The organism is Teichococcus aerophilus (assembly GCF_014490485.1).
In the GTDB taxonomy this organism is placed as follows: domain Bacteria; phylum Pseudomonadota; class Alphaproteobacteria; order Acetobacterales; family Acetobacteraceae; genus Pseudoroseomonas; species Pseudoroseomonas aerophila.
In genome coordinates this window covers 1-57671 of the sequence record NZ_JACTVA010000027.1, presented here as the reverse complement: position 1 = coordinate 57671, position 57671 = coordinate 1, and the positions used below count along the sequence as shown (strand labels likewise).

At 69.3% G+C, this 57671-nt stretch carries 45 protein-coding genes and 1 pseudogene (1 of these 46 running past the window's edge); 21 read left to right on the top strand and 25 right to left on the bottom strand.

Annotated elements, in window-relative coordinates; genetic code table 11:
• Together sufB and IBL26_RS15095 are read right to left on the bottom strand one after the other, a co-directional pair.
• On the bottom strand, window positions 1-1351 hold the 5' portion of the coding sequence (gene sufB / locus IBL26_RS15100; protein WP_187785326.1) for a Fe-S cluster assembly protein SufB. It extends 149 nt beyond the left edge of the window; only the first 1351 of its 1500 coding nucleotides appear in the window; its start codon is at window positions 1349-1351; its stop codon lies off the left edge, out of view.
• Window positions 1352-1360: 9 nt separating this feature from the next.
• The gene (locus IBL26_RS15095) at window positions 1361-1846 is read right to left on the bottom strand and encodes an SUF system Fe-S cluster assembly regulator (RefSeq protein ID WP_187785325.1); all 486 of its coding nucleotides are present in this window, start codon (window positions 1844-1846) and stop codon (window positions 1361-1363) included.
• A 504-nt stretch (window positions 1847-2350) separates the two neighbouring features.
• Between IBL26_RS15095 and IBL26_RS15090 the strand changes: the two genes are divergently transcribed.
• From IBL26_RS15090 to IBL26_RS15070, 5 genes are all read left to right on the top strand, one after another.
• Window positions 2351-2992 (top strand): NUDIX domain-containing protein, encoded by a 642-nt coding sequence (locus tag IBL26_RS15090; protein ID WP_187785324.1) that lies wholly within the window; start codon window positions 2351-2353, stop codon window positions 2990-2992.
• A 99-nt stretch (window positions 2993-3091) separates the two neighbouring features.
• The gene (locus IBL26_RS15085; protein ID WP_187785323.1) at window positions 3092-4252 is read left to right on the top strand and encodes a Re/Si-specific NAD(P)(+) transhydrogenase subunit alpha; all 1161 of its coding nucleotides are present in this window, start codon (window positions 3092-3094) and stop codon (window positions 4250-4252) included.
• Between the two features lie 13 nt (window positions 4253-4265).
• The gene (locus IBL26_RS15080; protein WP_187785322.1) at window positions 4266-4676 is read left to right on the top strand and encodes a proton-translocating transhydrogenase family protein; all 411 of its coding nucleotides are present in this window, start codon (window positions 4266-4268) and stop codon (window positions 4674-4676) included.
• A 4-nt stretch (window positions 4677-4680) separates the two neighbouring features.
• Complete coding sequence (locus IBL26_RS15075) at window positions 4681-6090, top strand: NAD(P)(+) transhydrogenase (Re/Si-specific) subunit beta (RefSeq protein WP_187785321.1); 1410 nt, start codon at window positions 4681-4683, stop codon at window positions 6088-6090.
• A gap of 682 nt (window positions 6091-6772) precedes the next feature.
• A complete protein-coding gene (locus IBL26_RS15070) occupies window positions 6773-7561 on the top strand; it encodes a hypothetical protein (protein ID WP_187785320.1) in 789 nt (262 codons plus the stop codon).
• A 214-nt stretch (window positions 7562-7775) separates the two neighbouring features.
• Here IBL26_RS15070 and IBL26_RS15065 read toward each other — a convergent pair whose 3' ends face one another.
• From IBL26_RS15065 to IBL26_RS15035, 7 genes are all read right to left on the bottom strand, one after another.
• Complete coding sequence (locus tag IBL26_RS15065; protein WP_187785319.1) at window positions 7776-9023, bottom strand: MFS transporter; 1248 nt, start codon at window positions 9021-9023, stop codon at window positions 7776-7778.
• A 408-nt stretch (window positions 9024-9431) separates the two neighbouring features.
• Window positions 9432-10616, bottom strand: a complete 1185-nt coding sequence (locus tag IBL26_RS15060; protein ID WP_187785318.1) for an MFS transporter — start codon at window positions 10614-10616, stop codon at window positions 9432-9434.
• On the bottom strand, window positions 10613-11824 hold the full coding sequence (rlmN, locus tag IBL26_RS15055) for a 23S rRNA (adenine(2503)-C(2))-methyltransferase RlmN (RefSeq protein WP_187785317.1): 1212 nt from the start codon (window positions 11822-11824) through the stop codon (window positions 10613-10615). The genes IBL26_RS15060 and rlmN overlap by 4 nt, the downstream gene beginning before the upstream one ends.
• A 36-nt stretch (window positions 11825-11860) precedes the next feature.
• Window positions 11861-12334 carry an invasion associated locus B family protein gene (locus IBL26_RS15050; protein WP_241749411.1) on the bottom strand — a complete coding sequence of 158 codons (474 nt, stop codon included), beginning with the start codon at window positions 12332-12334 and terminating at the stop codon, window positions 11861-11863.
• 645 nt (window positions 12335-12979) lie between these two features.
• Window positions 12980-14113: an NADH:flavin oxidoreductase/NADH oxidase gene (locus tag IBL26_RS15045; RefSeq protein ID WP_187785315.1), complete on the bottom strand. Its 1134-nt coding sequence runs from the start codon at window positions 14111-14113 to the stop codon at window positions 12980-12982.
• Window positions 14114-14590: 477 nt separating this feature from the next.
• Window positions 14591-15562, bottom strand: a complete 972-nt coding sequence (locus tag IBL26_RS15040) for a DUF2272 domain-containing protein (RefSeq protein ID WP_187785314.1) — start codon at window positions 15560-15562, stop codon at window positions 14591-14593.
• Between the two features lie 468 nt (window positions 15563-16030).
• Window positions 16031-18004 carry a hypothetical protein gene (locus IBL26_RS15035; protein ID WP_187785313.1) on the bottom strand — a complete coding sequence of 658 codons (1974 nt, stop codon included), beginning with the start codon at window positions 18002-18004 and terminating at the stop codon, window positions 16031-16033.
• 165 nt (window positions 18005-18169) lie between these two features.
• Here IBL26_RS15035 and IBL26_RS15030 point away from each other — a divergent pair, with 165 nt between their 5' ends.
• On the top strand, window positions 18170-19600 hold the full coding sequence (locus tag IBL26_RS15030; protein ID WP_187785312.1) for an FAD-dependent oxidoreductase: 1431 nt from the start codon (window positions 18170-18172) through the stop codon (window positions 19598-19600).
• 414 nt (window positions 19601-20014) lie between these two features.
• On the opposite strand, the gene IBL26_RS15025 is transcribed toward IBL26_RS15030, so the two are convergent.
• The 6 genes from IBL26_RS15025 to IBL26_RS15000 form a co-directional block, all read right to left on the bottom strand.
• The gene (locus IBL26_RS15025; RefSeq protein WP_187785311.1) at window positions 20015-20446 is read right to left on the bottom strand and encodes a YqaA family protein; all 432 of its coding nucleotides are present in this window, start codon (window positions 20444-20446) and stop codon (window positions 20015-20017) included.
• A 358-nt stretch (window positions 20447-20804) separates the two neighbouring features.
• Complete coding sequence (locus IBL26_RS15020) at window positions 20805-22355, bottom strand: TerC family protein (RefSeq protein ID WP_187785310.1); 1551 nt, start codon at window positions 22353-22355, stop codon at window positions 20805-20807.
• A gap of 334 nt (window positions 22356-22689) precedes the next feature.
• On the bottom strand, window positions 22690-23376 hold the full coding sequence (locus IBL26_RS15015) for a DedA family protein (protein ID WP_241749409.1): 687 nt from the start codon (window positions 23374-23376) through the stop codon (window positions 22690-22692).
• Window positions 23377-23493: 117 nt separating this feature from the next.
• Window positions 23494-24504 (bottom strand): Bug family tripartite tricarboxylate transporter substrate binding protein, encoded by a 1011-nt coding sequence (locus tag IBL26_RS15010; RefSeq protein ID WP_187785309.1) that lies wholly within the window; start codon window positions 24502-24504, stop codon window positions 23494-23496.
• Window positions 24505-24780: 276 nt separating this feature from the next.
• Window positions 24781-25233, bottom strand: a complete 453-nt coding sequence (locus tag IBL26_RS15005; RefSeq protein WP_194443609.1) for a lysozyme inhibitor LprI family protein — start codon at window positions 25231-25233, stop codon at window positions 24781-24783.
• 356 nt (window positions 25234-25589) lie between these two features.
• Window positions 25590-26408 carry a TrmH family RNA methyltransferase gene (locus IBL26_RS15000; protein WP_187785307.1) on the bottom strand — a complete coding sequence of 273 codons (819 nt, stop codon included), beginning with the start codon at window positions 26406-26408 and terminating at the stop codon, window positions 25590-25592.
• A gap of 89 nt (window positions 26409-26497) precedes the next feature.
• Between IBL26_RS15000 and fdhD the strand changes: the two genes are divergently transcribed.
• The 3 genes from fdhD to IBL26_RS25940 are packed head-to-tail and all read left to right on the top strand — an operon-like array spanning window position 26498 to window position 28205.
• Window positions 26498-27400 carry a formate dehydrogenase accessory sulfurtransferase FdhD gene (fdhD, locus tag IBL26_RS14995; protein WP_187785306.1) on the top strand — a complete coding sequence of 301 codons (903 nt, stop codon included), beginning with the start codon at window positions 26498-26500 and terminating at the stop codon, window positions 27398-27400.
• Entirely contained in the window at window positions 27393-28046 is a 654-nt protein-coding gene (mobA, locus tag IBL26_RS14990) for a molybdenum cofactor guanylyltransferase MobA (protein ID WP_187785305.1), read from the top strand. Before fdhD ends, mobA begins: the two co-directional genes overlap by 8 nt.
• 30 nt (window positions 28047-28076) lie before the next feature.
• Window positions 28077-28205 carry a hypothetical protein gene (locus IBL26_RS25940; RefSeq protein ID WP_277817321.1) on the top strand — a complete coding sequence of 43 codons (129 nt, stop codon included), beginning with the start codon at window positions 28077-28079 and terminating at the stop codon, window positions 28203-28205.
• Window positions 28206-28544: 339 nt separating this feature from the next.
• Here the strand turns inward: IBL26_RS25940 and IBL26_RS14985 are convergent, their stop codons facing one another.
• The gene (locus IBL26_RS14985; RefSeq protein ID WP_187785304.1) at window positions 28545-28859 is read right to left on the bottom strand and encodes a hypothetical protein; all 315 of its coding nucleotides are present in this window, start codon (window positions 28857-28859) and stop codon (window positions 28545-28547) included.
• 218 nt (window positions 28860-29077) lie between these two features.
• Here IBL26_RS14985 and IBL26_RS14980 point away from each other — a divergent pair, with 218 nt between their 5' ends.
• Window positions 29078-29554: a hypothetical protein gene (locus IBL26_RS14980; RefSeq protein WP_187785303.1), complete on the top strand. Its 477-nt coding sequence runs from the start codon at window positions 29078-29080 to the stop codon at window positions 29552-29554.
• 475 nt (window positions 29555-30029) lie between these two features.
• On the opposite strand, the gene IBL26_RS14975 is transcribed toward IBL26_RS14980, so the two are convergent.
• Window positions 30030-32180 carry a PBP1A family penicillin-binding protein gene (locus tag IBL26_RS14975; protein ID WP_187785302.1) on the bottom strand — a complete coding sequence of 717 codons (2151 nt, stop codon included), beginning with the start codon at window positions 32178-32180 and terminating at the stop codon, window positions 30030-30032.
• A gap of 478 nt (window positions 32181-32658) precedes the next feature.
• Window positions 32659-33594 carry a GGDEF domain-containing response regulator gene (locus tag IBL26_RS14970; protein ID WP_187785301.1) on the bottom strand — a complete coding sequence of 312 codons (936 nt, stop codon included), beginning with the start codon at window positions 33592-33594 and terminating at the stop codon, window positions 32659-32661.
• 527 nt (window positions 33595-34121) lie between these two features.
• Here IBL26_RS14970 and IBL26_RS14965 point away from each other — a divergent pair.
• Window positions 34122-34820: an MgtC/SapB family protein gene (locus IBL26_RS14965; protein WP_187785300.1), complete on the top strand. Its 699-nt coding sequence runs from the start codon at window positions 34122-34124 to the stop codon at window positions 34818-34820.
• Window positions 34821-35064: 244 nt separating this feature from the next.
• On the opposite strand, the gene glk is transcribed toward IBL26_RS14965, so the two are convergent.
• Together glk and IBL26_RS14955 are read right to left on the bottom strand one after the other, a co-directional pair.
• A complete protein-coding gene (glk, locus tag IBL26_RS14960) occupies window positions 35065-36012 on the bottom strand; it encodes a glucokinase (RefSeq protein ID WP_187785299.1) in 948 nt (315 codons plus the stop codon).
• Window positions 36013-36518: 506 nt separating this feature from the next.
• Window positions 36519-38108 carry an ABC transporter substrate-binding protein gene (locus tag IBL26_RS14955; protein WP_187785298.1) on the bottom strand — a complete coding sequence of 530 codons (1590 nt, stop codon included), beginning with the start codon at window positions 38106-38108 and terminating at the stop codon, window positions 36519-36521.
• A 492-nt stretch (window positions 38109-38600) separates the two neighbouring features.
• Between IBL26_RS14955 and IBL26_RS14950 the strand changes: the two genes are divergently transcribed.
• A complete protein-coding gene (locus IBL26_RS14950) occupies window positions 38601-39179 on the top strand; it encodes an AAA family ATPase (RefSeq protein ID WP_241749407.1) in 579 nt (192 codons plus the stop codon).
• Window positions 39180-39296: 117 nt separating this feature from the next.
• Here the strand turns inward: IBL26_RS14950 and IBL26_RS14945 are convergent, their stop codons facing one another.
• A complete protein-coding gene (locus tag IBL26_RS14945; protein WP_187785345.1) occupies window positions 39297-40136 on the bottom strand; it encodes an RNA methyltransferase in 840 nt (279 codons plus the stop codon).
• A 429-nt stretch (window positions 40137-40565) separates the two neighbouring features.
• Window positions 40566-40955 (bottom strand): CopM family metallochaperone, encoded by a 390-nt coding sequence (gene copM / locus IBL26_RS14940; protein ID WP_187785297.1) that lies wholly within the window; start codon window positions 40953-40955, stop codon window positions 40566-40568.
• Between the two features lie 149 nt (window positions 40956-41104).
• On the opposite strand from copM, the gene IBL26_RS14935 reads away from it, so the two are divergent.
• From IBL26_RS14935 to IBL26_RS14920, 4 genes are all read left to right on the top strand, one after another.
• Complete coding sequence (locus IBL26_RS14935) at window positions 41105-42016, top strand: protein-methionine-sulfoxide reductase heme-binding subunit MsrQ (protein WP_241749406.1); 912 nt, start codon at window positions 41105-41107, stop codon at window positions 42014-42016.
• 509 nt (window positions 42017-42525) lie between these two features.
• Window positions 42526-44037: a DASS family sodium-coupled anion symporter gene (locus tag IBL26_RS14930; RefSeq protein ID WP_241749403.1), complete on the top strand. Its 1512-nt coding sequence runs from the start codon at window positions 42526-42528 to the stop codon at window positions 44035-44037.
• Between the two features lies 1 nt (window position 44038).
• Window positions 44039-44995, top strand: coding sequence for a lactate/malate family dehydrogenase (locus IBL26_RS14925; RefSeq protein WP_187785296.1), 957 nt, complete (start codon window positions 44039-44041; stop codon window positions 44993-44995).
• A 253-nt stretch (window positions 44996-45248) separates the two neighbouring features.
• Window positions 45249-45716, top strand: a complete 468-nt coding sequence (locus tag IBL26_RS14920) for a hypothetical protein (protein WP_187785295.1) — start codon at window positions 45249-45251, stop codon at window positions 45714-45716.
• Window positions 45717-46086: 370 nt separating this feature from the next.
• On the opposite strand, the gene cysS is transcribed toward IBL26_RS14920, so the two are convergent.
• Together cysS and IBL26_RS14910 are read right to left on the bottom strand one after the other, a co-directional pair.
• Complete coding sequence (cysS, locus tag IBL26_RS14915) at window positions 46087-47520, bottom strand: cysteine--tRNA ligase (protein WP_187785294.1); 1434 nt, start codon at window positions 47518-47520, stop codon at window positions 46087-46089.
• A gap of 294 nt (window positions 47521-47814) precedes the next feature.
• Window positions 47815-48081: a hypothetical protein gene (locus tag IBL26_RS14910; protein WP_241749402.1), complete on the bottom strand. Its 267-nt coding sequence runs from the start codon at window positions 48079-48081 to the stop codon at window positions 47815-47817.
• Window positions 48082-48522: 441 nt separating this feature from the next.
• Here IBL26_RS14910 and IBL26_RS14905 point away from each other — a divergent pair, with 441 nt between their 5' ends.
• The 4 genes from IBL26_RS14905 to IBL26_RS14890 all read left to right on the top strand — a co-directional run bounded on the left by IBL26_RS14905 (window position 48523) and on the right by IBL26_RS14890 (window position 54778).
• Window positions 48523-49761 (top strand): class I SAM-dependent methyltransferase, encoded by a 1239-nt coding sequence (locus IBL26_RS14905; RefSeq protein WP_187785293.1) that lies wholly within the window; start codon window positions 48523-48525, stop codon window positions 49759-49761.
• The gene (locus tag IBL26_RS14900; protein ID WP_187785292.1) at window positions 49758-50282 is read left to right on the top strand and encodes a YdcF family protein; all 525 of its coding nucleotides are present in this window, start codon (window positions 49758-49760) and stop codon (window positions 50280-50282) included. Before IBL26_RS14905 ends, IBL26_RS14900 begins: the two co-directional genes overlap by 4 nt.
• Before the next feature lie 658 nt (window positions 50283-50940).
• The gene (locus tag IBL26_RS14895; protein ID WP_241749400.1) at window positions 50941-53274 is read left to right on the top strand and encodes a helicase-related protein; all 2334 of its coding nucleotides are present in this window, start codon (window positions 50941-50943) and stop codon (window positions 53272-53274) included.
• Between the two features lie 442 nt (window positions 53275-53716).
• On the top strand, window positions 53717-54778 hold the full coding sequence (locus IBL26_RS14890; protein WP_187785291.1) for a transporter substrate-binding domain-containing protein: 1062 nt from the start codon (window positions 53717-53719) through the stop codon (window positions 54776-54778).
• Window positions 54779-55250: 472 nt separating this feature from the next.
• Here IBL26_RS14890 and IBL26_RS14885 read toward each other — a convergent pair whose 3' ends face one another.
• The gene (locus tag IBL26_RS14885; RefSeq protein WP_187785290.1) at window positions 55251-57137 is read right to left on the bottom strand and encodes an ABC-F family ATP-binding cassette domain-containing protein; all 1887 of its coding nucleotides are present in this window, start codon (window positions 57135-57137) and stop codon (window positions 55251-55253) included.
• Window positions 57138-57420: 283 nt separating this feature from the next.
• Here IBL26_RS14885 and IBL26_RS14880 point away from each other — a divergent pair.
• Window positions 57421-57671 (top strand): annotated as a pseudogene (locus IBL26_RS14880) (energy transducer TonB); the annotation flags it as partial.

Genomic DNA, 57671 nt, shown 5'->3' with positions numbered 1-57671 from the left:
AGAACAGCTGGTCCTCGGCGATGCGGCTGGTCGTCGCCTCGTGCTCCACCTTGGCGCTCATGCAGCGGCTCTCGATGTAGGGCACCGTGTGGGCACCGCACTGGTCGCCGATCAGCAAGCTGTCGCACTGGGTGAAGTTGCGCGCGCCCGTAGCCTTCGGGCTGATCTTCACCTGGCCGCGATAGGTGTTCTGCCCATGCCCGGCGCTGATGCCCTTGGACACGATGGTCGAGCGCGTGCGCGGCCCGATATGGAACATTTTTGTTCCGGTATCGGCCTGTTGGTAATTGTTGGTGATGGCGACGCTATAGAATTCGCCGACGCTGTCCGCACCCTGCAGGATGCAGGACGGATACTTCCAGGTGATGGCGGAACCCGTCTCCACCTGCGTCCACGAAATCTTGGACCGGTCGCCACGGCAGGCGCCGCGCTTCGTCACGAAGTTATAGATGCCGCCCTTGCCGTTCTCGTCGCCCGGGTACCAGTTCTGCACCGTGCTGTACTTGATGGTGGCATCGTCCATCGCCACCAGCTCCACCACCGCGGCGTGCAGCTGGTTCTCGTCGCGCATCGGCGCCGTGCAGCCTTCCAGGTAGGAGACGTGGCTGCCCGCATCGGCGATGATCAGCGTACGCTCGAACTGCCCGGTGCTCTTGGCGTTGATGCGGAAATAGGTGGACAGCTCCATCGGGCAGCGCACGCCCTTCGGGATGTACACGAAGGACCCGTCGGTGAAGACGGCGCTGTTCAGCGCGGCGAAGAAATTGTCCGCCTGCGGCACCACGCTGCCGAGATACTGCTTCACCAGTTCTGGATGCTTCTGCACGGCCTCGGAGATGGCACAGAAGATGATGCCTTCCTTCTCCAGCCGGTGCTTGAAGGTGGTGGCGACGCTGACGCTGTCGAACACCGCATCCACGGCCACCGGCAGGCGGCCGCCTTCGGACGGGCTGTCACCCGCGCCCTCGACACCGGCCAGGATGGCCTGCTCCTTCAGCGGGATGCCCAGCTTGGCATAGGTCTTCAGCAGCTCGGGGTCGACCTCGTCGAGCGACTTCGGGCCCGGCTTGTTCTTCGGCGCCGCGTAGTAATAGGCGTCCTGGTAGTCGATGGCGGGGTACTTCACCGCGGGCCAACGCGGCTCCTCCATCTTCAGCCACATCGCATAGGCCTTCAGCCGCCACTCGAGCAGCCACTCCGGCTCATTCTTCTTGGCGCTGATGAAGCGGACGATATCTTCGCTCAACCCCTTCGGGGCGAACTCCATCTCGATATCCGTCTCGAACCCATACTTGTAAGGGCCCTCGGTGACGGAGGCGACAGCGTCGATGGTTTCGGTGACGGCGGGCATATGGGGTCCCTACTCGGCAGGCAGCGGCGCCGGCATGGCCGGCAAGGATGTGATCTTGGCCCTCTGGTGGCCTTGCGAATGGCAGGTTCGCGAGGCCGGGCCGGCGAGGTCGGCAAGGCTGATGGCGGAGAGCGCACCGCGCACCGCCTCATTCACAGGGTCCCAGCGGCCGCGCACGGGGCAGGTGGCCTCCGTCTCGCAACCGCCGGACGCGCCATCGACACAAGCGGTCAGCGCGATCGGCCCGTCCACCGCCAGGATGACGTCGGACAGCGTCATGGCCGAGAGCGGACGCCCCAGCCGGTAGCCGCCCCGCGCACCGCGCAGGCCCTCTACCAGCCCGGCATGCGCCAGGACCTTCAGCACCTTCGCCACCGTCGGCTCGGCAATGCCGGTGCACTGCGCCAGGCAAGGCGCGGTCTGCACCCCGCCCTCGGCATCCAGCCGGGCCAGCACGACGACGGCGTAGTCTGTGAGCTTCGACAACCGCAGCAAAAGCGGCCTCTCCTCGAAAGCGGACCTCGTTTGTCCAGTTTCGGGCAGATGCGCTTGCAGACCCCCAATGTCAAGGATTCGGGGCTGATTTGGCCTTCGCTTTCCATCGGTTGGCCCGGTGAAACGGGCCGATTTCAGCGATTCACTCAATGGTGGGGTCTGCGGCGCTATCTGCCGTGGTTAAGGTGGAGAGGAAGGCCGGGGAAGGAATTCCCCGGGCCCCTTCTTTCTTTTTTTCGAGTTTCCGGGCGTGTCTGTGGGAAGGGCCGGTCTTGAGGACGGCTGGGTGCGGCCGAGGTCTGGGACCTCTGGCAACTGAGGGTTCAGAACTCGCTGCACATTTTAAATATCATCAGGCAGCGTCCGCCCTCAGTCCTGCAGCGCCATCCGCAAACTCGCAGAAAGGAAAGAAGGGGTCCGGGGAATTCTTTCCCCGGCCTTCAGCAACCCCCCCCACCAGCGCCACAATTTGCACCCCCGGCGGCCGGGTGGCAGTTTCCACCCATGCCCAAGCCCGCTGCGTTCCCCCGCCATGCTGCCAGCCTCATCCTGTGGCGCGCCCGGGTGGGCGGCGTGGTGGAGGTGTTGATGGGCGTTCGGGCCGCCGGGCACCGGTTCATGCCGGGGCGGCTGGTCTTCCCCGGTGGCCGCGTGGATTTCGCCGACCGGGCCAGCCCCGCAGCCAGCGAACTCGCCGAGGAAACGCGGCGGGCGCTGGAGCGGGCAGCGCCGCCGCGCCTGGCCCGTGCCCTGGCGGTGGCGGCGGCGCGGGAGCTGGAGGAGGAGACCGGGCTGACCCTGGCCCCAGCCGGCGGAGAGGCTCCGGCGCTGGGGGTTCTGGATTATGTCTGCCGCGCGGTGACGCCGGCCTACAGCCCCATCCGCTTCAATGCCCGCTTCCTGGCCGCCCCGGCCGAGGCGGCGCGGGGCGTGCTGGGCGGCTGCGGGGAGCTGGAGGGGCTGGGCTGGTTCAGCCTGGAGGAAGCGCAGAACGCGCCGCTGGCGCCGATCACCGGCTGCGTGCTGGCGCAGTTCTCCACGCTGATGGCATTGCCGGTGGCGGAGCGCGCGGATCGCCCCCTGGTATGCTACCGCGGGCAGGACCGGCCGTTGCCGGAGCGTCTGGCGGCTGTTTCGGGCAGATAATCACCTATTCCGGTGCTGCGCCGGCGAAGTGCTTCTTGCCGGATGGCAGAGCCCCCGCCATCCTCCGCGTCCCGAGTTTCAAGGGCCGAGGAGAAGCCGATGCGCCTGACGGTGCTCAAGGAACGGCGCGCGGGGGAAACCCGCGTTGCCGCCACGCCGGAGACGGTCAAGAAACTGATCGGGCTGGGCATTACCACCGTGGCGGTTGAAGCGGGCGCGGGCGTTGCCTCCGGCTTCACCGATGCCGCCTACCAGGAAGCCGGGGCGGAGATCGCCGCCGATGCCGGCGCCGCGCTGGCCGGGGCGAATATCGTGCTCAAGGTGCGTGCGCCGCTGGGCACGGGCGAGGGAGAGGTGGACGAGCTGTCCTTCATCCCGCGCGGCGCCCTGCTGATCGGCACGCTGGAGGGTCTGGCGGAGCCGTCGCGCGCCGCCACCTATGCCAGCCTGGGGATCGATGCCGCCAGCATGGAGCTGCTGCCGCGCATCACCCGGGCGCAGAGCATGGACGTGCTGTCCTCCCAGGCGAACCTGGCCGGCTACCGCGCCGTGATCGAGGGCGCGACTGCCTTCGACAAGGGCTTCCCGATGTTGATGACGGCGGCTGGGACCATCCCGGCCGCGAACGTCTTCGTCATGGGCGCCGGCGTGGCGGGGCTGCAGGCCATCGCCACCGGGCGGCGGCTTGGCGGCCGCGTGTCCGCGACCGACGTGCGGCCGGCGGCGAAGGAGGAGATCAAGTCCCTCGGCGCCAGCTTCGTCGGCTACGAGGATGAGGAGAGCAAGGCGGCCCAGACGGCCGGCGGCTACGCCAAGCAGCTCTCCGCCGATTTTTACGCCCGGCAGGCGGAGGTCGTCGCGGCCCACATCGCCAAGCAGGACGTGGTGGTGACCACGGCGCTGGTGCAGGGCCGCAAGGCACCGACGCTCGTCACCGCCGCCATGGTCGCCAGCATGAAGCCGGGCAGCGTGATCGTGGACATCGCGGCGGATGCGGGCGGCAATTGCGCGCTGACCCAGCCGGGCGAGAGCATCGTCACGGAGAACGGGGTCAAGATCCTCGGCTACCGTAACTGGCCGGGCCGGATCTGCGGCGCCGCCAGCGCATTGTACGCCCGCAACCTGCTGACCTTCCTGACTACCTTCTGGGACAAGGACGCCAAGGCGCCCAGGCTGCCGGAGGAGGACGAGATCGTCCACGGCGTGCAGCTGACGCGCGCGGGCGCCGTGGTCCACCCGCAACTGACGCCGGCCGCCTGAGGGGAGAGAGACGATGAACCCGACCGACCTCGCCAACCAGGCGCAGGCCACCGCCGAGCGGGCGCTGGCCATGGCCGCGCAGGCGCGCATGATGGCCGAGACCACCCTGGCCCCGGTGGCGCCCATCGCCGCCGCGGCCGAGCCGTTCCTGATGCTGCTGACGATTTTCCTGCTGGCCTGCTTCGTCGGCTACTACGTGGTGTGGAACGTGACGCCGGCGCTGCACTCGCCGCTGATGGGCGTCACCAACGCCATCTCCTCCGTCATCATCGTCGGTGCCATCCTGGCCACCGGCCTGGGGGATAGCTGGATCGCCAAGTTCTTCGGCTTCCTGGGCGCCACCCTGGCGGCGGTGAACATCTTCGGCGGGTTCCTGGTAACCCGGCGGATGCTGGCGATGTTCGCCGGCAAGAAGAAGGGCTGAGGCGATGGCCCAGAGCTTGACCACCTTCGCCTACCTCATTGCCTCCGTCCTGTTCATCCTGGCGCTGCGCGGCCTTTCCCACCCCACCACCAGCCGCCGGGGCAACCTGTACGGCATGGTCGGCATGGGCATCGCCATCGTGGCGACGCTGCTGCGGCCGGGGATGGAATTCTCCGGCATCGTCATCGTGCTGGCGGGCCTGGTCATCGGCGGCGGCATCGGCACCTACCTCGCCAGCCGCATCCAGATGACCTCGCTGCCGCAGCTGGTGGCCGCCTTCCACTCACTGGTCGGCCTGGCCGCCGTGTTCGTGGCCGCCGCCGCCTTCTACAACCCGGAGAGCTTCGGCATCGGCCACGCGGGCGCCATCCATGGCGGCTCGCTGGTCGAGATGTCTCTCGGCGTCGCGATCGGCGCCATCACCTTCTCCGGCTCCGTCATCGCCTTCGCCAAGCTGCAGGCGCTGATGTCCGGCGCGCCGATCACCTTCAAGGGCCAGCACTGGCTGAACCTCGGCATCGGCATCCTGCTGGTGGTGCTGGTCATCGCCTTCGTCGCCACCGGCAGCGGCGTGCTGTTCTGGCTGATCGCCATCGTGGCGCTGGCGCTGGGCTTCCTGCTGATCATCCCGATCGGCGGCGCGGACATGCCGGTCGTGGTGTCCATGCTGAACAGCTATTCCGGCTGGGCGGCGGCGGGCATCGGTTTTACGCTGCAGAACCTGCTGCTGGTGGTGACGGGTGCCCTCGTTGGCGCCTCGGGTGCCATCCTGTCCTACATCATGTGCAAGGGCATGAACCGCAGCATCTTCAACGTGCTGCTGGGTGGCTTCGGAGCCGAGGCCGGCGGTGCGGCCAAGGCCGATGGCAGCGGCCAGCCCGCGCGTCCAGTGAAGTCCGGCAGCCCGGAGGACGCCGCCTACATCATGCGCAACGCCGGCAAGATCATCATCGTGCCTGGCTACGGCATGGCGGTGGCCCAGGCGCAGCAGGTGCTGCGCGAGATGGGCGACCTGCTGAAGAAGGAAGGCGCCGAGGTCTCCTACGCCATCCACCCCGTCGCGGGCCGCATGCCCGGCCACATGAACGTGCTGCTGGCCGAGGCGAACGTCCCCTACGAGGAGGTCCACGAGCTGGAGGAGATCAACCCCGAGTTCGCGGAAGCCGATGTCGCCTTCGTCATCGGCGCCAATGACGTGACCAACCCGGCGGCGAAGACCGACAAATCCTCCGCCATCTACGGAATGCCGATCCTGGATGTGGAGAAGGCCAAGACCGTCTTCTTCATCAAGCGCGGCATGGCCTCCGGCTATGCCGGCGTGGAGAACGAACTGTTCTTCCGCGACAACACCATGATGCTGTTCGGCGACGCCAAGAAGGTGACGCAGCAGATCGTCCAGGCCCTGCAGAAGTAAAGGGCGCTGGGTTCCCCTCCTGGGCTGGTGTGCCTGGGGGGAGTAGGAAGGCCGGGGAGGGAATTCCCCGGACCCCCTTCTTTTTCTTTCGAGTTTTCCGGGCGTGGCTGTTGAGAGGGCGGTCTTGGGAGACCGTTTCCAAAGCCTGTTGGGTCGGGCGGGGCAGCCTTTTCCGCGCCGGCTTTCCCGGCGGCATGGCCCACTATTCCCGCATTGGGCCAAGCCGCCTCCGCGCCGGTACGAAAACTTCCGGCCGTGCCTGAGCCGGCAGGCTTCTGAAACAGTCGCCGAAGGACAGCTTGGTGCGGTGGAGGTCGATAGCCTCCAGCGACCGGGGGTTCGCCCGCGTGGCCTTGTTGAAATTACCAGGCAGCGTCCGCGCTCAGTCCTGAGGCGTGACGCCCACTCGCGAGAAGAAAAAAGAGGCCCGGGGAATTCTTTCCCCAGCCTTGCTTCGCGCGGCCCAAGCACCCCGCGTTACGCTGCGCTACAGCACAAGCCCTTTACTCCCGCCATCTTGTGCATGTGCGCTCTTGCTTTGGAAACGGAGTTCCCTGACGTGTCGTTCTGTTGGTTGCCCCTGATTTTCACCCTGGGGTTGGGTTCCATGGTCACGCCGGGTGGCTGGGGCCGTATCCGGGGCGTGGGCATGACGAGACACAGAGACAAGGGAACACGCCGCATGTCGCGCCCCGCCATTCTTGCTTTCGCCTCGCCCGGCCTGCGCCGCGTGCTGGGTTCCGCTGGCTTCCTGACCGTTGCCTTGCTGGCCGGCACCGGGGCCGCCCAGGCGCAGGAGGACGGCTCCTTCAACCTGGTCAATCAGAGCAACCGGGTGATCGAGCGCCTGTATGCCTCGCCGGTCGATACCAACCAGTGGGGTGAAAACCGCCTGGCCCGGGGCGCAACCATTGCCAATGGCGCCAACTTCGCCGTGCGCATGCCCGCCGATGGCGGCTGCCGCACCGACCTGCGCATCGGCTTCGCCGGCGGCGTGACGGAGGAGCGGCGGGACATCGACACCTGCGTCGACCGTGACGTGGTGATAGGCACGCCGGCCCGCACCGGCCGTGGCGGCGATGGCGACAGCGGTGGCAGCAGCGGCGGTGCCGGTGGCAGCGTGGGCGGTGGCTCGGGTGGTGGTGCTGGCGGCAGCTCCGGCGGTGCCGGCGGCAGCATCACCGGCGCCAATCCCCGCAGCGGCGGCGGTGCGGAGCAGGGCGACCCGAGCTTCGTGATCGTCAACCAGGCCGCCAGCCCGATCAACGAGCTCTATGCCAGCCCGACCAGCGACGACAACTGGGGCCAGGACCGCCTGGGCCAGAACATCGTCCGCGCCCGCGGCCGCCAGAACATCCGCCTGCCGCGTGGCGAGTGCCAGTACGACCTGCGCGTGGTCTGGCAGGATGGCCGGTCCGAGGAGCGGCGAGACGTGAACCTGTGCGACACGCGGGAACTGACCGTCCGCTAAGCCCGGGCGGAACCCTGGGGGCAAGGTTGCCCCCAGGGTGTCTGACTGATGCCTGAGGGTCGCGCTTGCCTGCGGCGTGTCCGCCGCAGGCGGAGTGGGCGCATTGGGCGCCGCGTGGCGCAGCCGCGTGGGCGGCAGAACGGGCGGCGGCTCTCCCCCGCATGGCGTGGCCGTGTTGTCCGGCATAACGGTCGGGTGGGGGAGCTCCCCCGCCTCAACTTGTCCGCTGCCCCCGGGTGAAGCGGACGAACAGCGCTGTCGCCACCAGTACCGCCACCGCCAGGAAGGCCAGGGCCGCACCGATGCCGCCCAGCGTGGCCACTGGCCCGGTGGCAGCCTGCAGCACCGCCGCGCCCAGGAAGAACGACAGGTTCACCGCGGACAGCGCCTTGCCCACCTGTTCCGGCGGCACCACCGCCCGCGTCATGGCGAAGATCAGCGGGTGCGGCACCAATGCCAGGCCGAACAGCACGAACACCGCCGCATCGTAGCTGGCCGGCAGCATCGGCAGCCCCAGCCCGGTGGACAGCCACCCCCCCGGACCGCCCGCCACCACGGCCAGCAGGGAAAGCGCGGCAATCAGGTGGCCCAGCGCCAGCATCGGCCGCCGGCGCCCCGGCAGCAGCCGGTCCAGCAAGCCACCCAGGGCCGGGCCCAGAATCAGCAGCAGCGTGAACAGCAGCAGGATATTGCCCGCCTCGATGCGCGGCAGGCCCTTCACCTCCATCAGCCACGGCCCGCCCCACAGCCCACGCAGGCCAATGATGGCGGCGAAGGAGACAAAGGCGATGACCATCATCCCCCGCAGCGGGCGGGACAGACCCAGCCGCACCACCTGCTTCGCCTCGGCGGCGAGGGAGGGGCGCGGGCCCGGCGGCATGGCGCGCGGCGGCGGCCCCGGTACCACCGCCAGCACCAGCGCCGCCACGATCACCGCCAGCACGGCCGAGCTCCAGAAGCCGGCGCGCCAGCCGGAATGGTCCACCAGCCAGGCCATCGGGCTGGCGGAAAGCAGCATGCCGACATTGCCAGTGCCCTGGATCAACCCCGACCACAGGCCGAACCGGGCCGGGGTGAGCGTCTTCGCCGCCAAGGTAATGGGGCAGAGCAACATGCCGGAGCACCCCAGCCCCAGCACCACCTGCGCCAGCAGGAAGCCGCCGCTGCCGCCGACCATGGCGGCGATCAGCCCGCCCAGCGCCGTGGTCAGCAGCAGTGCCAGGGACACCGGGCGCACCCCGAATCGGTCCAGCGCCACGCCCAGCGGGATCTGCCCTGCGGCGAAGGCGAAGTGGTAGGCGCCGGTCAACGACGCCAGCCCCTCCGCCGTCACGCCGAGGTCGGGCGCCATCACATCGGCCGCGATGGCCGGCATGGTGCGGACCATGTTGGAAATCATGTGGCCAAGCGCCAGCACCATCAGGGGCGCCACGAAGGCCACCCCATTCTGCCGGTCCGTCATGCTGATCCGTTATCCGCCGTGTGTCGCTTCTTGTTGGTCACCGGGGTGCGGCCACCCGCCAGTAAGCTGGTAGGCCATACCCAGGCTTCGATCGTGCTTCACTTGTAAGTCGGAATGACGGGTGTGTCAGGGCGGTAAACGGCAGAGGAAGGCCGGGAACGAATTCCCCGGACCCCTTCTTTTTTCTGCGAGTTTGGCACTGCGCTTCAGGGCTGAGAGCTGGACGCTTCTGATGATTTTAATCATGGGCCGTGCGGGCTGAACCCGCAGTCGCCGGAGGTCCTAGACCTCCAGCGCACCGAGCCGTCTCGCAGGTTCAACCCATCGACAGCCACACCCGAAAAATTCGAAAAAGTAAAAGAAGGGGTCCGGGGAATTCTTTCCCCAGCCTTCCTTCACGACCGCCCGCTATCGCGGCGCCAGCACCGCTACCCGCGTCCATACCGCCAGGGCCGCCATGCCGACCCCTGCCAGCAGGAAGGCGCCCGGGTAGCCCAGTTGGGCCAGCGTGATGCCGAAGCCGACCGAGCCCAGGCCCTGGCCCAGGAACAGCGCCATGGCGAAGGCGGAGACGGCGGTGGCGCGGGCCTCCGGCATGACCTCCGTGCTGCGGGCCTGCAGGGTGCCGTGGTACATGAAGAAGGCCAGCCCCAGCAGCACCTGGCACAGCGCCACGCCCCACCAGGTGGTGACGATGGACAGGCCGGCGAGGCCCACCGCCAGCACCAGGCCGCCCAGCAGCAGCACGCGCCCTTCGCCCAGCCCGTTCACCAGCCGCCGCGCCAGCCGCGTATAGGCGAAGGAGCCGAGGCCAAACACGGCGACGACGAGGCCGGCCTGCCAGGGCTCCAGGTGGAAGATCTGGATGAGGTAGGAGCCGATGAAGGGGAAGGCGCCGCCGAACAGCAGCATGCCGTCCAGGAACGCGGCGATCAGCAGCAGCCGGCCGGCGGGGCGCTTCAGCAGGGTGATGTAGCGGCTGAAGCCGCTGCCACCGGCCGGGGACGGCACCGGGCGCCACAGCCCGCGGCCGAGCGTGGCCATGATGCCGAAGGCCATCAGCACCGCCAGCACGCCGACCAGCAGGAACACCGCTTCCCAGCCCAGCAACTGCCCGACGCTGCCGGCGATGGGCCCGGCCAGCAGCTGCGCCATGACCATGCCGGTCAGAAAGCGGCCCAGGGTCGCCTGCCGCTCGGAATAGGGGACGTTGTCGCCGATCCAGGCCATGGCCAGCGGGATGATGGCGCCGCCCAACCCGCCGGAGAGGGCGCGCAGCAATACCAGCCGGTCCAGCGCGCCGGCGGTGGCGCAGGCGGCCATGGCCAGGCCGTAGAGCAGCAGGCCCAGCACCAGCACACGCAGCTTGCCGAAGCGGTCCCCCAACGGGCCCAGCACAATCTGGGAGAGGCCGTAGGGCAGGGTGAAGGCCGAGATGACGACGGCCGTCTCGGCCACCGTGACGTGGAAATCCCGCGCTAGCAGCGGCAGCAGCGGGTCCAGCATGCGCGCGCCGCAGCCCGAGGCGAAGGCCGCGGCGGCGAGAAGGGGCAGGATGGCCAGCGGCGGCTTGGCCGCCGGCTGCGCGCTCACGCGGCGGCGGGGGACATGGGGGCGGCGGCGGCGGCCCGGGCAGGGCGCTTGCGCTCGCTCTCGGTCTTCAACTGGCCGCAGGCAGCCAGGATGTCCCGCCCACGCGGCGTGCGGATGGGGGAGGAGTAGCCGGCATCCGACACCACCTTGGCGAAGCGATGGATGGCGTTGTTGGACGACGTTTCGTACGGGCTGCCGGGCCAGGGATTGAACGGGATCAGGTTCACCTTGGCCGGGATACCGTCCAGCAGCCGCACCAGCTCCCGCGCATCGGCCTCCGAATCGTTGATGCCCTTGAGCATGACGTATTCGAAGGTGATGCGGCGCGCGTTGCTGGCCGCCGGGTAGCGGCGGCAGGCGGCCATCAGTTCCTCGATCGGGTATTTGCGGTTCAGCGGCACGATCTCGTCGCGGATGTCGTTGCGCACGGCGTGCAGCGACACGGCGAGGCCGACATTCAGCTCGGCGCCGCACTTGTCCATCATCGGCACGACGCCGCTGGTGGAGAGGGTGATGCGGCGGCGGGAGAGGGCGATGCCCTCATTGTCCATGATGATCCGCATCGCCTTGGCGACGTTCTCATAGTTATAGAGCGGCTCGCCCATGCCCATGATGACGATGTTGGACAGCATGCGCGGCGTGCCGTCCACCGGCGTCGGCCACTCGTTGTACGAGTCGCGCGCCGCCATGAACTGGCCGACGATCTCGGCCGCGCCGAGGTTGCGGACCAGCTTCTGCGTGCCGGTGTGGCAGAACTTGCAGGAGAGGGTGCAGCCGACCTGGGTGGAGACGCAGACGGCGCCGCGGTCCTCATCCGGAATATAGACGGTCTCGACCTGCTGGCCGTCGCGGAAGCCGAACAGCCACTTGCGGGTGCCGTCCTCGCTGGTCTGCTCCAGCGTCACGCCCGGGCGGCCGACGACGAACTTCTCCGCCAGCTTTGCCTGCATGGTCTTGGCGATGGAAGGCATCTTGGAGAAGTCGGTGACGCCCTGGTGATACATCCAGTGCCAGAGCTGCTTGGCGCGGAACGGCTTCTCGCCGATCGCGACCATCTCCGCCGCCAGCTCGTCGCGCGACAGGCCGACGAGGTCGCGCCGCCCATCCGCCAGCGTGGCGCTGGGCGGGGAGAACAGGGCGGCCTTGGCCATAATGCGGTCGCGCTCCGCCGCGCTCAGTTCGGCGGCGTTGGCGGCGGTGTCGGTCATGGTTGCGGGTATTCCCAGTATGACGGTCCGCCCGGCTCAGCGACGGCCGGCGGGCGGGCACTCACGGCTGATCGCATCATAGGCCGCGCTGAAGCCGGAGAGGGAGAAGGTATCGGTGGCGGTGCCACGGCCCTGCGGGCCCGGGCCCGTGGCCACGGCGGAGGCACCGTTGCGGAAGGCGGCGACGGCCTTGCCACCCTCGCGGGCGAAGGCATTGTCCTGCGCGGTGTAGAAGGGCAGGTCGTTGCTGCCGACCTTCACCTCGACCTCGGCATTGCGGGCGTAGGTGTAGCCGGCGCGCAGCGCCACCTGGTCCCGCCCCTGCTGCCGGTGCGTTACGGTGAGGATGACGTTCTGGCGGTTGCCGGCGCCCTCGCTGCGGCTGGCGCGGGTGAAGGCGTAGCAAACCTTCTTGCCGGCCTCCATATGCGTCGCCGCCGTCCAGTCCTGGAAGCTACCCAGGGCGCGCGGCGCAGCGGATGCCGCCCCCCGCTGCTGTGCCAGTGCCATGCCGGACGCGCCAACCAGCGAACCGCCGGCAGCACCCAGCAACAGAAGAAGGGGAAGGAGCCTTGTCATGGCCCTCAAATAAGGTGTGCCGGGGGCGTGCCGCAACCGCGCAATCGGCCCATCGGCTGCGCGCGGGCCGCGCAGGTGAGGATTTGTCATCGATGAAGCCACCGTGGGGGAAAGGGACGTCCGCGAATATGACCGGCCAAGCCCTAGGCTTCGGGGCGTCGTTTGCGTAACGGTATCGTCATGGCAGGTTGAAGGTGGGAAAGGCCGGGGGAAGGAATTCCCCCGAACCCCCAACTTTTTTCTGTGGAGTTTAGATGGGCGGTTCTGGCGCCAAAGGGCAGCGCTACAGCATTTGCCGTTCGCACAAGCTCACCAATCAAATGCTCTGGCTTGTCGTTTTGAAGCGTATCTTCCCTCCTTCAAGTGATTCACTGGATGGAGCTCTGCTCGATTTGCTGGATCTAGAAGAAATATTATGGCTGCGCGCAGCGTTGCAACGGCCGCCGGAGGTAACAACCTTCCAGCGATCTGCAGCCTCAATCGAAGGTCATCACCTTCACACTCACGCCCCGAAAACACTTAGAAAAAGATGGGGGGTCTGGGGGAATTCCTTCCCCCAGCCTTCCTAGCTATGCCTCAGGCCAGCGCCGGCAGCGGATCGGCCGATTCGAAATGCACAGGCATCTTGCCCAGGCTGCCCCAGGCGCGGTCGTACTGCGCCGGGGCGCTCAGCGCTTCCACGCGGCCCAGCGCGGCGGCGGCATGCAGCGGCCAGAACGGGTCGCGCAGTAGCTCGCGGGCCAGGAACACCATGTCGGCATGGCCCTCGGTCAGGATGTCCTGCGCCTGCTGCGGCTCCGTGATCAGGCCGACAGCCGCCACCGGCACCTGCGCGCCGTTGCGCACGGCCGAGGCGCCCGGGACCTGGTAGCCGGGGGAGAGCGGGATCTTCGCCGGCAGCAGCGCGCCGGAGGAGACGTCGACCAGGTCGACGCCCAGCGCCTTCACCAGGCGGGAGAGCTCGACCGTCTCCTCCGTCGTCCAGCCGCCTTCCAGCCAGTCGGTGTGGGAGAAGCGGATGCCCAGCGGCACGTCGTCCGGCATGGCGGCGCGCACGGCCTTGACGCCTTCCAGCACGAAGCGGGTACGGCCGGCGAAGTCGCCGCCCCAGGCATCGTTGCGCTGGTTGGAGAGCGGGGAGAGGAACTGGTGCATCAGATAGCCATGCGCCGCATGCAGCTCGATGAACCGGTAGCCGGCGGTGATGGCGCGGCGGGCGGTGGCGGCGAAGGCGGCGATGGTGGAGAGGATGTCCTCTTCCGTCATCGCGCGCGGGTCCCGCAGGCCGGGGAAGGCGACGGCGCTGGGGGCCACCGGCGTCCAGCCATGCGCGTCATCGCCGGCGACGCCGCCATGCCAGGGCGGGTTGGTGCTGGCCTTGCGGCCGGCATGGGCGATCTGCGTGCCCGGCACCGCGCCGGCGGCGGCGATCAGCCGCGCCAGCCGGGCGTGGCCGGCGATCTGCGAATCGTCCCACAGGCCGAGATCCTGCGGCGAGATGCGGCCTTCCGGCGTCACCGACGTCGCTTCGGTGATGACCAGCCCGGCGCCGCCGATGGCGCGGGCATGCAGGTGGGCCAGGTGCCAGTCGGTCGGCTTGCCGGCATCCGGGCCGCTGGGGGCGCAGCAATACTGGCACATCGGCGCCACGCCGATCCGGTTGCGGATGGTGACGCCGCGGAGCGACAGGGGGGAGAAGAGGTCGGTCAAGGCTCAGGACTCTCCTAGGGCATGACGGCACGGCTGACGCAGCCAGCGTCGTGCATCACGCATATCAACCAGAACATGGAGCGTGAAACGCGCCGGCCCGAGTAGCCGGCGGCGTGGATCACGCCGATCAACGCCAGCCTAGAGCGTGAAGGCTCCAGGGGAAATCACCCAAAAGGATGGGCCCGGAGGTGAACGCCCGGAGACGGGAAAGGCCGGGGAAGAATATGCAGGGGCGCGCTTTTTTCCCACGCGGGCCCGTGGCTTCCGGGCAGTGCCCGCGAAGCCCGAGGCCGCGCGGGGACATGCCGGAGAACCCCCGTCACCGCCGCGTCTGCCGCCGAGCCGAAGGCGCGCCGGAAAAGCCCCGCCGCGCCCCCGGCGGTGAAAGCGCGATGGCCCGAGGTGGAACCACCGAAAGCCTGAATCACACGACCAAACAATGGCATAGTGTGGAAGCGAGTGTGGACGCATCCTGCTCTAAGACCGCGCGCGCCCCGTGCGCAGCCCTGCCACCGGCACGCCCGGCGCCTGGCCGAAGGGCGGCAGGCGGCCCAGCCGGTTCTCGAACACCGCGAACCAGGCGGCGTGGCCCGCCGGCCGCGCCAGCAACCGGCCCGACGCATCCGCCGGGAAGCGGGAGAGCGTGACCGAATCGGCCACGTTGCCGCCCACCGCCTGCACCACCCCGGGCGAGGCGGCGACGACAATGTCGCAATGCATGGGCCGGAACTCGCCACGCTCGGCCAGCCGGTCCCGCCAGTTCGCCAGCGGCCGGCGGGAGCGGTCGGCGCAGACCAGGTCCCCCGGCACCGGGGCATAGGCGCCGACATCATGCGGGATGAAGGAGGCCTGGGCCGGGAAGGCCGCGGCATCCGCCAGCATGCCGTCGATGTAGAAGGCATGCGCGGCGGAAGAGGGGAATTCCCGCTGGTCCACGCCCGCATTGCGCAACACGTAGCTGATGAACGCCGCCGACCAGGCGGGCTCGCCCCACAGCTCGCCCGGGGCGCCGGGCTGGGCCAGGATGGTGGCGTAGCGGTTGCGGTTGCGGTCGATCGCGGCGCGGGCGCCGGTCTCCCCCTCCACCGCGCGCCAGTAGGCGAGGACGCGGGGGAAGTTGGTCAGGCTGGATTCCAGCCCGGGGCCGGTGGAACGCGGGCGGGGCCGGGCATCGTCCACCACCACGCTGCCCCACTCCCGCCATTCCTCCAGCGCGATGCGGATGGCCCGCTCCCGCGTCGAGGACGGATAGGGCAAGGGCGGCGCCAGCGTGGCCACCGGCGGCGCCTGCGTGGCGCAGCCCGCCAGCAACAGGCTGGCCCCCAGCCAGGCGGCAACCCGGCGCAACGCGCGGGCCCCGGCGCCGGGCGCCTTCGCGGGTGGCACGCAAGCTTCGCGCGGGGCGGCAGGGGCGGGGCGGGAACGCGGCAGGCGGGCGGCAATCAGCATGGTGTCGGCATCCCCCAGGGGCTGGACAGGGCGGGCCTTATCGCCCGCTGGCGCCTGACCGGCCAGGGCGCGCAACGCGAATGTGTTGCGTGCTTCCGGCTTGTTTCGATTCAAGCACAGGGATGGGGCACCACGCGGGCGTGAGCCGGAACGGCTGCCGGAGGCGCCGTTTCCTGAGGTGGCCGACGGGCAAAGGTCCAGTGTCGAAATGGAGGAAGGCCGGGGAGGGAATTCCCCGGACCCCATCTTCTTTTTGGCAGTTTGGCGTCGCGCGTCAGGGTCGAGGCGGCGCTTCGTGATGGTATTAAAAATGGGCCACGCGGGCTGAACCCTCAGTAGCCGGAGGTCTAAGACCCTCCGGCGCACCAGTCGGACGCCAGGATACGCCTCTCAACAGGCACGCTGGGAAGATTCGAAAACAGAAAAAATGGTCCGGGGAATTCCTTCCCCGGCCTTCGCCCTCCGCCTTCAGGCCGGTTGTGGCACAGCCAGCGGCAGGGCCAGCACCGCCTCGTCCGGTGCCAGCAGGGCCAGGGCCACCACGGACTGGGTGATGGCATCGCCGTCGGCGCGGTCGCTGTCCGCCAGGACTTCCAGTTGCTCGGGGGAGGAGCGCAGGCGGCCGCGCAGCAGGCGGAAGCAGCTGTCGTACAGGGTTTCCAGATGGCTGCGCTCGGCCGGTTCCAGCGGCACGGCGCCGGCGCGGGTGGCAAGGATCAGCACGCCGAGGCCCCGCATCGCCAGGCCGAGGCGGGAGGAGAGGCGGCCGTCATCCGTGGTGCCGCCCTCGGTGGTGGCGGCGTGCAGGATGGGGCTTGGCAGCTCGCGCGCCGCTTCGCCCTGGCCTGCCCACATGCTGCCCAGCTGCAGGGGCAGCAGCGCCCGGCGCAGCGCGGCTGCCAGCCGGGGGTCGGGGCTGCCCTGGGAATCGCCGTGCTGGGCGATGGCGTGCTGAGCGATGGCGAGGCGGGACAGCAGCAGAATCGCCGCAGCATGACCGCCGAGGTCCGGCGCCCCGCCGGGTTCGATGAAGGTGCCACCGGCATCCTGGCAGGCCAGCAGGGCGTTCAGGCCGCTGGCCAGCAGCGCGGCGTAATCCGGCCCGGCGGCTGCGGGAAGCCGCCGCATGGCGTCCAGCGACAGCAGCGCGAAGGCCAGCTCGCGCGGCCGGGGCGGGGGCGCGGCCAGGAAGGCTGGCGCGTGGCGGTCGTACCATTGCCGCATCTGCGCCAGCCGGGCCTCGCCGCCATGGCCGCTGGTGGTGGAGAACAGGATCTGCGTCGCCATGCCGTTCAGCGCGGCGCCGATATCGCGCGCCAGGCCTGGGTCCCGCCCACGCAGCGGCGCGGGGTCCCGCAACAGGCTGGCATAGGTGGCCTCGGCGCCTTGCAGGGTGCCGAAGGTCACCAGCCGCTCCTCCTCCACTGTCGCCGATTGGCCAGGGCCGAGCTGCGGGATGCGGTAGCGCGTCAGCAGCCAGTGCGGCCGGCGGGTGGACCCGGCATCGCCGGCCTTGGAGACCAGCTTGATGCTCATCAGCCGGTCGGCGGAAGGGAAGCCGAGATGCACCCCGGTCGCCAGGGGCGCCGCGGCTGTCTCGGTCAGGCTGAGCGCGTCGGCACGGCCGAGATGCAGCGTCGTCAGCTCGTCCTGCGGCTGGGAGAGCGGCAGGGTACGGCCGCCGGCGCTCAGCACCAGATGCCCGAAAGGCGTGGTGGCGGCGGACATCTCATCGAGCGCGGTGGTCAGGCGAATGTCGCGCAGCGCGACCTTGGGGGCGGTCTTCAGCATTACCCGCAGCTGCACGCGGGGATCGTCCGGCCGCACCGTGTATTCGTAGCGCAGCCGGGCGACGAAGCGCGTCCGCCGCATCAGGCCGGCGCGGGCGGAGAACAGGCTTTCGTGGAACAGCACCACGCTGCCATCCGGCTGGGGGGAAACGCCGGCATGGCTGGTGCTGTCCTCCACATCCAGGCAGTGGTTGGCGCCGCCGCTGGTGAATTCGACCAGATGGCCGGTATGCACCACCTCGGCCCCTTCCACCCCGGCCGCCGGCCGCTGGCGGAGCAGGCCGCGGGTGAGGTCGCCGGTGAACTCATAGGCGGCGGTCGAGACGCGGAAATCCTGTGGGTCCGTACTGTCGATGCGGCAGCCGGGCGTGGCGGCCTGGCGGTGCAGGATGGGGCCTTCGCCCATGGCCAGCAGGAAGTCGGTCAGCCTGTCCGCCAGCGCGGACCAGCGGTGGCGAAGCTTCGGCAGCGCCAGCAGCTCCACCGCGCGCGCCGCCGCCTCCGTCCAGGCCGCGCCGGCGGTGGGACGGTCCGCCAGCGTTTCGCGCAATGCCTGGTGGTCCTGGTCGCCCAGCCGCACGTCCTGCAGCAGGTTGCGCTCCAGGAAGGCGATCAGCGAATCCCGCTCGGGCGGACGCAGCATCTCGGGCATGGGCGAGTCCGGTCAGGTGGCGGCGCGCCAGCATAGCCCGCCACACGTTATTGTGCAGCCCTCGCCCGCACGCCGCCAGCCGCGAGGCGCGGCAAGGCAGAACCGCGTGACGGTGGCATCCGCCACCCCCTCCTCCGCCACCGCGTTCCGGCCTAACCTGCCTGCATGGGAACCCAGGATGGCGGCCGGCTTTTCTTCCAAAGCGAGGTGTTCGGCGCCCGGCGGCAGCGCCGGCCGCAGCGCTTCGCCCCGCCTGAGGGCGCGATGGTGGAGGAAGCGGCGCGCCGCACCCCGGTGCACGCGGTGTGCGACGTGCTGGTGGTCGGCGGTGGCCCCGCCGGCACCGCCGCCGCCGTGGCCGCCGCCCGCATGGGCGCCCGCACCATCCTGCTGGAACGCCACAACCACCTGGGCGGGCTTTCCACCGGCGGGCTGGTCATCTGGATCGATCGCATGACCGACTGGTCAGGCGAGTTGGTCATCCGCGGCTTCGCCGAGGAACTGCTTGCCCGCCTGCCACCGGGGGCGGTGGCCGGGCCACCGCGCGAGTCCTGGGGCTCACGCGACTCGGCCACGGCGGCGTGGTGGCAGGCGCGCACGGCGGCCTTCCACGGCGTCGTCACCCACTCCCCCACCTGCGACCCGGAATGGCTGAAGGCCACCAGCCTGGAGATGCTGCTGGAAGCAGGCGCCCACCCGATCTTCCACGCCTGGGGGGCGGAACCGGTGATGGAGGGCCAGGCGGTGCGCGGCGTGCTGTTCGAGAGCAAGCAGGGCCGCCGTGCCATCCTGGCCAACGTGACCATCGACGCCACCGGCGATGGCGACCTGTTCGCCCGTGCCGGCGCCGCGTTCGACAGCGATGCGGATGAGCGGGACATCCATCACGCCATGAACACCAGTTGGATGTTCGGCGGCGCCGACATGCCCGCCTACCTGCGCTGGCGGGCCGAGCAGCCGGCGGAATTCGCCGACTTCATGTCGCGCGGCAAGGCAGCGGTGGGGTTCTTCGACAAGGCCTTCGTGTCCTGGCGGGACGATGTCGCGCTGTTCATGGGTCCGCGCCTGGCCGGCTACTCCGCCGTGAATGTCGAGGATCTCTCCGAAGTCGAGATCACCTCCCACCGGCTGATGACGCGGCACCTGGAATTCTACCGCGCCCACGCGCCCGGCTTCGCCAACGCCTACCTGATGCTCTCCGCCCCGCAGATCGGCGTGCGCCATGCCCGCCGGGTGGCCGGCGTCTCGCCCGTGCTGCGGGAGCACTGGGACGGCCGGGTGGCGCCGGACGAGATCGGCGTCTCGCCCAGCCTGGCGCCCAAATTCGCCAATGTGTCGGTGCCCTATGGCGCGCTGGTGCCGGTGGCGGTGGATGGGCTGTTGACCCCTGGCCGCCACCTGGCCTGTGACGCCACCAGCCACTCCTTCCTGCGCGAGATCCCGCAATGCTGGCTGACCGGCCAGGCCGCTGGCGTCGCCGCCGCCCTGGCCGCCACGGCCGGGGTGGCGCCCCGCGCGGTGCCGGTTCCGGAATTGCAGGCGGCGTTGCGCGGCCAAGGGGTGTTCCTGCGGTCTGCGGCCATGGCGGGGGCGTGATGGTTGGGGGGTGGAAGTAAGGCCGAGGAAGGAATTCCCCGGACCCCTTCTTTTTTCTGCGAGTTTTCGGTTTTGGTATGGAGCGGTCGGTCTGGGCGAGGTTGGGACTTTCCACGACTGGCGGTTCAGCCCTCGTGACCTGTTTTAGATGTCATCATGGCGGCAGCCCCGAATGGAGCGGGTTCGTTTGGGTGTTTTGAGGTGGGCGGTCATCCGCGCGCCGGCTTGGCCAAGGCTTGCGCAACAGGCCGGACCATCGTTCCGCGCTGGCAGACAAAATCCCATTTCCACGCTCACTCAAAAGAGTTGGCCAGACCTCCTAAAGCGAGACGCCAACTCGCAGAAAAAGGAAGGGGTCTGGGGAATTCTTTCCCCAGCCTTCCCTCCCCCGAACCGCCCTGTCCCAGGCACCCGTCACCCCGCCACTGCCCAGGCCAGGACGGCATAGCGGCTGGTTTTGCCAAGGCTGACCAGCAGCAGGAACACCCACCATTTTTCCTTCATGACGCCGGCGACGAAGGTCAGCGGGTCGCCCACCACCGGCAGCCAGCTCAGCAGCAGCACCCAGCGGCCGCCGCGTGCGTACCAGTGCTGGGCGTGGGCCAGGGCGCGGCCGGGGACGGGGAACCAGCTTCGGTCGCGGAAGCGCTCGATACCGCGGCCGAGCGCGTAGTTGACCAGGGAGCCGGTGACGTTGCCGGCGCTGGCCACGGCCACCAGCAGCACCGGGGAGGTATCGGTTGACAGCAGCAGCCCGGCCAGCACGGCTTCGGATTGCGCCGGCAGCAGCGTGGCGGCGAGGAAGGCGGCGAGGAACAGGCCGGCGCAGGCTGCCAGCACGCTCATGTGGCTGGCGCCGGGGGCGTATCAGGCGCGGCGGGGGCGGAGCGTCCGCCACCATCGGCGGGATCGGGGCAGTCCGAAGCCAGAGGGCGGGCCATGGTCATGACCTGCAGCTTCTGTCCCGACGCCCATCCGCCCGACTTCGCGGATCCTGCGACGTGCGCGCGGGGGCCTCTTCCGCCAGCGCCAGCGATGCCCGTGCTGGCAGTGCCTGAATAGACGGTTTCCAGGCGACCGATGCCAAGAAAGGTGGCGCCCCGATGCACCGCCCCTATATCGACGGCACCAGAACAGGCAGCGCCCAGACGGACGCTGCCCAGACGGACGCTGCCTAAGCGGGCGTTCTTCGGGCGAATGTTGCTCAGACGGGAGGCTCGGCGGGCAGTTGCCGCAGGCGGATGCGCTGTGGGCGGAAGCCGTCCATGGCCGTCACCTCGAACATCAGCCCGTCGGTCTCCACCATGTCGCCCAGCACCGGCAGGCGGTCCAGCCGGCCCATCAGGTAGCCGGCGACGGTGGAGTACTGCCCGGCGCCTTCGGCCAGGCGGGTGCCCAACTGCTGGTCCAGGCTGTGCAGGTCCAGATGCGCGTCGACCAGCCAGGCGCCCTCGGCATCCTGCTCCATGCGCGGCTGGTTTTCCTCGCCTTCCTGGAACTCGCCGGCGATGGCCTCGAAGATATCGGTCGGCGTCGCGACGCCTTCCAGCGTGCCGTACTCGTCCAGCACCACGGCCATCTGCACGCGGGAGCCGCGCAGCCGTTCCATCAGCCGCAGCACGTCCATCCGGTCATGCACCAGCAGCGGCGGGCGGACGGAGCGGTCGGCATCGATGGCACCGGTCTCGATCAGGTCGCGCAACAGGTCCTTGGCCAGCGCAACGCCGACCATGTCCTCGATCGTGCCGCGCGATACCAGGAAGCGGGAATGGCCGCTTTCCAGGATGCTGCGGCGGTGTTCCTCCGGGCTGTCCTCGATATCCAGCCAGACCACCTCGTTGCGGGGCGTCATGATGGAGCGGACCGGGCGTTCGCCCAGCGCCATCACGCCCTGCACCATGGAGCGTTCCTGCGGGCCGAACACCGGCGGGGCCGCGGCGGCCTCGGCATCGCCGGGCTGCGGGTCGGATTCGACGCGGCCGCCGCCCAGCAGACGCAGCACGGCCAGCGCCGTGCGGTCCCGCAGGTCGCCCGTGGTCAGCGCGCGGGCATGGCCACGGCGGGCGACCTGGTTGAAGGCCTCGATCAGGATCGAGAAACCGATGGCGGCGTAGAGGTAGCCTTTCGGGAAGTGGAAGCCGAGCCCTTCGACGATCAGGCTGAAGCCGATCATCAGCAGGAAGCCGAGACAGAGGATCACCACCGTCGGATGCGCGGAGACGAAGCGCATCAGCGGGCGGGAGGCCGCGATCATCACGATCATCGCGACGATGACGGCGATGTACATGATGGCCAGGTGCTGGACCATGCCGACGGCGGTGATGACGCTGTCCAGCGAGAACACCGCGTCCAGCACCACGATCTGCGCGACCACCTGCCAGAAGCTGGCCCAGACCTTGGTGCCTTCCTTGGCGCCGTGGCCGCCTTCCAGCCGCTCATGCAGTTCCATCGTTGCCTTGAACAGCAGGAACAGGCCGCCGAGCACCAGGATGAGGCCGCGCCCGCTGATGGAGATGCCGGCGACGCTGAACAGCGGCGCCGTCAGGCCGACGATCCAGGAGATGGCGGCCAGCAGCCCCAGCCGCATGATCAGCGCAAGGGAGAGGCCGATGATACGGGCCTTGTTGCGCTGCTCCGGTGGCAGCTTGTCGGCCAGAATGGCGATGAAAATGAGGTTGTCGATGCCGAGCACGAGCTCGAGCACGATCAGTGTCCCCAGGCCCAGCCATGCGGTTGGGTCGGCGATCCATTCCATCGTCAGTACAGGCTCCAGATAAGGGATGAGGAAATGCGGCGGCCACCGGGGCGGCGGGGCTGCGCGTTCAGGCCAGTGGCCCGGCGGCCAGTGCCATGCGGGGCAGGGCGGCCTTCGCCGGGCAGCCCGCCTTCAAGCCCTGCGGACCGCCCGGCGTGGGACGGATGGTACCCGCGGGCACGCAGGGCCGGGAATGCCGACACTGCGGCACGCACCGGCGCGGCGCGCAGGCGCCAGGCCGGGGGCTTGGCGGCCCCACGGCAGCCAAGGCCGCCGCGCCCCGCCAGGGAACAGGCTAAATACGGTTCTAGAGAAGGTTCCGGGTCAGGCACGGTCAGGCGCGGTCACGGCGCAGGGCGCCGGCTTCCAACCGAGCCTTCACCGCCGCCTGCACCACCGGGCGAAGCCGCTGGTAGCTGACCCACAGCACCAGCACGCCGGCCATCACGGCGCCGATCGCGATCGGGTCCGGGTTCTCGCCCAGCTGCCGCGCCAGCCAGCCGCCAATCGTGCCGGGCATCAGCACCAGCGGCGCCCAGACGATGGCGGAGAGGATGTTGGCGGTCTGGAACGGCCAGTTCTTCATGCCGACCACGCCGGCCGCCAGCGGCGTCACCGCCCGCATGGGGCCGAGGAAGCGGCCGATGAACACCGCCCACCAGCCCCAGCGGCGGAACACCACCACGGACCAGGCATAGATGCGGCGGCAGGATTTCGGCAGGCGGCGGCGTACCGCATAAGGGCCGATATAGCGCGCCAGCCAGTAGCCCGCCGCATCGCCCAGGATGCCGCCGGCGATACAGGCCAGGATCACCGGGCCGGGGGACAGCATGTCGCCACCCACCAGCGCGCCCACGGCCAGCAACAGCGCCGTGGACGGCACCAGGATGCTGACGATCGGGAAGGATTCCAGAAAGGCGATGAGAAACGTCACCGGCGCGGCCCAGAAGGCGTTCGCACGCACCCAGGCCTCGAAGGCTGTCGTCCAGTCTTCCAACATGGAGGAGCGGTAACAGATCATCCCCCCCGCCGCCAGGGGCGGGATGAGCGGTTGGCCGGATTGTCATCGCACAGCAGCATGGCAGAAAGGTGGGGGAATTCCCCCACCTTTCCCCCCTGCCTGCGCGAAAGCCCCGTCTCAGTCCAGGCTGGCGCCGGATTCCTCGACCAGCTGGCGCCACACGGCCTGCTGGGCCTCGGTATAGGCGCCGTAGGCGGCCGGGGTGGCGTCGACGATGGTGGTGAAGCCGTTCGGCTCCATCTTGCCGCGGAACTCGTCGGTATCGACTACCTGCAAGATGGCCTTGTGCAGCACCGCGATGCGGTCCGCCGCCACGCCGGCCGGCACGTTCACGCCGTACCAGGACTGCATGTCGATGCCGCTGCCCGGCAGCAACTCCTTCATGCTCGGCACGTCCTTCAGGTCGGCCGAGTAGGTCACGCGCTCGGCGCTGGCGGCGGCCAGGACGCGCAGGCGGCCTTCGCGCACATGCGCCATCGACAGCGGAATGACGTCGAACATCATGTCGATGTTACCGGAGAGCAGGTCCTGCAGGGCCGGCGCGCCGCCGCGATACGGCACGTGGGTGATGTCCGTGCCCGTCACCTTGCAGACCTTGGAGATGGTCAGGTGGCTGATGGTGCCGGTGCCGGAGGAGCCCATGGTCAGCTTGCCCGGGTCCTTCTTCGCCGCCTCGATGACGTCCTGGAAGGTCTTGTAGGGGCTTTCCGACCGCACGGTCATGAACACCGTGCCGGTGGTGACGCGGGTGACGGGCGCCAGGTCCTTCACCGGGTCCAGCGGCATGGAACGGCGGTAGAGGAACTTGTTGGCGGCCATGATGGAGGCGGAGCTGAGCAGCAGGGTGTGCCCATCCTTCTCCGAGCGCGCCACTTCGGAGGCGCCGAGATTGCCGCCGGCGCCGCCGCGATTGTCGACGACCACGGTCTGGCCGAGCACGGATTGCAGCCGCTCCGCCATCAGGCGGCCGGTCAGGTCGACGGAGCCGCCGGGCGCGTAGGGCACGACGATCCGCACGGTGCGGGAGGGGAACGAACCCTGGGCACGGGCGATGCCCGGCGCGAACAGGGTGGGCGCGATGCCCGAGGTGGCTGCGGCGCCCAGCAGGGCACGACGGCTGATGGTCATGGTTTTGGGAGCTCCGGAAGGATCCGGTGCGGGGTGTGCCTCTGCCAAGGGGGCTACGACAAGGGCGTTTGTGTCATGGCCGTCATCTGGCGTGGCCCGGGCCGGATATGCGCGCGATGCCATGGCCGCCATGGCCCGGGGTGCGTCCTATTGGCCTTGCGCCCGCGCAGGACGTCCAGCCGCCGCTCCATCGCGCGGTTCACACCGCCGGTGCTTCCATGTGCCAGGCGGCCTCGCCTTGGCCAGCCGTGCCGCCATGGTTCGTCCCAAGGCCCATCAGTTCAGGAAATCCCGCAGCAGCCGGGACAGCTCCTGGTTCCGGGCGGCGCTGTGCCGGATCTCGCAATCGGCGCTCGCCAGGCCGGCCGCCGAGCCGGCGCCGAAGACATCCTCCAGCAGGCGGCAATCCGAGGCCGCGTAGCTCTCCCAGGATTTCTGAGCCTCCTCCAGCCAGCCGGCGGCGCTGTCATGGTTGGTGCCATCGGCCCCGGGGCTGGCCAGCTTGGCGCGGATCTCGCGCAGCAGGCCATCCCGCTCGGTCTGCAGCCGCTGCAGTTCCTCGCCATAGCAATGGGCGGAATCGAGGCTGGAACTGCCCTCCGCCAGGCAGGCGGCCAGCGCGCGGGACTGCGGCTCGGCCCGGCTGGCGCCCGCCGGGCTCTTGGCCTCGGCAGGCACGGCGGCCAGGAGCAAGGGCAGCAACAGGAGCATGGGGAAGCGGGTTGTCATGGCACACTCGGGATCTGGATGGCCGCGCATTGCAGGCGCCGCCCACGCTTCCGGGCAAGTACGGGGTCCGTCACCTTCCCGTGGCTGCGGGCCGGGGAAGAGGACGGCCGGGGGAATGAATTCCCCAGGACCCCCTTCTTTTTTCTGCGAGTTTGGCGTTGGCCCTTCGAAGGGAGGGGTGCCTCTCAAGGGGATTAAGAATGCGCCATGCGGGCTGAACCCGCGGGCTCCGAAGCCACAGGGCCGGACCGGGCCCTGATCAGCACCCGGCCAAACTCGAAAAGAAAAGAAGGGGCCCGGGGAATTCCTTCCCCGGCCTTCCCTATTCTCCCGAGACCTCCGCCAGCGGAAAGCGCCTACCCGCGCTTCCGCCCCAGCGCGTGCATGAGCACCGCCGCCGCCACCGAGACGTTCAGGCTCTCCACCAGGCCGGAGCCGGGCAGCGTCACCTGCCGGGCGCAGGCGGCGATGGTGGGTTCGGCCAGGCCCTGTTCCTCGTTACCCAGCACCAGGGCGATATCGCGCGTCTCCTCGCCCAGGCTTGCCAGGATGGCATCCGGCGTCTCCCCGCCCCGCGCCACGGCGGCGATGGTCAGGAAGCGCGGGGCGAGCGCGTCCAGGGCCATCGGCAGGTTGCTGGTGCGGAAGACGGACAGGGCTTCCAGGCCGCCCTCACTGGTGCGCCAGGCCGAGTCGGACAGGCTGGCCTGGCGCGGATCGCCTGAGAGCAGCAGGGCGCGGGAGCCGAAGAAGGCGGCCGAGCGGGCCACGGCGCCGAGGTTGTGCGGGTTTCCGACGCCATCCAGCACCGGCAGCAGCCCGGCCGGAAGCTGGTCCAGCGCCGTCACGGCCGGCACCAGGCGCGGCGCGGCGATGGCGACGATGCCGCCATGGTGGGCGGTGCCGGCGATGCGGGCCAGCTCCTCGGCCGGCACTTCGCGGTAGGGCTTCTTCTCGCGTGCCAGGATGGCGCAGAAGCGCCCGGCTTCCTGCCGCCGCGTCGGCAGGTAGAACAGCCGCAGCACCGCTTCCGGCCGGTGGGCGAACACGGCGGCGACGGCGATAGCGCCGCAGATCCGGTCCGGTTCCGGGGCGCGGGGACGGACGGGGCCGGGGATGAACTTGGCCGGGGGAGCGGTCTCGGCAGGGGCGTGGGGGCGGGGGGGCAGGCTCATGCGCCCGTCTGTGCCGCCCCGCGCCGGTTTCGCCAAGCGCTTTCGGCCCTTGAGCCGGGGCGTTGGGCAGCGCATCTGCTGGGGCAGCCATGCCCGATGACCTCCCCGCCCTCCGCGTCCGCCCCGATCCCTCCGACCCACGGCTGACGCGCCGCGTCTCCGGCATCGACCAGACCGGCGCGGCCATCGAGGCCAGCGTGACGGTGGAACGGCCGCTGACGCTGTACCTGAACGGGCAGGAGATCGTGACGATGATGACGATCGCCGACCGGCCGGAAGACCTGGCGCTGGGCTACCTGCTCAACCAGAACATGCTGCGGATGGATGATGAGGTGACGGCCATCGACCACGACGAGGACCTTGGCGTGGTTGTGGTGCGGACGGCGCGGCGGACGGATTTCGAGCAGAAGCTGAAGAAGAAGACGCTGACCAGCGGCTGCGCCCAGGGCACCGCCTTCGGCGACCTGATGGAGAATTTCTCTCAGGTCCGGCTGCCGGAGGCGGCCGAGCTGCGCACATCCTGGCTGTACCGCCTGCTGCACCGGATCAACACGCTGCCGACGCTGTACCTGGAAGCCGGCGCCATCCATGGCTGCGCGCTGTGCCAGGAGGACCAGCCGGTGGTCTATATGGAAGACGTCGGCCGCCATAACGCGGTGGACAAGATCGCCGGCTGGATGTTCCGGGAAGGCGTGACGGGCGGCGACAAGATCTTCTACACCACCGGCCGCCTGACGTCGGAGATGGTCATCAAGACGGTGCGGATGGGCATCCCCATCCTGGTCTCGCGCTCCGGCTTCACCGCCTGGGGGGTGGAACTGGCGCGGGAAGTGGGGCTGACGCTGATCGGCCGCTGCAAGGGCCGCCGCTTCACCGCGCTGGCGGGGGAGCACCGCATCGTCTTCGACGCCGACCTGAATTACGTCGAGGAGGAGAGCGCCCGGCACTGGCGCAAGAACTCGCGCGAGGCGACGGAGGCCCCCGATGCCTGAGGCTGACAGCGCCTTCCCCACCACCTGGGGCGTGGTGCTGGCCGGGGGGCTGGCACGGCGGATGGGCGGTGGCGACAAGCCGTTGCGCCTGCTGGCTGGCCGGCCGCTGCTGGCGCATGTGGTGGAGCGGCTGCGCCCACAGGTCTCGTCCCTGCTGCTGAATGCCAATGGCGACGCGGCCCGCTTCGCGGCCTTCGGCCTGCCCGTCATTGCCGACGGCCTGCCGGATTACCCCGGCCCGCTGGCCGGCATCCTGGCGGGGCTGGACCGGGCGGCGGAGGCGGCGCATTCGGCAGGGCCTGCGCCGGAATGGATCGTCTCCGTGCCCGGCGATTCGCCGTTCATTCCGGCCGACCTGGTGGCGCGGTTGCATGCGGCACGGCGGGCGGCGGGGGTGACGATGGCCTGCGCCCGCTCCGGCGGCTGGTCCCACCCGCCGGTGGCGCTGTGGCCGGTGGCATTGCGGCACGAGCTGCGCGACGCGCTGGAAAGCGGCGAACGCAAGATCGACCGCTGGACCGCCCGCTTCGGCTGTGCCAGCGCCGAATGGCCGGATTTGCCATTCGACCCCTTCTTCAACGCCAACACGCCTGGGGAACTGGCCGAGGCGGAAGCGCTCTTGCAGAGCCATGCCCCGGCCCCATAGCCTCCAACAACCTGCCTGAGGATCTTCGCGATGAAAGCATTTGTGAGCGGCGTGCTGGCCGCCATTGTCCTGGCCGTCGCTGCCGCCGCGGTGCTGGACACCACCGTCCAGCAAAGCGCGAGGGACGCCTACACCACCCAGGGCGCCCGGCCTTCGTAAGCGGCCGCGCCTTGGCTTGGACGGTCGGTTGAGGCGGAGGGGGTCCCCCAGCCTCATCGACATTCGGTCTCTATAGAAAAGGTCAGGGGAATGAATTCCCCTGAGACCGCATCTTCTTTCTACGAGTTTGACGTTAGGCTTTGGGACGGCGGGTAGCGCCTGGATGAAGGCCGAGGTGAGCGGAACCCGCAGCAGCCGGATGTCATGGACCTTCGGCGCGACACCGGCCGAGATTAAGAAGGCTAACGCTCCGACAACCCCATCTGAAAGTCTCCCGGAAAAAGATGGGGTCCGGGGAATTCCTTCCCCGGCCTTTACTTCCCCGACAGCCCCGGGCGCCTAGAGCCCCTTGCTGGCCTTCCGCAGCAGCCAGCCGCGCAGGCCGGGCGCCTGCTTGATGGACTGCCGCAGCGCCTTCAGCTCCGCCTCGGCTTTGGAACGCGCGAGCGAGGCCTCGACGGCGTGGCCGCGCGCCACCTGGCGGTCTTCCTCCAGCGAGGCCATGCGCTTGGCCAGCACCAGCTGGCCGGCATCGCTGCCGCCCAGTTCCACCTGTTTCAGCAGCGCCCGCGCTTCCTCCAGCTCCCGCCGCAGGCGGGAGATCTCGGCGCCCGGATCCATGGCCGGCGGAATGCCCGCGCGGCGACGCTCCATGGCGCGTTTCGGACGACCACGTCCCATCGCTGTTCTCCCTCTCTACCAAGCCAAGGGTACCAGCCCCAGCCGCGAACCGGGAGGGGCCGTTTGCCTTACGTTTGGCGATGCAGGCAACCCGGGCGGGGGGACGGCGTTGGCAACCTGTCGGCTTCCGCCCACGCCCCAGCTGGTGCGTGGCGCTGGAAGGCCGCAGCAACAGAGAAGGAGCCAGCGCAATGGCCCGTATTTCCTTGGCCCTGGCCGCCGCCGCGGTGACGGCAACGGCCACCTTCGGCATCCATTCCGCCCAGGCGCAGATGCCGGCCTACGGTACCCAGGCCCCGCCGGCCTACCAGTCCGCCCCGCCGCCGCCCACGCCGATGCAGGCCCCGATGGGCACCTATGCCGCGCCGCCGCCGGTCCCGATGGGTGCGCCCCCGATGGCCGGCGCCCCGATGGGCGCGCCACCTATGGCCGGGACGCCGATGGGCGCGCCGCCGATGGCCCGTGCCCCCATGGGGGCCGCACCCATGGGCGCCCGCCCGATGGGTGGGTCCTACACTGCCGATGGCCGCCCGGTGGTGCCGACTCCGGCGCAGCCCTTCAGCAACCTGGAACTGCCGCGCCAGGCCGTGGGTGACGGCGCCTATGGCGGCGGTGGCCTGGTGCTGGAATACCTGCCGGACGGCACCCGCCGCGTCGTCCAGCAGTAAAGTCAGCCGTGGAGCAGGCCGGGGACCGATCCCCGGCCTTTTTCCTGTCCTGACCAACGGCCGGGCGACTGCTGCCATGAAGATGGTGGGGTTATGCTGCTTGGCCTGTTCGATCCCTGTTTCCATCGTGCCGGGCCAAGCAGGAAGGGGCCCGGGGAAGGAGTTCCCCGGGCCCCTTCCTTCTTTTCCATTTTGCCGCGTGCGCTGTGTGGGGCTGGGTCCGCTGCGAAGTCAGCGGCTATGCCGAAGGCATCTGGCCTGCCTCACGGTTGTATCCTGGGCCAAGCCCGTGGCTATCGGCCCGAAAGCGCCTGAAAACCGGCGTTTCCGGCCCCCGCCATGGTCGAGAACTCGCCCGTTTATTTCGCCCCATGCATCGGCACCGGGACAACCAGAAACGCGCAGAAAGAAGATGGGAGCCTGGGGGAATTCCTTCCCCCAGCCTTCCTCTCCGCCATAAGCCGAAGGCCCCGCCTCAGCCCCCCGCCCAGATGCCCAGCCGTTCCGTGCGGGCGGAGCTTTCCGCCTGCCGCAGGTCGGGCGCCGCGTCGGTGGTGGCGCGGCCGCCGCCATTGGTCAGCACCAGTTCGGACAGGTCCCGCCCGCCCACCTTGCAGCGCCAGGTGGCGGCGTCGTTGGCTTCGCAGACGGCTTCCCGGTTGCCGATCCATTCCGCCATCGGCCCGACGAATTCCCCGCCGACGCCGACGATGCCGGCCAGACGCACCTCGCGGCCATCCACCAGCAGGGTCGCGGTATCCACCACGCGCGGCACGCCGCGCAGGGTCTGGCTGGCGGCCGGGGCGGGCGCGGCGTTGGGGGCGCCGCTGGGGGCGGCTGCGGTGCGCACGCGATCGGCTTCCTGCATGAAGGCCTGCCAGATGCGTGCGGGCAGGCCGCCGCCGCCGACATTGTTCATCGGGCTGTTGTCGTCATTGCCGACCCAGACGCCGACGACGGCATCGGCGGTCATGCCGATGAACCAGGCGTCGCGGCTGTCCTGCGTCGTACCCGTCTTGCCGGCTACCGGGCGGTCCAGCCGCGCGGCGCGGGCGGTGCCGTCGCGCACCGCTGCCTGCATCAGGTCCAGCATCGCCTGCTGCACGGCGGGGGAGACGCTGGCCGCCGGCGCGCGTTCCGGCCGCGTGTACAGCGCGCGGTCCCGCGCCCGGACTTCCTGCACCAGGTACGGCCGCACCTGGTGGCCGTAGCCGACGCTGCCGAAGGCGCCGACCATCTCGGCCAGCGTCGTCTCCGTCGTGCCCAAGGCCATGCTAGGGTTCAATGGCAGGTCGGCGGTCACGCCGAGCCGCCTGGCCATGGCCGCCACCTTGTCCCGCCCCACGGCTTCCTGCACCCGCACGGCAGCGGTGTTGATGGAGCGTGCGAAGGCCTCCCGCAGCGTCACCGTGCCGGCGAAGCGGCCATTGGCATTGCCGGGGGACCAGTTGCCGATGGTCAGCGGCGCGTCCTGGATCGTCTGGTCCGGGCGCCAGCCAGCATCCATCGCCGCCGCGTAGACGAACAGCTTGAACAGCGAGCCGGGTTGGCGCCGCGCCTGGGTGACGCGGTTGAACTGACTGCTGGCGTAATCGACCCCGCCGACGGCGGCCAGCACCGCGCCATCCGGCGCCAGGGCCAGCAGTGCGGCCTGGGTGGCGTGGTGGCGCTCCCCTTCCTTTCCGATGACGTTGGCGACGACGCGTTCCGCCAGGTCCTGCAGGCTGGGGTCCAGTGTGGTGCGGACGGAAAGGTCGAGCGGCAGCGGGCCGACCAGGCGCCTGGCTTCGGCATCTGCCCAGTCGGAGAAATAGCCGCGGCCGACCATCGGCTCCGGCGGCGCCTGCAGCGCCACGGGGGCGGCGCGGGCGGCGGCCACCTGTTCCGGCGTCGCCGCGCCCGTCTCCTGCATCACGGAGAGCACCACGTTGGCGCGGGCCTGCGCCCCCTCCAGGTTGCGGATGGGGGAGAGGGCGGAGGGCGCGCGCAGCAGGCCGGCGATCATCGCGGCCTCCGGCAGCGTCAGCTCGCCCGCAGGCTTGCCGAAGTAGCGCCGCGCCGCTGCATCAGCACCCACGGCGCCGGCACCGAAATAGGCCGCGTTCATGTAGCGGGCGAGGATCTCTTCCTTGGAGAGGCTGCGCTCCATCCAGATGGCCAGCATCGCCTCCTGCACCTTGCGGGTCAGGGTTTTCTCCTGAGACAGGAAGGTCAGCCGGGCCAGCTGCTGGGTGATGGTGCTGGCGCCTTCCCGCACCTGGCCGCGGGTGACGGCGCGCGCCAGGGCGCGGACGATGCCGCGGGCATCGACGCCGGGGTGGCTGTAGAAGCGGCGGTCCTCGATGGCGATGATGGCCTCGGACAGCGGATGCGGCAGGGCGTCGGCCGTGACCGGCTGGCCGCGCAGCACGCCGCGCGTGGCGAAGCCGGTGCCGTCGCGGTTCTCCAGGATCAGCGTGGCCGGGGTCGCCGTCGGTTCGAGCCCCCCGCCGACCGGGACCTGCAACAGGCACCAGCCCAGGAACAGCACCACCGCCGCGAAGCCGCCGCCCAGCACCGCCAGGACGCGCGGAATGGTCAGCAGGCGAAACCTGCGAGGGGGGGTGCTGCCGTCCTGTTTCGCCATGCCTGCCGCCTGCCTTCGTCCGTCACGGCCAGGACGCCGCCAACACAGACGGCAGCCCGGCCCTGGCCTGTCATTGATGCACGCGCTGCCGCGCGCAACGAGGCGGCTTGGGTACAGGCAGGCGGCCCTCCTGGCCAGCCGGACGGTGTGGCACGCTCCATGCGGGGAGGGCGGCTCAAGCAGACGTGTGTCCAAGAGCGTCGGATGCAGGGCCGGAGAAGGCCGGGGAAGGATTCCCCATCAAACTTATGGGTTTGACCCTTCATTCTTTTCCAAGTTTTGCCGGGCGAGCCGTCGGGAGTGTGGGCTGAGAGCTGGCGAGTGCGGCAGAGGTCCAGGGACCTCCCGTGCCTAACGGTTCAGCCTCTTGGCCATGTTGAAATTCTCGAAGAGCGTCCGCTCTCAGTCCCGAGGCACTGCGCCAAACCCGCAGAAAAAAGGGGCCGGGGAATTCTTTCCGCGGCCTTCCTTCGCTCATTCAGCCCGTGTCAGGACGAACCAACAGAGCCTCCGTGACTACCTTGTTACGCCCGGCATCGCGCGCCCGTTGCAGCAGGTTCGCCGCGTGCCCAAGCAGCAGCGGCGCGGCGGAGGCGAAGGCGTCGCGCGGGATGCGGGCCACCACGCCGCCGGCGCTGACGGTCAGGGTGGGGGCCGGGGCGGTGGGGGCGTGGGGCAGGGCCAGGGCGGCGATATCGTGCCGAACCTGGTCCAGCCGGCGGGCGAAGTGGCCGGTCTGCTGCATCAGCAGGGCGAAGGCGCCGCTGCCGTGGTGGGAGGTGACGTCCTGTGGCCGGCGGGCGATGCCTTGCAGCAGGGCGGCGATCTGGCGGAGCGCGGCCTCGCCGGTGCTGGTGCCGTGATGGGCCGCGTAGGCGTTGAAGTGGTCGATATCGACCAGGGCGACGCCCATCGTCTCGCCCGTGCGGGCGGCGAGGCGGCAGGCGCGGTCCAACGCGTCCTCGAAATGCCGGCGGTTGCCGAGGCCGGTCAGTGCATCCCGTGTGGTGAGGGAGGCCAGTTGGCGCGTCAGCAACGCCGCCTGCAGGTGCGCCCGCAGCCGGGCGCGTGCCACCGGGGGGCGGAGCGGCCAGGGTAGGGAATCCAGCGCTCCGAGACACAGCCCGGCCTCTTCCGCCGCTTCCTCCCCCGCCGCGACGACGAGGATGACCGGCGTGTCCGCAGCGCGTGGATGCGCCTTCAGTTGTTGCAGCAGGAGTTGCCCATGAAGAGAGGGCAGCGCGGTGGCGAGCAGGACCAGGGTGAAGTCGGACTCGGCCAGGGCAGCCAGGGTGCTCTCGGCATCGGCTGCCATCCGGGCGTGGAAGCCTTCCGGGAGCAGCCCGGCCAGCGCTGCGCGCTGGGTAGGGTCGGCGCTGGCGATCAGCACGGTCGGCGGGCCGGTCTTCGTCATGCCGGGGACGACGCCGTTGGGTGATGGGGCGGGGGTAGCAGGCCAGTAGGGCGTGGAGGAGCGGGGCGGGGCGGCATGGCGAGCCCCGGCCGGGCGAGAAGCGCCGCCAGCGGGCGGGCGCGGGGCAACTGCGGCTCCAACTCCATCAGCACGGGGCGGCGGCCCTCCATGTCTGGGCTCCAGGGGCTGTGCTGATTGCCCCGGTAGAGCGGCCTCACAGATCGTTAATGTCCAGCTGACAACTAACAGTTGAGTTGGCGTTATGCCAATACAAGCTGGCGAGGCTGTGGCCAGACAGTTCGGCATGGCGCCGGATGATGCTTCTGGCGTCTTGTAACGGTCGTCCGTTTGCCCAAGCCCAAGCCGTACGATGCGGCCAGCACCTGAGTTGCGGGGCGGCTGCCAGCGTGGTTGCCTGGGGCCAGGCCGTCGGGCGCCCGCCCGGCGCATCGATCAGCCGGAGGCCACGACGCGATGCGTGTTCCCATGCCGCATGTTTCCCGCCGATTTGGCGCAGGGGCACCGTGATGCAGGGCGCGCTTTCCATCGCGCCCGGCCTGCTGGTGGCCTTCCTGCTGGGTGCCATCGTGGGGGCGGAGCGGCAGTGGCATCAGCGCTACACCGGGCTCGCCACCCATACGCTGGTCGCGGTCGGCGCGGCGGCTTTCACCTCGATCGCAGGCCTGGTCTCGCCGGTGTCGGACGCCACGCGGCTGGGCGGCCAGGTCATCACCGGCATCGGCTTCCTGGGGGCCGGGCTGATCATGCGGGACGGCTTCAATGTCCGCGGGCTCAGTGCCGCGGCGTCCGTCTGGGCCACCGGGGCCATCGGCGCGCTGGCCGGCTATGGCCTGCTGCTGGAAGCGGCCGAGACCACCGTGCTGATCATGGTGGCCAATCTGGTCCTGCCCCGGCTGGGCCGCCTGATCGACGCCACGGCGCCCGAGCGGGAACAGACGGAGCGCTTCTACACCATCGAGCTACGCTGCGATGCGCAGGACGAGGCTGTGGTCCGCACCAAGCTGCTACAGGCGATGAACGTACGGAAACTGCGCCTGCACGGCCTGGAGAGCCACGCCATCGCCGGCAAGGGCGAAGTGCAGGTGGAGGCGGTGGTCTACAGCGCCCGGCAGGAGGACTCGCTGGTGGAGCAGCTGGTGGGTGAACTCAGCCTCTCGCCGCGGATCTTCTCCACGCGCTGGATTTCGGCGGCGACGCCTCTTTAGGCCAGGAGAAGGCCGGGGAAGGAATTCCCTATCAAACCTCCAGGTTTGATCCTTCTCTTCTTTTCGGGGTTATGGGTGTGCTGCCGAAAGGGTGCCGGCCTGGCGGGCAGGTCGGAAGTCTCTGGCCTTCGGCACCGGCTTACGCCGCCCTTACCAAGCCGCACCCGCCGATCCGCCAGCCCAACCTCAACGCGCAGGAAAAAAGAAGGGCCTGGGGAATTCCTTCCCCGGCCTTCCTCCCCCGTCAGACCTCCGCCACATCGTGCTGGAAATGCGCCGCGCCCAGCAGGCCGGTATGCGGCCGCATCACCTGGAAGATAGGCACGCCGGACAGATAGGCGGCGAAGCGGCCCTTCGCCTGGAAGCTATGGGTCAGTGCCGCGACATCCAGCAGCGGCCCAAGGTTCCGGCACAGCCCGCCCGCCACGTACACCCCGCCTTCCGCCAGCACCGTCAGCGCCAGGTTGCCCGCCGTAGCGCCGAGGATGGCGGCGAAGAGCTTCAGCGCCTCCTGGCTGATCGTGCATTGCCCGGCGGCGGCGCGTTCCGAGACCTGCTTCGGCTCCCCCAGGCGCAGTGCGTCGCCGCGGATCTCCGCCAGCGCATTGGCGATGTGCAGCAGGCCGGGGCCAGAGAGCAGCCGCTCGGCCGAGACATGGCCGTATTCCCGCCGCAGCAGCCGCAGGATCTCCGCCTGCAGGTCATCCTGCGGGGAGAAGGAAGCATGGCCGCCCTCGCTGGGCAGCACGCGCATGCCACGGCCGTTGCGCACCAGGAAGGCCACGCCCAGCCCGGTACCTGGCCCCAGCACGACGATGGGTGCGCCGGGCCGGGCCGTGCCCGGCTTCAGCGGACGCAGATCGGCGGTTTCCAGGTTGGGGATGGCCTGGGCCTGCGCGGCGAAGTCGTTGATCACCGACAGGTGCCGCAGGCCCAGCTGGTCCCGCACCGTGGGGATATTGAAGTGCCAGGGGCTGTTGGTGAAGGCCACCTCGTCGCCCACCACCGGGCAGGCCACGGCGAACACCGCCTCCGCCACCGGGCGGCTGGCCAGGTAGGCCTGCGCTGCCTCAGCCACGCCGGCATGCTCCGCCACCACCAGCTTCTGGGGGTCCTGCGGCGGGCTGCCAGGCTCGCATAGCGCGAAGCGGGCATGGGTGCCCCCGATGTCGCCGATCAGACGTAGGCTCATGCTTCCTCCTGTCCCTCCGCCCTTATAGGCGCATCGCGGTACTGGAACGCCATGGGGTGGCAAGGGGTGTCAACATCCGCGGGGCGGCGCTGGGGGAGGAAGGCTGGGGGAAGGGATTCCCCCCCCAGGCCCCCTTCTTTTGCTTTTTCGAGTTGGGCGGTGGAAGTGGGCCTTTGCCTGGGGGGCGTGAGGATGGGCCGTCTCGGGTGCCGCAGCGCCACGCCGGACCCTTAGGGAAAAGGCCGGGGAAGGAATTCCCCGGACCCCATCTTTTGTTTGCGAGTTTTCCGGGCTTGGCTGCGGGAGCGTCAGTCTCAAGCCTTGGTCGGGTGACGCCGGAGATTCATGACCTACAATGACTGCGGGCTGGCGCTTGCTCGTGATAGTCATCAATGCTGGCGCCCGCCAGTCCCCAAGCCCAAGGCCAAACGCGTAGAAAAAAGATGGGGTTTCAGGGGAATTCATTCCCCTGACCTTCCCTTCTCCAGCCCGCTGAAGGCGTGCTCCTAGGCCAGCCGCACGCCCCACGGATACGGCATGCTGCCCTTCACGAAGCCGGTCAGGTTGCTGCGATACGCGGTGCGGATGAAGAACTGGCCGAGCGGGATGGTCGCCACGTCGTCCTGCGCCTTCTTGTTGACCGCATCGGCGATGCGCTTCTGCGCGGCCTCGTCCGGCGCGTCCAGCCAGGTCTGGATCATCTCCTCCTGCTCATGGCTGGTGTACCAGCCGAACCAGCCATTGGCGCCCGGGCCCTTCACCAGGGAGGAGACGGCCGGGTTGATATAGGCCATGGCGGAGCCATAGGTGTGGAAGATGCTCCAGCCGCCCTTATCGGTGCCCTCGCGGGAGGCGCGGCGCTGGACGACGGTGCCCCAGTCGCTGTCCATCAGGTCCACGTTCATGCCCAGCCGGGTCAGCAGGTCGGCGGTCAGCTGGCCGTGCGGGCCGATCAGCGGGAAGTCGGTGGGGTTGATGATCACCACCTTCTCTCCATTGTAGCCAGACTCCGCCAGAGCGGCCTTGGCGCGGTCCAGGCCGCGCGGCGGGGCGTTGAGGGGGGAGAGGTCCTCGGTGCCGTAGGGCGTGCCGCAGGGGAACAGGCTGTGGCATTCGCGCCAGACGGAGCGGTCCTCCCCCAAAGTCGCGCCCATGTAGTCGGATTGGTTGATGGCCAGCGCCACGGCGCGGCGGACCTTCGGGTTGTTGAAGGGCGCCTGCAGGTGGTTCAGCCGCATGATGCTGAGGAAGCCGGCTGTCGCCAGCGTATCCACCTTCACGTTGCGGTTGCGCGACAGCAGCGGGATGAGGTCGGACAGCGGCTGGTCCACCCAGTCGACCTCGCCGTTGGAGAGTGCGGCGACGGCGGTGGCCGGGTCCGGCAGGATGTTCCACTCGATGCGGTTGAAATGCGCGACCTTGCCGCCGCTGGTCCAGTCCGCCACGCCATCCCGCGGCGTGTAGCCATCGAACTTGGCATAGACGCTGCGGCTGCCGGCGACGAACTCATCCTTCATGAAGCGGTACGGTCCGGATCCGACGACCTCCGACACCTGCGTGTTGGCATCGGTGCGCGCCAGCCGCTCCGGCATGATGAAGGCGACATTGGCGTCCGGCTTGGCGATGGCATCCAGCAGCAGCGGGAAGGGACGCGTCAGCTTGATCTCGATGGTGCGGTCATCCGGCGCGCCCCAGCTCTCCACCACCTTGGCCAGGATCTGGCCGAAGGGGTCGCGCTTGGACCAGCGCTCCAGGCTGGCGGCGGCATCCTTGGCCCGCACCGGCTCCCCATCATGGAAGCGCAGGCCGGGGCGCAGCGTGATGCGCCAGGTGCGCTTGTCGTCCGAGACGGTGTGGCCCTCGGCCATCTGGGGATGCGGCTTCTGCTGCGCGTCCACGCCGTAGAGCGTGTCATAGACGTGGTAGCCATGCATCTGCGTGACGATGGCGGAGGTCCAGATCGGGTCCAGCGCCGTCAGGTTGGCCTGCGGCACGAAGCGCAACGCGGCGGAACGGGCCGGCTGGGCCAGCGACGGACGGGCGAGGGCGATGCCGCCCAACGCGGCGCCCCCCTGCAACAGGGTGCGACGATGCATGATGTGATCCTCCCAGACCCCTTGTGACGGGGCTTTGAGGGGAGACTAGGACGGGATGGCCGGAAGGGGGAAGGGACCTCGGCCTCACCGTTGCCGCCGCTGGTTGGGGGAAAGCAAGGCCGGGGAAGGAATTCCCCGGGCCCCATCTTCATTTTTGTGAGTTTGGCGAAGCGCTTCGGGACTGAGAGCTGACGCTGCTTGATGATTTTATAAATGGGCGATGCAGGCTGGACGGTCAGTCGCCGGAGATCCTAGAGCAGATCACCATCAGGTGGAATCACCCGATGGCGTGAAGATGCTCTTCAAAACAACAAGCTAGAGCATTCGAAGTGAGCCTGTGCGAACGGAAATGCTCTAGACCTCCGGCGCACCCAGCTGTCTCTCATACCCAACCTCAACAGCCCCGCCAGAAAAACTCGAAAAAAGAAAAGATGGGGTCCGGGGAATTCTTTCCCCGGCCTTCGCTACCCCACCAAGATTCAGGATGACCCGATGAGCCAGCCTCCCTCCCCCTTGCTGCTGGTATTCGGTGGATTGCCCGGCACGGGAAAGACGACGCTGTCGCGCCTGCTCGCGGCCCGGCTTGGCGCCGTCTATCTGCGGATCGACACGATCGAGCAGGCGATGCGGGCGGCGGGGGCGGAGCGGATTGGCCCGGCGGGCTATGCGGTGGCCCGTGCGGTAGCGGCGGGCAACCTGCGGCTGGGCCTCCCGGTGGTGGCCGATGGGGTCAATCCGGTGCGGGAGAGCCGGCAGGCGTGGCGGCTGGTCGCCGGGCAGGAATCAGCGCGGCTGGTCGATATCCAACTCGTCTGTTCCGATGCGGCCGAGCACCGGCGGCGGGTGGAGGGCCGGGTGGCGGATATCCCGGGCCACGTCCTGCCGGATTGGGAGGCCGTGCTGCGGCATGAGTATGAGCCGCGCGACGATGAGCATCTGTCGCTGGATACGGCCGGCCTGGCCCCGGCGGAGCTGGCCGCGCGCTGCGAGGCGCATATCCGGGCTATCGCCGGCGACGAGGCGTTCGCCCTGGGCGTGGCGCGGCAGACGGCGCCGTCGAAGATGCGGTAGCCGGCCCAGCGGCGATCTGCCGCCGGGTTCAGTGGCCGAGCCAGCTGCCGGGCCGCGATCTGCGGACCAGTCAGCGGCCGGTCAACGCCGGCTGATCATCCGTTGGCCAGCGCGGCTTCAGCGCTCGTTCAGGATGGCTTCCAGCCAGGGCGGTGGCGGGTCTTCCTCCGCCGGACGGCCGCGCAGCATGCGGCCCTTGGAGAGCTCGCTGACCACGCCGTGCAGTGTGCGCAGCTCCTGCGTCGTCACCTCGCCCCGGTTGAACCAGTGGCGCAGGTTGCGCACCATGCCGGAGCGCTTCGGGTGGTTGTCCAGGAAGCCGCTGGCGTCCAGCTCCCGCACCAGGCGCTCCAGGAAGTTGTCCAGCTCGCCCTTGGTGGCGACGCCGGTCTCGTTGGTCATCAGCCGGCGGGGGGGCGTGTTGTCCTCGGCGGCGTTCCACCACTCATAGGCCAGGATCATCACCGCCTGGGCCAGGTTGAGCGACATATGGGCCGGGTTCAGCGGGTAGCGCACCAGCGTATCGGCGTGGGAGAGATCCTCCGCCTCCAGCCCCGCGCGCTCCGGCCCGAACAGGATGGCGGCGCGGTGGCCGTCCCCCCGGCAGATCTTCACCAGCTCGTCCGCGGCGCCGCGGGCGGTGTGGACGGGAATGACCACGTGGCGCGGGCGGGGGCAGGTGGCGAGCACGCGGTGGCAATCGGCCACGGCGTCCGCGACCGTGGGGTGCACCGTCGCCGCATCCAGGATGCGATCGGCGCCGGAGGAGGCGTACCACGCCCGCTCCTGCGGCCAGCCATCCCGCGGGGCGACGAGGCGCAGGTGGAACAACCCGCCATTGGCCATGGCGCGCGCGGCGGTGCCGACATTCTCGGCTAGCTGCGGGCGCACCAGGACGATGATGGGGCTTTCGCCCGGCAGGGGCGCCAGATCGGCGCCGCCATCGCGGCCGGTCATGCTGGGTCGGTCCTCGGTCATCTCGGTGGAAACATCAGGCCGCCCGGATAGCCGCCACCGGAGGCGGGGGGAAGGGGCGGCGATGGAAGGGCAGGGCCGCGTGACCTGGGGTCGGGAGGGTCAACGCTGCCGGTGCGGCGGGCGCCTGTCGACGGGGGCGTTGTAGGGAGCGCTGGCTTGGAGTGTGGACCGAGAGGGCTCTGCCCCTTCGGGCGCCACTGGCAAGGGATGCGATCCCCTGCACCGGCGATTCGGCAACGGCGGGCCAGACATCGGCGGGCCGGCGCGATGATGGGTCAGATTGCAGAGGTTGGTTCAACTAGCGCGGCCTGGAACGGGCTTTCCCGATGGCTTGGGTCTCGGGTCCGGGCGACGGCGAGGCGCTGCCTCGCCGTCGCCCGAAATTCCCTTGAAGCTCGTGCGGTCCCCTCAGCGCGGGCGGGCCAGATAGGCGCGCAGCTGGGCGATCTCCTGTTCCTGGGCGGCGATGACGGCTTCGGCCAGCTTGCGCATTTCCGGGTCGGTGCCGTGCTGCAGCTCGATGCGCGCCATGTCGATCGCGCCCTGGTGGTGCGGGATCATGCCGGCGGCGAAATCCCGGTCGGCATTGCCGGTGTAGGGGATGTCCATATTCCGGTGCATCCGTGCCATGGCGTCCCGATACGCCTGCGTAGCAGCACCTGAAGCCTGGGCCTGTGGCTGGGCTGGGGCGGATGCGGCGGGGGCGCTGCCGTGGCCAGCATGCTGGGCGAGGGCTGCCCCGCTACCGAGGCCCAGCGAGACGGCCAGGGCGGCGGCGAGGGCTGTACGGTGCTTCATGCGTCAGTCTCCGGCAGGTTGGGTGGCCGGAACAGCAGATGGAGCCTTCCCCTTATGGTAAGGCAAGGGGGCACCGTGAATCAGGTAGCCCTGGCGCGGCGGGTGCGGCGTCCCACATGCTGCGAAGCCTTTCGAAGGACCCTGCCTGCATGACCGCGCGCGCCATCCCCTCGCCCCCCGGGCCCAGAAGCGGCATCGGGGTTCCCTGGCGGGACCGCCAGGGCGCGTTTTCTGCCTTCAAGCTGGCGGTGCTGGTGGCGCTGATGCTGCCGGCACTGTGGCTGGCCTGGCAGGCCGCCAACGGAATGCTGGGCCCGCGCCCGCTGAACGAGGCTATCCACCAGACCGGCCTGTGGGGCGTACGCATCCTGCTGGTGTCGCTGCTGGTGACGCCGCTGCGGCAATTGGTGCGCCAGCCGCGCGTCATGCTGGTGCGGCGCATGGTGGGCGTGGCGGCCATGGCCTACATCCTGGCCCACCTGGCGCTGTACATCGCCGACCAGGGCTTCGACCTGGGCAAGGTGGTGTCCGAGATCGTCCTGCGCTTCTACCTGACCATCGGCTTCGTGGCGCTGGTGGGGCTGGTGGCGCTGGGCATCACCTCCACCGATGGCTGGGTGAAGCGGCTGGGCGGCCGGCGCTGGCAGGCGCTGCATCGCGCCGTCTACGCCATCGGCGTGCTGGCGCTGGTGCATTTCGTGCTGCAAACCAAGCTGGACGTGACCGAGGCGATGCTGACTGCCGGGCTGTTCCTGTGGCTGATGGGCTACCGCCTGCTGGCGCCCAAGGGCGGCGCGCCAGCCCTGTGGCGGCTGGCCCTGCTGGTACCCATCGCCGCCATCGGCACCGCACTGCTGGAAGCCGCTTGGTACGGGCTGGGCACCGGCGTGCCCTTCTGGCCGGTGCTGGAAGCCAACCTGGACACTGAATTCGGGCTGCGGCCGGCGCTGTGGGTGGGCATCGTCTCCGCCGCCATGCTGCTGCCGGCGCTGTACGGGAAGTGGCAGCAGGGCCGGCAGCCGGTACGGGGGCGCAGGGCGTCGGCGACACGCTCGGCCTGAGGAGACTCTCTCGGTTGGCGAGGGTTGAGGGGGCGCCGCCCCCTCAAGCTCCCCTGGCAGGGGATTCGATCCCCTGCACCCGCGAGGTGGAAGAGATCGAACTCCGGCTGATCCACCAGCACGATCACCCAAAAGTCCGTCGCTCTTATCCACGAACCGGACATAACCGTGGTTTCCAAAGGCCTCAGGCCTTTGGCGGGGAGAGTTTGAGAGGGGCAGAGCTCCTCTCAAGACCCAATGAATTTCCGTAGAAGACGCAGCCAACGCAGGGCCACGGAACCTGGAGCCAGGCCGGCAACGATCCCCGGCGTGATTGCGGTCTCGCAACTGTGTTCCGGCGTTTCCCGCGCCGCGATGCCTTGGGACGGGGCAGAGGTGGCATCACTTCACGGCGCCGGCGCCTTCAGAATCGGGCTTCCAGGCCGGTTTCGCCATGATCTGGATCAATTCCGGCCGGCCGGGCTGGCATGCCAAGCCAAGGCTTTCGTGCAACCTGGAAGCGAGTCAGCATGCCCCGCCGCAATCCGGGAGTGATGGCGATGCTACTGATGTCACCGGGGGAACCCACATCCAACCGCAAGCTGGCCTGGTTGGGCATCGCGCTGGCCGTCTACGTGGCCGTGCTGATGCTGCCGACGCCGGCGGGGCTGACGGCCTCCGGCCAGGTCGCGCTGGGGCTGCTGGCGCTGGTCATCATCCTGTGGATCAGCGAGTGCGTCTCGCCCGCCGCCAGCGCCATCATCCTGACCGGCATGGCCGTGCTGGGGCTGATGGGCAAGCCGCTGACCGAGGGCGCCAGGCCGATGAGCTCGGCCGATGCGCTGCAGGTGATGCTGGGGGGCTATTCGTCCTCCGCCGTGCTGCTGGTGGCCGGGGCGTTGTTCCTGGCGGTGGCGCTGAAGCTGACGGGGCTGGACCGCCGCGTGGCGCTTCTGGTGATGAGCAAGGTCGGCATCTCCCCGGCGCGGCTGACGGTGGGGGCGATGATCGTCGGCTTCGTGCTGGCGCTGTTCATTCCTTCCGCCACCGCGCGTGTCGGCGCGGTGATTCCCATCATGGTCGGCGTCGTCACCGCGCTGGGGCTGCCGGTGACGAGCAGCCTGGGCGCCACGCTGATGATCGTGACGGCGCAGGCCTGCTCCATCTTCAACATGGCGGTGAAGACCGGCGCGGCGCAGAACCTGATAAGCCTGAACTTCATGCAGGGCGCGTTCGAGCGCACCGTGACCTGGGGCGAATGGTTCATCACCGCGCTGCCCTTCACGCTGTCCATGACCGTGGTGTTGTTCTTCGTCTCCCTGATGGTGCTGCGCCCGCATGTGCCGCCGGCGGAGGAAGCCAAGCGGCGGCTGGCGGAGGAGGTGGCGACGCTCGGCCCCGTCACGCTGCCGGAGAAGCGGCTGATGCTGGTGGCGCTGCTGCTGCTGGTGCTGTGGTCCACCGAGGGCTGGCTGCACCCGCTGGATACCACCACCACCACGCAGCTCGGCATCGCGCTGCTGCTGATGCCGCGGATCGGCGTCATGACCTGGGCGCAGGCGGAGAAGCAGGTGCCGTGGGGCACGATCGTGCTGTTCGCCGCCGGCATCGCGCTGGGCATCCTGCTCTCCCGCACCGGGGCGGCGTCCTGGCTGGCGGGCGTCACGCTGGGGCAGCTGGGGCTGGAGGGGCTTTCGGTCGTGGCCGTGGTGGGGGCGCTGTCCCTGTTCAGCATCGTGCTGCATCTGGGCTTCGCCTCAGCCACCGGGCTGGCCAGTACGCTGATCCCGATCATGATCGCCTTCAGCCAGACGCTGCCCTTCGGCGCGGAGACCGCCTTCGGCATCGTCATGATCCAGAGCTTCGTCGTCTCCTTCGGCTTCATTTTGCCGACCAACGCACCGCAGAACATGCTGTGCTACGGCACCGGCGCCTTCAGCACGCTGCAATTCGCCAAGGTCGGCATCCTTATGACCGTCGCCGGCCTGCTGTTGCTGCTGCTGTTCTCCGCCACCGTGTGGCCGATGATGGGAGTGTTGTGAGATGGGCGGCAAAGTCGGGATCATCGGCGCCGGGCAGGTCGGCGCCGCCGCGGGCTTCCTGCTGGCGCAGGCCCAGGGGGTCAGCGACATCGTGCTGGTGGACCTGGACCACGCCCGCGCACGGTCCGAGGCCTCGGACATCGCGCATGCCGCGGCGTTCGGCGGCGCCGCGCAGATCTGCGCCGGCGACTATGCCGACCTGGCGGGTGCGGATGTCGTCGTCATCACCGCCGGCACCAGCCTGAAGCCGGGGCAGACGCGGCTGGACCTGCTGGCGGCGAATATCCACGTCGTCTCCAAGGTGCTGGAGAGCGTGCTGGCGGTGGCGCCGGAGACGGCGCTGCTATTCGCCACCAACCCGGTGGACGTGATGCCCGCCGTGGCGGTGCGCCGCTTCGCGGTGCCGCCAGGCCGCGCCATCGGTACTGGCTGCGCGCTGGATTCCGCCCGGTTCCGGGACCGGCTGGCCCGCCACCTGGGCGTCTCGGCCGGGTCGGTGCACGCCAACGTCCTGGGCGAGCACGGCGATTCGGAAGTGATGCACTGGTCCGGCGCACAGATCGCCGGCATGCCGCTGACCCGCTTCGCCGAGGAGATCGGCCAGCCCCTGCCGCCCGAGTTGCAGGCCACGATTGCGCAGGAAGTCCGCACCTCCGCCTACCGGATCAAGGAAGGGAAGGGGGTTTCCAATTTCGGCATCGGCGGCTGCATCGCGCGGCTGACGCGCGCCATCGTCAATGACGAGCACGTGGTGTTCAGCGTCTCCACCTTCATGGAGGAGTTGCTGGGGGTGCGGGAGACCTGTGTGTCCTTGCCGCATGTGCTGGGTGCGCGCGGAGCGTCCCGCCCGCTGACGCCGCCGTTGGATGAGGCGGAGGCGGCGGCGTTGCGGCACAGCGCCGGGCTGCTGCGCGATGCCATCCAGGCTGGGTTGGACGCGACTGCGCCGCCGGGCTGAGGGGCGCGGTTGATCGAGGGGGCGCTGCCCCCTCGAACTCCTCCGGCAGGGGATGCGATCCCCTGCACCGCGATGCAGGGGTTTCGGCCTGGGCGACTTCGGGGCGTTGCTGTTTCGGTGGAGTGTTTCCAAAAACGGGCTTCCAAAGGTCTCCAGTCTTCTGGCGGAGAGTTTGAGCGGGACGGCGCCCCTCGCAAAAGCCTGGAGCGGAGTGGGCGAATGCGTCACGCTCGGCATGAGAAGGAGTGCTGCGATGAGTGCGGAAGATGGCGCCAACCCCAGCCTGAGCCTGCAGGACCTGCTGAACGAGGAGCAGGCCGAGGAACGCCGTGAGCGCGACGCCGCCCGCCGTGCGGAGGCCGAGAAGGCGGCGAAGTTCGAGATGGAGCGCAAGCATTACGAGCAGCGCGCCCTGACCGAGGATGACCGTGCGCTGTTCCTGCGCCGCATCCGCACCGAGTTCCTGCAGCATGAGCGGGAGGCGATGCTGGCCACCTTCCCCAGCGACTACTGCGCCGATGGCGGCCGCCACATCAACCACCAGCTGGAAGGCTGGGAGAACGAGCTACCCGGCTATGCCCGCCGCATCTACGATTTCTGGTACAGCGATTTGCGGCTGGGCGGTTTTGGCTTCGATGCTCGCATCATGAGCTTCACGCCGGAGGGTTTTCCGCGCGATGTCGGCCTGTTCGTCACCTGGCCGGATGCGCACCAGATGTGACGCGGCCTCTGCCGTTCATGCGGTGCAAGGACACGGCCGCAGAACGCCGCGAGCGCATAGCCTGCTAAAAGATGCATGGCCCGAGCAGGGTTTTAGCCAGGACGCAGGTGAGCTGAGCTTTCACCAGGCCTGCCCCAAAACCATTCTCAGCAACCGTGCCGCTAGGTGGTTCCTCGTGGAAGGCGCACGCCGCTTCCGCGCGAACCCGCCCTAACCCCCACAACAAACCGCTGCACCCACAGCCACGACCGAAAGACTCGCAGAAAAAAAGAAGGGGGCCTGGGGGAATTCATTCCCCCAGCCTTCAGTCTTCAGTCTTCAGTCTTCAGTCTTCAGTCTTCAGTCTTCAGTCTTCAGTCTTCAGATGCCGTCAGACCCGCCGCCAGGACGTCGCTCCGGCCGTATCCTCCAGCACGATCCCCTGGGCCGAGAGTTCGCCACGGATGCGGTCCGCTTCCGCCCAGTTCTTGGCGGCGCGGGCGGCGAGGCGGGCGGCGATGGCGGCTTCGATGGCGGCCACTTCGTCGCTTTGGCCACCCTGGCGCCAGGTCCTGGGGTCGGAGCCCAGCAGGCCCAGCACGGCGGCGGCCTGGCGCAGCGCGGCGGCGGCCTGGCCCGATTCCGGTTCCCACGCCTTGCCGATGCGGTGCAGGACGGCGGTGTCGGAACCGCCGACGGTGGCCACGTTCTCCAGCGTCCGTAGGTCCCGCAGGCGGGCGATGGCGAGGGCGGTGTTCAGGTCGTCATGCAGCGGTTCCAGCGCCCATTCGGCCATCTCGGCCACCAGGGCGTCGTCCGCATCCGGTTCCGGCAGGTCACGGGCCAGGACGGCGTAGAAATCGTCCAGCTCGGTATGCGCCTCGTCCAGCCGCTCCACCGTGTAGTCGATGGCGGCGCGGTAGTGCGTCTTGAGCAGCAGCAGGCGGAAGGCCTCGCCCGCCCAGGCGCCACGGCCGAGGATGTCCCGCACGGTGAGGAAATTGCCGACGGATTTGGACATCTTCTCCCCATCCACCAGCAGCATGCCGTTGTGCAGCCAGTAGCGGGCGAAGCGGCTGCCGGGGAAGGCGCAGGCGGATTGCGCCAGCTCGTTCTCGTGGTGCGGGAAGATCAGGTCGTGCCCGCCGCCATGGATGTCGAATTCCGCGCCCAGATAGCGCCAGGACATGGCGGAGCATTCAATGTGCCAGCCCGGGCGGCCGCGGCCCCAGGGACTGTCCCAGCCCGGCATGCCGTCGTCGCTGGGCTTCCACAGCACGAAGTCGCCCGGGTCCCGCTTGTAGGGGGCGACATCCACGCGGGCGCCGGCCAGCATCTCATCCGGCGTGCGGCCGGAGAGCTTGCCGTAATCGGCATAACTGGGGACGGAGAACAGCACATGGCCCTCGGCGGCGTAGGCGTTGCCGTTGGCGATGAGCTTCTCGATCATCTCGACCATCGGCGCGATGTTGTCGGTCGCGCGCGGCTCCTCGTCCGGCGGCAGGCAGCCCAGGGCTTCCATGTCCCGGTGGAAATCGGCCGTGGTGCGGGCGGTGATGGCGCCGATCGGCTCGCCGCTCTCGCGGGAGCGGGCGTTGATCTTGTCGTCCACGTCCGTGATGTTGCGGACATAGGTGACGCGCGGGAACCGCCGGCGCAGCAGGCGGGTCAGCACGTCGAACACCACGACGGGGCGTGCATTGCCCAGATGCGCCAGGTCGTAGACCGTGGGCCCACACACATAGAGGCGCACATGCTGCGCATCGATCGGGACAAAGATCTCCCGCCGGCGAGTGGCGCTGTTGTGGAAGGCGAGTTCGGTCATCCAGTCGGGCCTGTCGAATAAAGCGGCTTGGGCAAAGGGGGCGCACTCTACCCTGCCGCATCCCCGCCGCCCAGGCATGAAACGCCCCGCCGGTAACGCCCACCCGCGGCGCGGACACGGCGAAACGGGCGGAGGGAGGCCCCCGCCCGTTGCGCACCGTATCGGCAGGCCCCCTGAGCGGGGTGCCTGGTTCAGCCCATCCGGGCATGGAACATCATGCGTTCACACTCGATGCTCTATGCCTTTGATCGCGTCCTTCAGGCTTTCGGCGCTTCCGCCTCAAGCCATCACGCTCTAGCGGTACACGATTACCGGTTGGCCGTCCTGGTTGCCGACGATCACCGGGTAGCCGGCCGAAAGGTTGCCCTGCGCCTGGCCGGAGTAGCGGATGACCGGCTGGCCATCCTGGTTGCCGGCGAAGTGCGGCATGCCCTGGCTCACTGCCTCGCTATGCGGCTGCTGGGCAACGAAAGCCTCAATATTGGCGTCGCCATTCGCGGCCATCGCGGCGCCGGACAGGCCAGAGATCAGAAGAGCAGAAAGAACAGTGGTGCGAAACATAGTATCAATCCTCTTGAGCCTTGGTGCGGCATCTGTGCCGCTCTTCGAGGAGTGAGATAGGCCCGCGCCGCCTGCTGTTCCAATTGCCTCTACCGATACCCGCCATTCGCAGCGCCGATCCCCCCGCGGGCAGATCAGCCGCTGGTATACATCGCGATGCGGATGATGGCGCTGATGACCAGCAGCACCAGCACGATGCGGGAGAGAAGGGAAATGGAAGGCATGGCGTCTTTGCTCCTTGCAAAATGGGCGCCCTGAACCGGTGGCCTGGCGGCGGTCGTGGCCCGGGATATGGGGAACCGCCGTGCCGGCTGACAGGCGGGGAGGGCGCCGTTGAAAGGCCGTCGCTGCGCAGGGGAAGGAAGCGAGGCGGTGGGCGAGAGCAGGGCCTGACCGCGAAGAGGTGGGCAGCCGCCGGATTCTGCTTTATCCAGCGACGCCATGCAGGATGCCACCGACAACCGCCTTGCCGCCCAGTACGAAGCCTATCCTTACCCGGCCCGCGACCCGCGGGAGGAGGCGAAGCGGCTGATCGTCGGCAGCCCCAGCCATTTGCTGGAGATCGACCACTGGATCTTCGGCGCGCGCCGCCCGGCCAGCCGGCCGATCCGGGCGCTGATGGCCGGCGGTGGCAGTGGCGACGGCACGATGATGCTGGCGCAGCAGCTGGCCCAGGCCGGCCGCCCAGGCGAGGTGGTGTGGCTGGATCGCTCGACCGCCGCGCGCAAGGTGGCGGAGGAACGGGCGAAGGTCCGGGGCCTGACCAATATCCGCTTCGTCAACGGCTCGCTGCTGGACCTGCCGGAGCTGGGGCTGGGGCATTTCGATTACATCGATTGCTGCGGTGTGCTGCACCATCTGCCGGACCCGGCGGCCGGGCTGGCGGCGCTGGCGGGCGCGCTGGCGCCGGGTGGTGGCATCGGCCTGATGGTCTATGCGCCGCACGGGCGCACCGGCGTGTACATGTTGCAGGATGCGCTGCGCCTGCTGGCCCCGGCATCCGAGGCCCCGGCGGAGCGCGTGGAAGTGGCCAAGCGCCTTTGGAAGCACACGCCGGAGACCGCCTGGCTGCGCCGCAACCCCTGGATTGACGACCACATCAAGGGCGGCGATGCCGGGCTGTACGACCTGCTGCTGAACCCCCGCGACGTCGCCTTCACCGTGCCGGCCCTGGCCGCGCTGATCGAGGGCGCCGGGCTGCACCTGCGCTGCTTCGTCGAGCCCGGGCGCTACGACCCGGACCGCTATCTGCCCGACCCGCGCCTGCGCGCCCGCACCGCCGCCATGACGCCGGTGGAGCGCGCTGCGCTGGCCGAGGCCATCACCGGCAACATGGGCATCCACATCGCCTACTGCACATTGGGCGAGGCGGTGGAGCCGGCCTGGGACGACCCTGCTTCCATCCCCGTGTTGCGGGAGCTGGATGGGCCGACCCTGGCGCGGGGCATCCCCGCCGACGGCGTGCTGCGGGTGGCGTTCGACGACCTGCGCGTCGGCGTGCCGCTGCCGCGCCTGGCGGCGGCCATCCTCAGCCGGGTCGACGGCCAGCGCAGCATCGGCGCCATCGGGGCCGCCCTGGCCGCCAATGGCATTGCCCAGGACGTATTCCTGCGCGACTTCGCCGCGCTGCGCGGGGCGCTGGAACCCTTCAACCGGTTGCTGCTGGCCGCGCCGGCTTGAGCGGCCGGGCCGCCATCATCATCTTCGGCGCCGCCATCCGCCCGGATGGCGGGCCCAGCCTCACCCTGCGCCGCCGCGTCCAGGCCGCCGCCCGCTTCGGCGCCACGCTCGACAACCCGCTCTACATTCCTACCGGCGGCCAGGGAAAACATGGCGAGCCGGAAGCGGTGGTCATGGCCCGGCTGCTGCAGGACCTTGGCATCCCCGCGAGTTCGATCCGCCAGGAAGCCACGGCGACCGATACCCTGGAATCCGCTGTGGCCTGCGCCGCCATGCTCGCCGGGCACGAAGGTCCGGTCTGGGCCGCCAGCAGCGGCTACCACCTGCCACGCTGCGTCATGCTGCTGCGGCTGATGGGTCTGCCCGCCCGCGCCGCCCCGCCGCCGGAGGCCGCGATGGAATGGCGGGACCGTTGGTGGTGGCGCGCCCGCGAAGGCGCCGCCCTGCCGGTGGATGCGGCCCTGGGTCTGGCCGCGCGGTGGCGCCTGCGCGGGCGCTTGGCGTTAGGGGAAGGCCGGTGAAGGAATTCCCCGGACCCCTTCCTTTTTTCTGCGAGTTTTGCGGCGGGCTGGGGCGGCGGGCCGTGGCGTTTGTGTACTTGCGAGCGCTGAATGGCGGCTTCTGCCGGATGGCGACAGAACGGGCGTGGGAAATGCCGTAGAGGTGGAACGAGAGGGGAGCCACCTCCCTGGCATCCTCCTGGCACAATAGCAGCCTCCGGAGCCTCATTTCAGCTTCGTGATCCATTTAAAAATCTTTATATAACAATATAATAATTGCTCATCTCAGCCCCTGCCTTGGCATCTGACAAAAGGGTTTCCAAAGGCCTCAGGCCTTTGGCGGGGAGAGTTTGAGAGGGGCAGCGCCCCTCTCAAGCCCCAGGCGGTACCTCACCTAGTATGGAGCACCCTCAAGGCGTTGCTCTCACGCCAGAATTTCACAGGACGGCATGGCATTCCCACCTCCTCCGACCTGTGCGCAACCCGGCTATTCCGTGGCGCGGTAATTCTGGACCTGGGGTCGTTTTGCTGTAGAAGCCTTTCAAACGCGCGGCATGTGGCTGCGCCTTTCGCCAGTTCGCGACGGCCCGGTGCCTGCACCCCTGCCATTCCCCTGGCCCCCCTTTTGCTTGAGACGCATGGTGCGCCGGACATTCCCCGCGCGCCTGGAGGATAGAATTTGAACGACGTCACGACCGAACCCTTGGCCCATCCGGCCGAGGCCGCCATCGCGGCCACAGGGCTTCGGGTCGAAGCGCGGGAAATGCCGCAACTGGTGCGGCTGGTCTCCCGCCGCATGCCGGCGGACCGCGATGTGGTAGCCGATGCACTGTGCCAGGTCCGCCGCAAGGCCTGGACCGGCCGGCTGATGGACCTGGCCAACCGCTTCGGCGAGAGCTGGGTGCGCCGCGCCGATGCCGATGCCGCCGCCGGCCACATGACCGATCCGGATGCGGACGACGAGGCGCTGCGCGATTCGCTGCGGCAGGTTGTCGGCTCCCGCATGCGTGGCGCCGGTGCGACGCCCGAGGCGGCACTGGAGGCGATGGCGGCCGAGCTGCTGGATGCCACCGGCCATGCCCTGCCCGCCGACCGGCACGCCACGCTGGCGCAGCAGGTGGCGCAGGCCCATGGGCTGGACCAGGGCGCCACGGCCGCCTTCGTCTCCGCCGCCATCCGGGCCGAGGACCGGCGCCGCGGTGAGCTCCGCGCGGCCGAGCAGGCGTCCCGCGCCCGCAAGCGCGAGGAAGTGGCGCGGCTGCGCGCCTGGGAAAAGAGCCTGGTGGGCATCGAGGGCATCCCCGCCCTGCTGGGCTGCACGCCGCGCGAGGCGTTGCGCTGGGCTGGCGCCGGCCTGCTGCCGGTGGCCCGCAAGCAGCGCGAGCGTGGCGGTCGGGAGCGCTGGGAATTCGACCCGGCGGAGATCCTGCCGCTCAAGCGCGAATCGGCCGAATGGCGCCGTGCCGAGGTCGAATCGGCCGACCGCAAGGAATCGAGGCGGGAAGCCCCTTCCATCCGTGTCGGCAACGCGGCGGTGGCACGGGTGGCGGCGCTGGACCGCTACGCGGCCCACTTCGCCACCGCGCGCGCCCTGAAGCGGCGCATCACGCTGGTGACGGGCCCGACCAACAGCGGCAAGAGCCACACGGCACTGGACCGGCTTGCCACCGCCGAGACCGGCTTCGCGCTCGCGCCCCTGCGGCTGCTGGCGCATGAGTTCCGCGATGCGCTGGCTTCGCGCGGCGTGCTGGCATCGCTGGCCACGGGCGAGGAGCGCATCCACGTCCCCGGCAGCCGCCACCTGGCCGCGACGGTGGAGATGTGCCCGCTGCACAACCCCGTCGACGTCGCCATCATCGATGAGGCGCAGCTGCTGCACGACCGCGACCGCGGCGCTGCCTGGACCGCCGCCATCATGGGCGTGCCGGCGCGCGACGTGTTCGTTCTCGGCGCACCGGAATGCATCCCGATGGTGGAGCGCATCGCCACGCTGTGCGGCGATGACGTCGAGAAGATCTCGCTGGAGCGCAAAGGGCCGTTGCGCGCCGCCACCAACCCGGTGGGGCTGGGCGACCTGCGCCCGGGCGATGCGCTGATCGCCTTCTCCCGCCGCGATGTGCTGGACATGCGGGCGGAGCTGGTGCGGCGCGGGCGCCGCGTGGCGGTGATCTACGGCGCGCTCTCCCCCGAGGTGCGCCGGGCCGAGGCCGCGCGCTTCCGCAATGGCGAGGCCGATATCGTGGTGGCGACGGATGCCATCGGCATGGGCCTGAACCTGCCGATCCGCCGCGTCATCTTCACCACGCTGAAGAAGTTCGATGGCGAGGGCAGGCGGGACCTGAACGCGCAGGAGATCAAGCAGATCGGCGGCCGCGCCGGCCGCTACGGCAAGTTCGAGGAGGGCGTGGTGGCCGTGCTGGCCGGCGCCGGCAGCCCCGACTTCGTCCGCCACATGCTGAACGCGCCGCCGGCCCCGCCGGTGGAACTGCGGCCCCAGGTGCAGCCGGATGCCGATATCATCCAGGCCGTGGCGGCGGAAATCGGTTCGGACAGCCTGTTCGGCGTGCTGGCGCGCATCAAGCGCGCCGTGCTGCGACTGGATGATCCGAACTACCGGCTGGCGGACATGACCCAGGCCCAGGCCATCGCCTCCGCCATCGATGGCGTCGGCATCCCGCTGATGGATCGCTGGACCTACGCCATGTGCCCGGTGGACGAGCGCGACAACGGCATCACCCGCCTGGCCCGCTGGGCGGTGGACCACGCCGCCGGCCGCCCCATCGTGCCGCCCTCCGCCGGGCGCCTGCCCGCGCCGGAACAGGCCAGTGGCGAGGAACTGCAGCGGGGCGAGAAGGTGCATAAGCGCCTCGTCGCCTGGCGCTGGCTGGCCCTGCGCTTCCCCCAGGCCTACCCGGACCTGGACCGCGCGGAAGCCGAGACGGCGCGCCTGGACCGCTGGATCGAGGACGTGTTGCGCCAGCAGCGGCGCGGCCGGACTGCCCTGGCCAGCTGAGGGGGCGGGCTCTTTAGGAAGGGGAGGCGAAGGCCGGGGAAAGAATTCCCCGGGCTCCTTCTTTTTTTCGAGTTTTTGGTGGCGTGTCTGTTGAGATGTCCGCTGTTGTTTGGGCCGGCTAGTTCCCGCCGGAGGTCTGGGACCTCCGGCAACTGACGATTCAGCCCGTGCGGCCCATATTTGGAATCATCAAGCAGCGTCCGCCTTCACTTCGAGCGCGATGCCAAACGCGCAAAGAAAAGAAGGGGTCCGGGGAATTCTTTCCCCGGCCTTCCCAACCGTCACGTACCGCGCCTCCCCCTCAGCCAAGCAGAGCGTTTTATGGATTGTCGCGACGCCGGACTGATCCGATAAAGAAATGGTTCAGTCCCGGAGAGCTCAGGCCATGCCCCACCCTTTGTCGAACGCCAAAGGCGGGCATCGTAGCTGGATCTTTGCTGTTATGACTGTGGTGGGGCTGTGGCTGCTGCCCTGGGTGGCGCAGGCGCAACCGGCGGCGGGGCGGGAACTGGTCGTCGGCACCCGCGCCGCGCCGCCTTTCGCGATGAAGAATGCCGAGGGGCAGTGGGAAGGCATCAGCATCGACCTGTGGCGCCATGTGGCCGAGCGGTTGAACCTGCGCTACCGGTTTGAGGAGCGGGATACGGTCGCCGCGCTGGTCGATGCCGTGTCCAACGGGCAGGTGGATGCGGCGGCGGCGGCGCTGACGGTCACCGCCGCGCGGCGGCAGGTCATGGATTTCACCCAGCCATTCTTCTCCACCGGGCTCGGCGTCGCGGTCGGCCGTGGCGGTGCCACCGCGTGGCTGCCGGTGTTGCGGACCTTCTTCTCCTTCGGTTTCTTGCAGGGCGTGCTGACGCTGCTGGCCATTGCGCTGCTGGTGGGCACGCTGATCTGGCTGTTCGAGCGCAAGCAGCATGAGGCCTATGGCGGCAACGCCATGCGCGGCTTCGTCGCTGGCGTGTGGTGGTCGGCCGTGGCGATGACGCAGGCGGGCGCGGCGCAGGATGGACCGCGCACGCTGCCTGGCCGCATCCTGGCGGTGGTGTGGATGATCGCGTCCGTCGTCACCATCGCGGTGTTCATCGCCGGCATCACCTCGGCGCTGACGACGCAGCGGATGCAGGGCGTGGTGCGCACGGCGAACGACCTGCGCAGCATCCGCGTCGGCGCGGTAGCGGGCTCTTCCACGGTGGAATATCTCGGCATGCAGCGCATCGGCTTCCAACCGTACAACCTGCCGGCGGATGGCCTGCGCGCGCTGAAGGCCGGGCAGATCGACGCCTTCGTCTACGACCGCCCGTTGCTGGCCTGGACGGTGCAACAGGATTTCCCGGAACTGGAAGTGCTGCCCATCACGCTGGACAACCAGAACTACGCCATCGCCCTGCCGTTGGAGAACACTATCCGCGTGGCGCTGGATGTCACACTGCTGGCGACGCTCCGTAGCGAATGGTGGCAGCAGACGCGGTTTCGCTACCTGGGGCGCGATGCCTCGAACTGAAGGGGAAGGCTGGGGGAAGGCATTTCCCCAGACTCCCATCGTCTTTCTGGGAGTTTGGGGAGCGTCGTGGGCGGGGGGTGCGCCGGAATAACCAGAGTCGGCAGCCTGCGGCGCATCCAGGCAAGCCGTCTCCAGGCTTCAGAGCGTGATGGCTTGAGGTGGAATCGCCGGAAAGCCTGAATCACGCGATCCAACAAAGACAGAGAGCATGGTGCGCGAACGAATGTGAACGCATCATGCTCTAAGAATAAGGCCCCGAAATACTCAAAAGTGGGCCACGCGGGCTGAGCTCTCAGTCGCCGGAAGTCCTTGACCTCCGGCGCACCCGGCCCGCTTTAAATCAGACGAAACTTCCCAACAGCCACGCCAGCAAAAACTCGAAGAAAAGAAAGAAGGGGCCCGGGGAATTCCTTCCCCGGCCTTCCTCTTTCCGCAGCCAGGACAGACGGACGGAGTATCCCCCGCCCGAGGCTTACGCCGCTTCCAGCTTTTCCTGCAGGGAGAGCCATTCCTCTTCCAGCAGGGCGACCTGCTTGATCAGGAAGCCGTGCTTCTGCGTTACCTTGGCGATGTCGGACGCCTTGAAGCGCGCATGGGTGGCGGGGTCCGACAGCTTCTTGGCGATCAGCTCCGCTTCCCGCTGCATGCGGGCCATGTCGGTCTCGATTTGCGTGACGCGTTCGCGGATCGGCGCCAGGGCGGCCTTGCTGGCGGCACGGGCTTCGGCGCGCTCCTTGCGCTCGTCGCGCGGGCGTTCCTTGGCGGGGGCGTTGGCCTGCTTGGCGGCGCGGGTGCGGTCCGCCAGGTAGCCACGGTAGTCGTCCAGGTCGCCATCGAAGCTGGTGACCTTACCGTCGCCCACCAGCCACAGCTTGTCCGCCGCCAACTCCACCAGATGCGGGTCGTGGGTGATGAGGATGACGGCGCCACGGTAATCGGCCAGCGCGCGCACCAGGGCCTCGCGCGCGTCGATGTCCAGGTGGTTCGTCGGCTCATCGAGGATCAGCAGTTGCGGTGCTTCGCGCGTGCAGAGCGCCAGCAGCAGCCGCCCCTTCTCGCCGCCGGAGAGGGAGGAGATGGTGGTGGTCGCGCGCTCCACATCCAGGCCGAAGCGGGCCAGCTGGGCGCGGCACTGGGTTTCGGTCGCCTTGTTGCCCAGGGCTGCCTGCATGTGGGTCAGCGGCGTGCCGCTCAGGTCCAGCTCATCGGTCTGGTGCTGGGCGAAGTAGCCGACCTTCAGGCGTGGCGCGCGGTGGATGCTGCCGCGCTGCGGCTCCAGCCGCCCGGCCAGCAGCTTGGCCAGCGTGGACTTGCCGTTGCCGTTGGCGCCGAGCAGGGCGATGCGGTCTTCCTGATCCAGCCGCAGGTCCAGGTTGCCGAGGATGGTGCGGCCGTCATAGCCCACATCCGCCTTCGCCAGCGCCAGGATGGGCGGAGAAAGCTCCGCCGGCTCGGGGAAGGAGAAGCGGGTGACATGGTCTTCCACCACCGATTCGATCTGCGGCAGCTTCTCCAGCGCCTTGATGCGGGACTGCGCCTGGCGGGCCTTGCTGGCCTGCGCCTTGAAGCGGTCCACGAAGGCTTGCATGTGCGCGCGCTGGGCGGAGATCTTGACGTTGGCGGCCTGCTGCTGGGCCGCGCGTTCCGTCCGAACCCGCACGAAATTGTCATAGGCGCCCGGGTAGAGGGTGATCTTCTGCTGGTCCAGATGCGCGATGGCATCCACGCCGCGTTCCAGCAGCCCGCGATCGTGGCTGACCACCAGCGCGGCGCCGGAGAAGCGGGCCAGCCAGCCTTCCAGCCAGATGGTGGCCTCGAGGTCGAGGTGGTTGGTCGGCTCATCCAGCAGCAGGATGTCGGGTTCCAGGAACAGCGCGGAGGCCAGCGCCACGCGCATGCGCCAGCCACCCGAATACTCGCTGACCGGCCGCTGCTGCGCGGCGGCATCGAAGCCGAGGCCGGAGAGCACGATGGCGGCACGGGCCGGCGCGCTGTCCGCCTGGATGGCGATCAGCCGCTCATGGATCTCGGCCAGACGGGCGCCGTCATGCGTCGTCTCCATCTCGGCCATCAGACTGGCGCGCTCGGTATCGGCGGCCAGGACGGTGTCGAGCAGGCTGGTCGGGCCGCCCGGGGCTTCCTGCGCCACATGGGTCATGCGCGCGCGCGCGGCCAAGCGGATCTCTCCGCCATCGGGCTGCAGCTGGCCGGTGATGGCGCGCAGCAGGGTGGACTTGCCGGCACCGTTGCGGCCGACCAGGCCGATCTTGCGGCCAGGGTCCACCATCAGGTCGGCGCCTTCCAGCAGGGGGCGGCCGGCGATGCGGATGGTCAGGTCACGGATAGCGAGGACGGTCATGCGGCAGCGTTTAGAACATATTGTGCAGTTGCGGAAACGCTTCATGTTGCAGGAGCGTGCCGGGGACGCCGGTCTGCCCTGCGCCTTGGTCCAGGCCGATCGTACGGGCGCGCGTGCGGGCCGGGCGTGCTAGGGCTATGACGGTTTGATCGCAGCCTGACGGACACCACCCCTGCATATCCCGACGCCCCCGCAGAAGCCCGCACCGTCCTCGGCCCGTCCGCCGCGGCCGGCCTCGCCGCTGCGCCGGCGGCGGTTGTGGTGGTGGATCGGCGGTTCCGCCGTGCTGCACGCCATCCTGGTGGCGTTGCTGCTCTGGACGATGCCGCAGAAGCAGCTGGGCGAGCCGGCGGGGCCCAGCACGGAAGTGCCAGTGGTGTTCGAGACCAGCGGCGCCGCGCCATCGCTGCCGGACCCGCAACCGATGGAGAGCGCCCCCGGCGACCCGGACCCGGCGCCGCCGCTGCCCGAGATGCCGGACGCACCGCCGACGCCCGGCCCGCCCGGGCCGACGCCGGCACCCATGCCGCTGCC

Coding starts and splice junctions, on each gene's coding strand:
- IBL26_RS14985 (WP_187785304.1), bottom strand. CDS start 28,859: ATGGAGCGTCGCCGCGCGGGCATTCCGCCGGCCATGGATCCGGGCGCC.
- IBL26_RS25940 (WP_277817321.1), top strand. CDS start 28,077: ATGAAAGCATTTGTGAGCGGCGTGCTGGCCGCCATTGTCCTGGCCGTC.
- IBL26_RS14885 (WP_187785290.1), bottom strand. CDS start 57,137: ATGACCGTCCTCGCTATCCGTGACCTGACCATCCGCATCGCCGGCCGC.
- IBL26_RS15000 (WP_187785307.1), bottom strand. CDS start 26,408: ATGAGCCTGCCCCCCCGCCCCCACGCCCCTGCCGAGACCGCTCCCCCG.
- IBL26_RS14945 (WP_187785345.1), bottom strand. CDS start 40,136: ATGACCGGCCGCGATGGCGGCGCCGATCTGGCGCCCCTGCCGGGCGAA.
- IBL26_RS15030 (WP_187785312.1), top strand. CDS start 18,170: ATGGGAACCCAGGATGGCGGCCGGCTTTTCTTCCAAAGCGAGGTGTTC.
- cysS (WP_187785294.1), bottom strand. CDS start 47,520: ATGACCGAACTCGCCTTCCACAACAGCGCCACTCGCCGGCGGGAGATC.
- IBL26_RS15025 (WP_187785311.1), bottom strand. CDS start 20,446: ATGAGCGTGCTGGCAGCCTGCGCCGGCCTGTTCCTCGCCGCCTTCCTC.
- IBL26_RS14965 (WP_187785300.1), top strand. CDS start 34,122: ATGCAGGGCGCGCTTTCCATCGCGCCCGGCCTGCTGGTGGCCTTCCTG.
- IBL26_RS15015 (WP_241749409.1), bottom strand. CDS start 23,376: ATGATCTGTTACCGCTCCTCCATGTTGGAAGACTGGACGACAGCCTTC.
- IBL26_RS14925 (WP_187785296.1), top strand. CDS start 44,039: ATGGGCGGCAAAGTCGGGATCATCGGCGCCGGGCAGGTCGGCGCCGCC.
- glk (WP_187785299.1), bottom strand. CDS start 36,012: ATGAGCCTACGTCTGATCGGCGACATCGGGGGCACCCATGCCCGCTTC.
- rlmN (WP_187785317.1), bottom strand. CDS start 11,824: ATGACCGACACCGCCGCCAACGCCGCCGAACTGAGCGCGGCGGAGCGC.
- IBL26_RS14970 (WP_187785301.1), bottom strand. CDS start 33,594: ATGACGAAGACCGGCCCGCCGACCGTGCTGATCGCCAGCGCCGACCCT.
- IBL26_RS15075 (WP_187785321.1), top strand. CDS start 4,681: ATGGCCCAGAGCTTGACCACCTTCGCCTACCTCATTGCCTCCGTCCTG.
- IBL26_RS15085 (WP_187785323.1), top strand. CDS start 3,092: ATGCGCCTGACGGTGCTCAAGGAACGGCGCGCGGGGGAAACCCGCGTT.
- IBL26_RS14950 (WP_241749407.1), top strand. CDS start 38,601: ATGAGCCAGCCTCCCTCCCCCTTGCTGCTGGTATTCGGTGGATTGCCC.
- mobA (WP_187785305.1), top strand. CDS start 27,393: ATGCCTGAGGCTGACAGCGCCTTCCCCACCACCTGGGGCGTGGTGCTG.
- IBL26_RS14920 (WP_187785295.1), top strand. CDS start 45,249: ATGAGTGCGGAAGATGGCGCCAACCCCAGCCTGAGCCTGCAGGACCTG.
- IBL26_RS15050 (WP_241749411.1), bottom strand. CDS start 12,334: ATGGCACTGGCACAGCAGCGGGGGGCGGCATCCGCTGCGCCGCGCGCC.
- IBL26_RS15070 (WP_187785320.1), top strand. CDS start 6,773: ATGTCGCGCCCCGCCATTCTTGCTTTCGCCTCGCCCGGCCTGCGCCGC.
- IBL26_RS14910 (WP_241749402.1), bottom strand. CDS start 48,081: ATGTTTCGCACCACTGTTCTTTCTGCTCTTCTGATCTCTGGCCTGTCC.
- copM (WP_187785297.1), bottom strand. CDS start 40,955: ATGAAGCACCGTACAGCCCTCGCCGCCGCCCTGGCCGTCTCGCTGGGC.
- IBL26_RS15080 (WP_187785322.1), top strand. CDS start 4,266: ATGAACCCGACCGACCTCGCCAACCAGGCGCAGGCCACCGCCGAGCGG.
- IBL26_RS14930 (WP_241749403.1), top strand. CDS start 42,526: ATGCCCCGCCGCAATCCGGGAGTGATGGCGATGCTACTGATGTCACCG.
- IBL26_RS14935 (WP_241749406.1), top strand. CDS start 41,105: ATGACCGCGCGCGCCATCCCCTCGCCCCCCGGGCCCAGAAGCGGCATC.
- IBL26_RS14905 (WP_187785293.1), top strand. CDS start 48,523: ATGCAGGATGCCACCGACAACCGCCTTGCCGCCCAGTACGAAGCCTAT.
- IBL26_RS14975 (WP_187785302.1), bottom strand. CDS start 32,180: ATGGCGAAACAGGACGGCAGCACCCCCCCTCGCAGGTTTCGCCTGCTG.
- fdhD (WP_187785306.1), top strand. CDS start 26,498: ATGCCCGATGACCTCCCCGCCCTCCGCGTCCGCCCCGATCCCTCCGAC.
- IBL26_RS15005 (WP_194443609.1), bottom strand. CDS start 25,233: ATGACAACCCGCTTCCCCATGCTCCTGTTGCTGCCCTTGCTCCTGGCC.
- IBL26_RS14955 (WP_187785298.1), bottom strand. CDS start 38,108: ATGCATCGTCGCACCCTGTTGCAGGGGGGCGCCGCGTTGGGCGGCATC.
- IBL26_RS15020 (WP_187785310.1), bottom strand. CDS start 22,355: ATGGAATGGATCGCCGACCCAACCGCATGGCTGGGCCTGGGGACACTG.
- IBL26_RS15090 (WP_187785324.1), top strand. CDS start 2,351: ATGCCCAAGCCCGCTGCGTTCCCCCGCCATGCTGCCAGCCTCATCCTG.
- IBL26_RS14890 (WP_187785291.1), top strand. CDS start 53,717: ATGACTGTGGTGGGGCTGTGGCTGCTGCCCTGGGTGGCGCAGGCGCAA.
- IBL26_RS15065 (WP_187785319.1), bottom strand. CDS start 9,023: ATGACGGACCGGCAGAATGGGGTGGCCTTCGTGGCGCCCCTGATGGTG.
- IBL26_RS15035 (WP_187785313.1), bottom strand. CDS start 18,004: ATGCCCGAGATGCTGCGTCCGCCCGAGCGGGATTCGCTGATCGCCTTC.
- IBL26_RS15010 (WP_187785309.1), bottom strand. CDS start 24,504: ATGACCATCAGCCGTCGTGCCCTGCTGGGCGCCGCAGCCACCTCGGGC.
- IBL26_RS15040 (WP_187785314.1), bottom strand. CDS start 15,562: ATGCTGATTGCCGCCCGCCTGCCGCGTTCCCGCCCCGCCCCTGCCGCC.
- IBL26_RS14980 (WP_187785303.1), top strand. CDS start 29,078: ATGGCCCGTATTTCCTTGGCCCTGGCCGCCGCCGCGGTGACGGCAACG.